This is a genomic window from Staphylococcus sp. 231237_7MaSpsaltlick (assembly GCF_043107035.1).
Genome location: NZ_JBICNX010000013.1, coordinates 1 through 57,671, shown reverse-complemented (window position 1 = coordinate 57,671; position 57,671 = coordinate 1). Strand labels below are relative to the sequence as shown.

Here is a 57,671-nt window from a genome sequence, read left to right as displayed (position 1 = left end):
GAAATTCCTGCTAATAAAGCTGCTAATACAGCAGCAAGAATATTCTCTAAGTTGTGTTCACCAGGCAACACTAAATCATCTTTATGTATGATTCTGAAACCTTTAAACACGATATACCCATCTTTAACGTATATACCATCTACTTCTTGTTGTGTTGAAAAATAATATGTTTTTGCTTTTAAAGTTTCTGACTCAATCAAATGCCTTTGATGATAGTTACAAATCAAATAATCATCTGCTGTTTGATTTTCATAAATTTTTTTCTTTGCATTTTGATAATTTTCTAATGTTTCATGATAATCGATATGTGCAGAGTAAATATTAGTAATAATTGCTATATGTGGCTTATATTGATCTATTCCAAGTAATTGGAATGATGATAATTCAGTAACAAGATAATCAGTTGATGTTACTTCCTGTGCAACCTTTGAAGCAACAAAACCGATATTACCTGATATTTTGCCTGTAACTCGACTTTTTTGAAACATATCACCAATAAGAGAGGTAACTGTTGTTTTACCATTTGTACCTGTTACACCAATAATCGGCGCTTCAGATATTAAATAGCTTAGTTCAACTTCAGTTAATATCTTCAGACCTTTTTTAACTGCTGCATCAATAAGTGGTACGTGGTAAGGAATTCCCGGATTCTTAATAACTACAGGATTATTATCCAATAATGACAGTGGATGTTCACCACCAATTACTGTAATACCCATATTTTCTAAATCTTTAGCATGTGAGTCATTACTTAAATCTTTTCCGTCATTGACGATTACATTGGCACCCAATTTATTTAATAATTTAGCTGCTTCATAGCCACTTTTGGCAAGTCCAACAACTAATACATCTTTATTTTCTAACCCTGTATAATTTAGCAATTTAATTCACTCCTATCCATAATCCAATAAGCCCTGAAATTAAACCTACTGTCCAAAACACTGTAACGACTTTTTTCTCGTTCCAACCTACCAATTCAAAGTGATGATGTAATGGTGACATCTTAAATATTCTTTTACCAGTTAATTTAAATGAAGTAACCTGAATCATTACAGATAACGTTTCTGCAACAAATACAAAACCTACGAATATTAAAGATAATTCTTGATTTAACATAATTGAAATTGTGGCAAAAATACCACCTAATGCTAGACTTCCTGTGTCCCCCATAAATACTTTAGCAGGGTTTAAGTTAAAAGGTAAAAATCCTAATAATGCAAAAATCATAATCACACAGAATAAGCCGATTGATGTTGCACCTTGGAAGTATGCCATCAATGCGTACATTATAAATCCAATAATTGATAATCCTGTTGCTAATCCGTCTAAACCATCAGTTAGGTTTACAGCATTAGAAAAACCAACTTGCCAAAATACAATAAAAATAACATATGCAATTGAAAGTGGTACTTCAATACCGATAAACGGAATATGAATCCCCGTTGAAAAATCAGTTAGGTTAAACACTTGGCTTAACACAAAGAAAATTACAGCAATACCAATTTGTGCTAGGAATTTTTGTTTGCTTGTCAAACCTTGGTTATTCTTTTTCACAACAATAATATAATCATCAATAAAGCCAATTAACCCAAATCCTATTGTTACAAATAGCAATAGAATAATTGGATTTGAATTATCGATAAATATAATTGCAAGAATCGATGTAACAATGATACTGATTAAGAAAGTCAGTCCACCCATCGTCGGTGTACCTGTTTTTTTCATGTGGCTTTGTGGACCTTCTTCCCTTATGCTTTGTCCAAATTTCATTCTTTTTAAAGTTGGTATTAATACTGGGACTAATATAAATGTGATCAAAAGTGCGATGATTGCGAGTAGATAAACCATATTATGCTCCTTTATATATTTAATTGGAATATGTTTTTGTATGTCGTCATGCAGGGTTAAAACATTATGTAAAATGAAACATGGCATATCAGTGATAAGATAATATTTTTGTTATTATCGTCCACTGATATTGCCTATCTTTCAAATTGTTATTCTGTCGTTCTCAAATTTACGAATGGTAAATAAATAACGTCTATTATTCTGATTTATCACTCGATGATTTCTCTTCTTTTTTATCTTTCTTGTCTGTTGTTGACTTATCATCAGCAGATTTTTCAGATGCTGATTTGTCTTCTTTAGTTGTTTCTTCTTTTGAGTTTGAACTTGTACTTGCTTCACCATCAATTTCTTCTGATGAAAGTGTAATTTGAATTTTATCATTTTTACTAACTTTTTGACCTTTTGTTACTGATTGGCTAGATACAAAGCCACTACCTTTCATTGTCACTTTAGTATTTGTCATACGTTCAAATGCAATGACTTCTTCTTTTGACCAACCTGTCATATCTGGCATTGTAATATCACCATCAGTTAGTAGTAACACCTTATTATTAGGTAATACTTCTTTATTTGCCGTTACGGATTGACTGGTTACCTTTTCACCATTACCAATAACGATGGCATCTAGGGATTTGCCGTTGATTTTATCTTCGGCTTTCTGAGTAGCCAATCCTTCAACATCTGGAACTTTACTATATTTCACATCTGAACTATCTTTTGTATTGTTATCTCCGACATTTAAATATTTAAGCGTGTTTGCCATAATTGGTTTGAACGCTTTACTTACACCCATTTCATATGCTTCTTGGTCATTTTGTTGCGCTAAACTCATACCAGCATAAACAATGACCTTTGGATCTTTCTTAGGTGCGTCACCGATAAAGCTAACGAAATATGGATTTTCACCTTGGACATATCCTCCATTATCAGGATCAGCAACTTGCGCTGTACCAGTCTTACCAGCGATATCATAACCATCCACACGATAATTTTTAGCGTGACTGTCTTCGCTATTTACAACTTTATCCAACTCTGTACGTACCTTTTTCGCAGTATCTTTAGTAATTGGTTTGCCTGCATACTCTTTTTTACCTTTATAGTAAGTATTATTCGACACTGGATTTGTCACACTGTCGACATACCAAGGTTTAAGCATATTACCATCATTGAAGAAAGCAGATTGCGCTCTTAACATTTGTACCGGAGTAACAGTAGTAGATTGACCGAATGATGAAGTTTTTTGTTGCGCTTCATTATCCCAAGCAATTCCACCAGATGATTCACTATCAAACATGCCGTCTGTAGTTTTGCCAAAACCAAACTTCTCATACCAATGTTTCATCTTATCTGCACCAACTAAGTCTTGTAGATGCATCATTAAGGTATTTGATGAATACGTGAAACCTAATGTCATCGGGATATCTCCCCAACCTACTTTGTTCCAGTCAGAAATTTTAGACCCCATAACCGTTCTCGGTCTTGCAGTATACTCTTTATTTGGTTTGAATTTACCTTCTTGAATAGCAGCTGCTAAACCAAATGATTTAAATGTAGAACCTGGTTCATAGGTATTTTGATATAAATCATTCGCCCATTTTTTCCCGAAGTCTTTTCCTGTTTCAGGGTTAAAAGTTGGTCGTTGACTAAATGCTAATATCTCACCGGTATGCGCATCCATTACCACAGCAAATAAATCTTTTGGTTTATATCTGTCAACCATGCTATCCAACGCTTCTTCAACAAAGACTTGAATGTTCGAGTCTATTGTCAGATGAACATCATAACCACGTTTAGGTGTTTTTTCTTTTTTCGTATTCGGTGCAATATAACCCCAAATATCATGAATATATGACAAGGTACCTTTTTGCCCTTTCAGATAACTATCAAAGATCTTTTCAACACCCATCGCGCCTTTAAGTTCCCCACTATCAGGGTCCTTTTGAGCAATACCTATAAGATGAGATGCAAAGTTTCCATTAGGATAAAAACGTTCAGTCTCAGGATATAATGTAATACCTGGTAAATTCATTTTTTCAATTTTTTCTTTTTCTTGATACGTTAAATCGGTACCTTTTTGACCGAATTCAACTTGAAAGGCTTTCTTGTTATTCAACTTACTTTCGATTTCTTTGGCAGACATATCTAAAACCGTTGCTAGTTTTTTTGCAGTTTTCTTTTTATCAGTAACGTTTTTAGGTTTATCGCTACCTTCACTGGCTTTTTTACTCACAATGGCTACAAGTTTATATCGTTCTACGTCTTCTGCCAATATTTTACCGTTTCGATCATAAATCTTACCACGTTCAGGCTGTTCTTGACTGTTTACCAAGTATTTTTCATTAGCTTTTAAAATCAAATCTTCTCCAGATGAGTGGCCGGTCAACATAATATATGAATATCTTAAAACCAACGTAAAAAAGAGCAGTCCGAATCCAAGAATGAGTAGGACTGCCCCTATTTTATTTTGTTTTATTGGTAATTTTGGTTTTTTAAATTTAATTCTTCGCTTCGTCATTATTACGCACTACCTTTACATTGTCGTTCTTAAGGCTCATACCTTGCTTTTTAGCCTTGTCGTAAATGCGTTCATATGATGAGTTCTTTTTAATTTCAGATTCTATTGCGCTATTCTCACTAGATTGCTTTTCTATTTTTGTATCTAAATCTGCAATTTTCCCTCGAGTATCATACGCATCCATTTTTAAAGATAGCATATATATACTGATTAAAGCAATTATTGTTATAAGTCCTATGTATAACATCTTTTCAAATTTTGTTAACTGTACTACAACTTTTCTTTTAACTGTTTTAGGTTGGGTCGAGGGTTTTGTCTCTGGAATTTGTTGTTCAATATTATCATATGGTTGATATACTTTTTCTACTGCCACTCATAATCCACTCCTTATTTCAAGATTTCGGCTACACGTAATTTAGCACTACGCGCTCGGTTATTTATCTCTAAATCATCTTCAGTCGCAATGATAGGTTTACGGTTAACTCGTTTTAATTTGGGTGTGTATGCTTCTGGTATTACAGGTAATCCTCTTGGCACTTCAGGTCCTTTTTCATATTCTTGAAACATTTGTTTACACAAACGATCTTCAAGCGAATGGAAAGTGATGACTGAAATTCTGCCGTCTACTTTCACCAATTCAATTGCTTGTTCTAACGAATCTTCGAAAGCTGACAATTCATCATTCACTGCAATTCTAATTGCTTGGAATATTCTTTTAGCCGGATGGCCACCTTTGCGTCGAGCTTTTGCAGGAATACCTTCTTTTATAATATCTACAAGTTCTAATGTTGTATTGATAGGTTGTTGTTCTCTGTTTTGTTCGATACGTCTAGCAATTTGCTTTGAAAATTTTTCTTCCCCATATCTATGGAAAATACGAACCAAACTTTCAAATGACCATTCGTTAACAACTTCGTAGGCCGAAAGTGATTGTGTTTGATCCATTCTCATATCCAATTGTGCATCGTGATGGTAACTAAATCCTCTTTCAGGAACATCTAATTGTGGACTAGATACGCCCAAGTCATAGTAGATACCGTTTACTTTTTCAATATTCAAATCATTTAAAATTTCAGATAACTTTCTAAAATTACTATGTACAAATGTCACTTTATGTAAATGATCACTCAGTACTTCTTTAGCATTCTCAATTGCATTTGTATCTTGGTCTATTGCTATTAGCCTACCATCATCACTTAATTGCTCTAATAAATAAAGGGCATGTCCAGCTCCACCTAATGTACAGTCGACATATACACCATCTTCTTTTATATTCAAGTAATCAATGGTTTCTTTAAGCATTACGCTGACATGATGAAACACTCTAATTCCTCCATTTAAAAATCAAAATCAATTAAGTCTTCAGCAATATCTTCGAAACTATCTTCAGATTCATCATAGAAATCATTCCATGTTGCTCTATCCCATATTTCAATGCGATTTGATACACCGATGACTGTACATTCTTTACTTAAATTAGCGTATTGTCTTAAATTCTGCGGAATATTAATACGCCCCTGTTTGTCTAATTCCACTTCAACAGCACCAGAGAAAAACATTCTCATAAATTTACGAGCATCTTTCTTTGTCATAGGAAGTGTCTTCATCTTCTCTTCAATAACTTGCCATTCTTCCAAAGTGTAACCAAACAAACACTTATCAAGGCCTCTAGTGATTATAAAACGCTCATTCAAGTCATAACGAAATTTGGAAGGCACTATCATACGTCCCTGTGTATCCAACTGATGTTCGTATTCACCCATGAACATTTATAATCACCTCACCTTCTTATATTTATAATTTACCACATCTCACCACTATCCTCCACTAATTATACAATTTTCACCAAAATTTGTTATAGAACATAAAAAAATGCCCGATTCATCATTCCGATGAATCGGGCTCAACCTTACTCTATCTAAGGTTTTACAATGATATGATCGAAAGTGTAGGAAAGTGGTGGATAGGTGGAGGGCTTGAACACATCTATCCCAAATTCATTCATTATTTGGATTGGATTCCAAATTCTTTCCTGTAATCCTCCCATTGGGTGGAGCACTTCGTTAATTTCATTAAAATGTTTCATACTTATGTCATTTTCACGTTCAATATTTAATAAATATCGGTTAAGTAGATAATCATATTGCTGTTGATGAATTTCATTATTTTTATCGACTAACAGTCTATTATCATTACTATTTGAAACTTCCAATAATAAGTTTTTATATAATTCATCTTGTCGTTGCTTCATTTGCTCGACTTGTTCTAAGAATGAATCAGAGGCTTGCGCTCTAACAAATCGTTGCTTATCTTCATCTATCCCATCAACTAATACTTTGTGTAAATCAAGTTGATACTGCGATAATAATTTTTCAGTTCTTTCATTAATATAGCTAATACGCAAACGAGGTAAGACAATAGGCATCGATACGTCGACTACTTTAAACACATCACTTAACTCAGCCCAATATTTTATTTCACTCGGACCTCCAATAAATGCAACAGTATTAAACAACCACTCTTCCATAATTGGACGTGTAACAACATTATTAGAAAATCTTCCCGGTTCCTGCTCTAAAATGTTTAATAACTCAGCCGTCGAATAAACCTTATCAGATTTACTAAGTTTAAATTGGCCATTTTCAAATGTTAATAACTGTCTCATATTATCTTCGTGTAAGAATAAGTGAACATTTGTATCTGTTTGTATCATTTGTTCTAGTCCACTTTCCTTAGTACGTGCTTGAGTAGCTCTAAATGCTGTGTCGACCTCATGGTGTTGTTGGATTAATTGTTTTATAAAAGGCTTTTCAACTTCTCTCAATCCTTCATCATTAGCATCAATGAATAATACGCCATACGCTTTAAATATTTCATTTAATAATGCCTTAAACATATCAGTCCAATTATCGTATTGATCAATCACGTTTCTATATAGATTGATAATGGATTGAGAGTGTTGTGTTTCTGGCAATGCTTGGAAAAACTGATTCAATGTATCACGTAACTCTTCCTTATCAGGAGAATATCTAGAAACATTACTTTCTGGTGGTGTCATAGTATGATATTTAATTTTATGTAGCTTTGCTTTCTTCGAATTATAGGCAAATGTATGATTTACTTCGTCAAAATCATGATCCTCTCCTGCAATCCAAAAAATAGGAACTACTTTTTTATGATATTTTTCTTTTAATTCTTCACTTAACGTTATGATTGAAAAAATTTTATGCAAAGTGTATAGCGGTCCACCAAATAAACCAGCCTGCTGGCCACCAATTACTACTTTTGCACCCTTTTTCAAAGCATCTATATTCTCAACTTGCTCAGATGTAAGTGATAAATCACTCATATACTTTTCAATAACATTAGCTACTGCAATCTCTCTTCCATTATTCTCTAAATCAAATCTCTGCTTAAAGCTATCAGGATTCATTGCATCTAAATGGTAAAATTGCGCTAATGTATGGTCACTATTTTTTAGGTTCGTTATAAATTTATCGTTTTCATTTAGTTTCTCAGTCATACAATACATTCGAAATTCTCCTTATGCTACTCTATTCCTACCTAGTATAAAGTTTATATACTATATTGACAATTTTACGGCTTATAAAAATCCAACTTTTTCATTATCTTTTATTACCTGATTAACAAAAATAGTTTGAACTCTCATAATTAACTTTTATATGTAAACATACCTCCACAAATTTTCAATTATAAGTAAATACATGTTTAAAACAGTCATTTTTGTGAAAAATCAATATAAATATTGTATAATAGAAATAACAAAACAAAGGGGGAAGCCGTCTATGAGTGAAGTAAAAAGTCTAGGTATCAATTATAAAACAGATGAATTATTTGAAGATTTTAGAAATTTTGGCAACGAAGATTTATATTTAGTTGACGAACTTCGTGGTGAAATGATTGATGCTAGTTCGGATTCACCATTCTACGGCATTTACGTCGGAGATAGACTAGGTGCAAGGATGGCATTATATAGAAAAGGTGAGGTCGAAGAGCAACACTTCCCTGACTTCGAAGATTATAATATCATTTGGAAATTAGAAGTTTTACGTGATTTCCAAGATCGAGGTTATGGTACAACTTTACTAGATTTCGCAAAGAAACAAGGTCTACCAATTAAAGTTATCGCAAGAAATCAATCTAAGGAATTCTTTATTAAGCAAGGATTTACTGATTTAAATGAAACAAACAAAGATGGTCATGATGTTCTCGTTTGGACACCATAAACAAACTGATTCTAGCAGTTTCGTTTAAACATTTTGATTGCGTTAGGTAGCCATTTTTAAAATCAAAATGTAACGAGATTAAATCATATTAAATTGCCGACTCAAAAGTTTGGATTTAAACTTTTGAATCGGCATTCTTTATTTTGAAAGCCTGCGTATTAATATCCAGCGCTTATCTCATATTAATATTGTGTTTTAATCTTAATACTTATCTTGTTCTATTTGGCATCTCACATTAAAACCTAGTTAATGAGGTTATTATTTAAATTATTCATCTTATGTTGCATTTACTTTTACACAGTACATTTATGCACACAAATCACTAGCTATTTATTGGTTTAAAATGATACTTGCTACATCAGACTGTTATACAGTATACATGCTGTCATTTAGTTAAATTAGCAACTAACCCAAAACTATATGTTAAACTGCAAACTATCTTGCAAACATTTCAACTAGAGAATAAGTGAAATGTCACTCACCTATCACATATGTTTATTTGCATGTATTTAAATTAATCGAATCAATTCTTGCATATCAGTAATTGTAAAATCAGGTTCGATATCAGTAGTGTTTAATTTCTGACGTGGATTGAACCAGCAAGTTTCAATATTTGCGTTTTTTCCACCTAAAATATCAGAAGTCAATGAATCACCTATAATAATTGCATTATTACGCTTGTCCTCACCAATTTCATTAAATACAAAATCAAAGAATTCTGGCATTGGTTTTTGATAACCGGTCTGCTCTGAAACAAACACACCATCAAACAATTGACCAAAAGGCGTTTTTCCAATCCTACGTTCTTGCGTTTCTAGCACACCATTCGTAACAATATATAAGTTGTGTTGTTCTTTTAGCTTTTCTAATGTTTCTAACGTCTTGGGAAAATACTTTATCGGTGCATTGGCTAATTCATCTCTAAAGATATGGTCTGCTTCTACACCATTTACCTTTAACGCATGTAAATCGAAATACGCTTCGAAACGTTTAGATAACACTTCATCCTTAGTTAATAAATTATTCTGAAACGCTTCCCAATGTGATTGATTTACTTTCATAAATGTTTCTAAATCATGCCTAGTTGTATGTAATTGGTAATGTTTAGTTAAATTAAAGAACGCATATGCTTCTGCATCGTGAAAATCGACTAATGTATCATCAAAATCAATAAATATATTTTTACTTTCCATTTTATCCCACTACTTTCTCAATTTACTCGACCGTAATTTCTAATTAAGATAGTAACATATATCACTTAATTCAGTATATAAAATTAGACATTAAAAAATGGCCAAGGTTATCACCTTGACCATTGTCTATATCAATATTAGAATCCGAATAATTTAGAAAGTACGCCTACACCATTTTCAACGATGCTTACAATACCTGTTCCTAATTTAACGTTGTCCCCATCGATTCCTGCTTGTACTGTTTGTTTGATTGCCTCGAATAATTTTTCCATGTTAGTATCTCCTCTACTATTTATTTTTTATAATTTTCAACTATTAGAATCCGAATAATTTACCTAATAAGCCAACACCGCTTGATACGATATCAACAATGCTTGAACCTAATTCTGCGTCGTTTCCTGATTTTGCTGCTTCAACTGTTTTTGCGATTGCTTCTGCTAATTTTGTCATAATAAATGCGCTCCTTTGAGTTATTTATATATTTTAAATTAATGCTTAGAATCCGAATAATTTACCTAATAAACCAACACCGCTTGATACGATATCAACAATGCTTGAACCTAATTCTGCGTCGTTTCCTGATTTTGTCGTTTCCTGATTTTGCCGCTTCAACTGTTTTTGCGATTGCTTCTGCTAATTTTGTCATTTAAAATCTCTCCCTTTATAATTTATATTTAAAATGTTTAAATTAGAATCCAAATAATTTAGAAAGTACACCTGCACCATTTTCAACGATGCTTACAATGCTTGTACCTAATTTAGCGTTGTCCCCATCGATTCCTGCTTGAACTGTATCTTTAATTGCTTTGAATAAATCTTCCATTAAAAACACTCCTCTATATTTTTTGAGATCTTAAAGCTTTTACAAACTTACAAAATATTTAAAACGATGTTGTGCTTTGGTTTAATAAGCTATCGTTTTGTTATCTATAATATAAAATATAATACAATTGAATTGTGCAATTTTTCCTACTCCACTATTTTTACATCAAATCTGTCAATTTTTACATTGTGAATTACAGTTTTGAAATCCTAACTGTATTATGCGCTATTGAATTATATACAATTAGAAATAATGATGTATTTTTACAATAATAATATCGATAACTATTTATTATATTCGTTAACTTATTTTGTGTTTGTAGTGTGCTATATCATCGGCTCGCTTTCCTAAGGGACAGCTTCAGCCTGTAGTCTTCAGCTCGTCCTGTTCCTTCAGGAGTCTCGCCTTTATATATGTTTCCATTTTTATTTTGTATTAATGAATTATTTTGCTAATCATCTTAGCTTTTTATTTTTATTGTTTGTATTGATTTACTCTTAATATATATAAACAATAACGAGATCTAAGTTCATTAACTTATCTTGTGTTTGTAGTGTGCTATATCATCGGCTCGCTTTCCTAAGGGACTGCTTCAGTCTGCATTTTTCAGCTCGTCCTGTTCCTTCAGGAGTCTCGCCTTTATATATGCTTCCATTTTTATTTTGTATTAATGAATTATTTTGCTAATCATCTTAGCTTTTTATTTTTTAAGACATAAAAAATCCCCTTCAAAGTTGACGTTTTTGAGTGTCTACTTTGAAGGGAACGATCTTTAATTGTATAACTTTCGTATATAGCACATGGAATTTACGACCCAGCCTCTTATGTGTTTACTACTAATAATAAAAATGCCCTTTCGATGAAATGACTAACAATGTAATATCATTTATACCAATTTCTGTATATAACGCCATGTATGACACCACAAATGATCATTGGTTATTCACTCTCCAGTGACCTATAATACTAAATGCCAATTATTTCTATTCATAACTAATTCACTCACAACGTTCTATTTACAACGCACAAGTAATGTACGTTGCTTTTTCCGAAGCAACGTACACTGAGCAAATTAATCAATTATTCTAATTCTCTTACAGTTATTTATTAAATACCACTCACGAAAAAATTAAAACATATTTTTATTTAAAATTTTATCAATTAACCAAATAATATTTTTACTCAAAAATATCTAAATAGGATAAAGGAATAGATATGACAAAATCTAATAATATTATATTTGAAAAGTTTAGTTTATTGCTTGAACAAACGATTTATTCGCAGTAATAAAAGTATCCGAATCTGTTTTTAATCTAGGCGTTCCTTTAGGTGATAGGATGACCTTTTCAATCGCTACCACACTGTCAGACTCTAATATATTTATTGTGTTTTTAAAGTTCCTTGAATCATATTCTTTACATTGCTGTAAAATTTTCACTTTTTGTGGTGCTTTATAATAATATTGGTCGTTATTATCTTTAGTGACAGCAGCAACAAACGCCCTATTTGCTGTAATCACTTTATTGTCGTCAATTAATAATCTAGGTGTTCCTTTTTCGGTATACTCTATGCCATTCACTTCTAATATTTCTCCAACTTCCACAATACGATCGACTTGTGCCGTAAATTCGACATCATGATAAATTTTAAACTTATTAAGCACAGATACAGTTTGCGGATTAAAATGAAAGTATCTTTTCACTGCATCAGGTCTTTTATTATTTTTTTCCTTTTGCATAAACTCAGCCTTAAAATTTTGTCTCTTCAAATTAATATTAGAACTCATATTAGGCAAATTCATATTCACTGTATACGGTTTATATTCGTTGTAAATTAATACAATATTAAAATTATATGCAAAATCCTCTAATACAGAAGATTTGATATAAATTTTGTTATTTCTTTCAACATATTCCACTTCTTGTGCATGAGGTTCATTATGAATCTCCGTGAACAGTACCTTATCAATAGTAATATCAGGATGTTTATAGACTCTAATTTGTTCATAATGAACACCTTCATATTCGTGCGTACCTTCATATACCGCAAACATTTCTTCCGTGACCGGTATTAAATCTTGTAACTGTTCTGGCATTACGAAATGAACTTGATTGTTTTTTATATAGCGATCTGCTTTACCACCTTTAATTAACATTGCTATATAGTCATATAAATCATCATATCGATGTTCATACAGTAATTTGAAATTATTTTTATATTTGTTTTCAATTATATAATCTTCAATATTTTTACCATTCATACGCAACACTTCTGTTAAACGGTTAAAGTAATCGTAGAATTCTGCTTTTTGATAGCTCTTTAAAAATCTTTTTTTATTAAATAACCTGCTTATAAAATCAACTTCAACTATTCTACTAATTGCTTGAAATTCTGCTTTTTCCGGTAAATTTAATTGCAACACTTCTTCTAAAACGGTTAAGTTATCTGCAGTTTTTTCTAATATATTCGTTTCAGTAACAAGTGATTGATTTTCATTGTATCTATTTACATGATAAACCGCTGCTGAATTCATCGAAGCAGTTTTACATCTGGAAATTGCTTCAATAAAGAATAATTTATCTTCGCCAAACTTTAAATGTTTAAACTTTAGTTTGTTAGATTTTATAACATCTGCTTTCACAATTTTTCCCGGTGGGCCAACAGCCCTAAATATTTTATCTATTTCATACGGAATGAGGCCATTTTCCACTTTAAATGATGTGAACCTTCCCAATTTACTAATTCCTCTATCGTCGTGTTTAATACTTTGTCCAAAGGCAATATCCGAATTATGTTTGTTAGCTTGCAATAGTAACTCTGGAAACCCCTCACTATCCAACCAATCATCTGCATCTAAAAAGGTAATATACTTACCTGTTGCATAATTCATGCCAACATTCCTTGGCTCTGCTGGACTCCCTGTGTTCTTATCTAACTGTATAACTTTTAAAAAATTATATTTTTGTTGATAAGATTCAATAATACTCAACGACGAATCCGTTGAGCAATCATCTACAAAAATCGCCTCAACATAATGATGATCAATATTCAATTGGTTTATTGATTCAATACAATCATGTAAAAACAATTCTTTATTATAAACAGGAACGATAATAGTTACTAATTTATCCATATTAAAACTCCTTTTGGCTGTTCAACATTGAATTACACTAAATTATTTGTATTATCATATTTATACCCAAGGCCATAGGGGTAATATGCAACTATTTTTAACATTTATCTATCATCCACTTAATTATTTAACAACGCGGTAACTTAATAATATTAATGTCGCTTACGTATTCAATTTAGCTGAAACAAAAAAACCCTTGCTTTTGAATGTATTTCATCACTCAATAAACAAGGGTTTATTACTGTATTACTTATTATTATTTTTATCTTTATTCAAAAACTTCATTAATTTATCTACATACTTGGAATAATCTTTACCTTTTTTCTTTTTCACTTGATCATTCACTTTATTTAAGCCTTTTTCTAATTGTCCGTTTTCCACATATTTATTTAGTTGTTGCTTTAATTTTTCTTTCAACAAAATCCCCCTCTATTTGTGTATTGATTAACAAATTATTTATTTGATAATCAATCTTTTTATATCTATAACATAATATATTAAACCCTAAATTACTAATTAACCGAACATTATTACATTAATTGTAATATCTGTAATAATTATTTATACTTCAAACTGCTACTTAAAAATTGATTAAGGGGTTAAATAACTATGGCAAATGTTATTTTTGATGGTACTATCAATGTTACTTCAATAATAAATTGGTTATTAAAACATTATGATGATCATGTATACATATTTTCTAACCAAATTCAAAATTATCCAATGAAAATCCGCCTTAATAAGCGCGTACATTTTAATTACTATGACCATTTTTCTTCATATAACAGTGATATTTTAATTAAAAATATCAAATTCACAATTACTTTAATTCCAATTATAAACAACCCTCAACATATGCGCTTTATTAATAAACATCTCTATCACCAAACTTGTGATGCCTATTTAATTACAGCCTCATTAAGTAATCATAGTCATAACGAAAGATCAAAAAAAGTAAATAATGCGAACATAAGACACTTAAAAATCACAAAACAATCACTCCAAAATAATTTAAAATAGGTAGATACTACAAAAATTAACACTAGACTGATAGAAATAATTAAAAATAAAGAAAGCACCAATCTTTAGTGAAATTCATTTAAATTATTAAATTATAAAAATATAATACACCTCAAGTCCGATTGACTATATCTAATTACCTAATTAAACTATAATTAATATAATAATTTCTAAAGGTTGTGACCCCATGAAACAAACTATCGAAGGCTTTATTTATTTAATCATTGTATGTCTATTATTCATGGCATATTTATATCCAATTGTGACATCTGTCTTTGGACTTTAATTCAAGGTAAATGTAATACAAATTTTGATTCACATACATATTCCAAATTTTAAAAGTAACAATGAAATGCTCGAGCACGACTCATATTTTAATCATTTAGCGCAAAGATTACATACAATCTATGCGCTTTTTTATTACTATTGCATTTTCAAATCCTATTGCACACCTAGGGTAATGCGTTAGAAATTCGAAAAAATTCGTTACACCTATCAATCATCTAATGACGGTATCTTACATCAGTTAAAATATTGTTTATTGTTTCTTCTATAGACAGCGCTTTTGAAATTGATTTTTCCCCTGCAAAACCAAGATAATCATTAGCAACATACCAAGACTTTAATTCAGCTAAACCAAAGTCGGTCTCTTTCTTTGAATTATGTCTTCTAACCGTTTCTTCAAAGGACAAATCATAGTAGTATGCAAATACATTATTCATCCTATTATTTAAGACATTCCTCAACATGTCACCGTATTTATTTTCAGCTAAAATACCTTCTAGAATGACAAATTCACAATGTTCTATCCCAAATATCAGCATTTTTTCTATTAAAGGAATTGCTAGATTGAATGGGCGATCATGTACATTTAACATTTCCCGTCGAACTACATCTTGTGATATTAATAAATTTCCACGACCCAGTATTTCATGCAATTTGCGAGCAACTGTTGTTTTCCCACTACCTGAATTTCCTCTAATAATAATTATATTCACCATAATATATCACCTTATACTAAATTATACTTATTTTAATATGCCCTATTGCTCATAAATAAATCTTTAAATTTTAGATTGTCAAAATGAATTATTAGGGCTATTATTTATATACTTTAGATTTTAGGAGTGACAAATATTGAATACTCTCGGAACTTTATATTTTTTCACTGGAAAAATGGGGGCAGGTAAATCAACAAAATCAAAAGAAATAGCACAAAGAAAAAATGCTGTACTGTTATCAGAAGATGAATGGTTAGCAGCATTATACCCACATCAAATAAAAAACTTCGATGATTATCTTAATTATTCTCAAATAATTAAACCTATATTAAAGATGCACATTCAAAGCATTTTACAAATTGGCAGTAATGTAGTTATGGACTTCCCTGGAAACACAAGAAAACAACGCGCTTGGCTATTAAGCATTGCAAATGAAATACATGCCAATCACCAGCTCATTTATTTAAACCTTGCGGATGAACAGTGTTTAAAACAATTGAAAAAAAGAGCCGATAAAGAACCTGATAGAAACACATTTGATACGAAAGAAACCTTTGATTATGTATCCAGTTTCTTTGAAGCACCCGATAATACAGAAAAATTAAATATTATTGAAATCACTTCATAGCACATCAACTTAACTTAGTTTTTAATTTATCTTAGATAATTAAATAAACTACCATTTAGCTCTTTAATTTGAACGTATTGCTAATTATTTTTTGAAAATGTTCTGATAAAGTAGCATTAAATTTGATTAATCACGATAACATCAACCAAGTTTCTAGTTCTAATTACATTGAATTAATAGAATTATATCTAAAAGAAGATAAAAAGACCATTATAGTGAAAAATCATATTTATTTTTGATAGGTGGAGTATTGCTTTATCATTACAAGTTCGATATAATAATTATTGTGTTCAAAAGAGATATGTCCTGGTAGCTCAGCTGGATAGAGCAATGGCCTTCTAAGCCATCGGTCGGGGGTTCGAATCCCTCCCAGGACGCTAATAACTGAAAATCAAACACTTTTCAAAACTAAGAATCCCATAATGACGGGATTCTTTTTATTTTGTCCATCAATAACGTACTATATTAAACTAATTTTTAGGGACCCAAAGTAATATTTTTAAAACCCACCTATTCATTTAGGTGGGCTTTTCTATATTTGTATCGTTTTCAGTTGTAAATTATCATTATCCCATTTGCCTTTTCATAGTGCCGACATAACAGTTTTACTAATCCACTATCTTTATCAATCTGATAGCCAGTTATACCACTTCTATTAACTTTATACATGTTTGTATTCACTACTCAATTATCACGCTCTTTCCTTTTTATCTAAAAAATAAAAATGCGTTTTTACTACCAATAAATAGTAATATTGGTAGACATAAAATAAATATCGACAAATACATTTGTAGTGTCATATTTGAAATCGCCTAAAAATATAAAACACCTCGAGTTTTACAAGGAAATCTAAAACATCCTACAATCAATTAAATTGATAATCTCATTGGTATTTAGAAAACGATGTTTCATAGTCTCTGTTGTTTTAATAGTGCTTATGTAATCAATAACAATGGAAATCTTGTTTCTTTAAGACTATTTTCATCAAATAACAGAGGCTATGGTTCCTTTTCATTGGAAGTTTTTCCATATTTAAAGTGTTCTTAGATAACTAAATGAATTAATCACTTATACAATAATACAAAAAGTACATAAACCCATTTATATTCATTTTACTGAATACAAATGGGTTTATGTTTAAATTTCAAATTTATCTTGGTCTATAATTTCATGTTGTCGATTCCTTAATTTAAGTTCTGCTTGTCCAATTGTTTCATCAATTATTAATTCGACATAGCTTTCTTCTATGCTACTTCTAGATTGTGAAATACTTCCAGGATTAATCACATGAACACCACCAATAGTTTCATGTTTTGCCACGTGTGTATGTCCGTAAAACGCAAACTGACATTCATTTGCTTTGGCTTGTTCAGCTAATTGCATACGACTACGGTTCACACTATACAGATGACCATGCGTACAAAAAGCCCTTACACCATTGGCTTGCACTACTTCTTCATTTGGAAATTCTGGATAAAAATCAGTATTGCCTTTTACTCTATAAAATTGACTTAGCTCTGTATCATCATATGCAAATTCAGAATCACCTAAATGAATTGCAACATCAACATCTTTATGATGTTGTAATACATCATATAAAATACCTTGTTCTGTATGATTGTCACTAATTAATATCCATTTTGTCATTGTTATTCACCTTCTAAGTATGCTTTCAACTTATCTATTGCTCTGCCGCGATGACTGATTTCACTTTTTTCTTCTGGCGATAGTTGAGCCATTGTTTTATTTTTATCTTCTATATAAAAAATTGGATCGTAACCAAATCCATTGTCGCCAATTTTACTCAAGGTAATTTCTCCTTGAACTGTTCCTTTAAACTGCTTAGTTTCTTCGCCAGGTGCACTCATACTAATGACACATACAAATTGCGCCTTTCGATTTGTTTCAGCTTCAAGATTCGCTAGTACTTTTTCAATATTAGCATTATCATCTTTACCTAAACCAGCATATCTGGCGGAGTAAACACCTGGTTCACCGTTTAATGCAAACACTTCTAGCCCACTATCATCAGCAATGACTCTCTTATTCAATGCTTTAGCAGCAGCTTCTGACTTTAAACGAGCGTTAGCTTCAAAGGTATCACCTGTCTCTTCCACGTCGAATCCTTCAATAATTTCTGAAATACCAATAACATTAAAGTCTGGGAAAATAACTTTAAAATCATTTATTTTACCTTTATTATTAGTTGCAATTACAATATCTTCCATTATTTCGACTCCTCACATGTTACTTCTATTCGTTCTACTTTCACCTTCATATTTAACCATTCTTCAATAATACGCTCAATGTGTTCTGTATCACCTGTTGCAAAAAACTTATGCTTCGGTTTTCTTTTATAACCTGCGTGTTCATTGCTAAATGTTAATAATGCACTCACTTCTCGTGCAGTTTCTAAACCAGATGAAATGACAACCTTTTCACCACCAAAATATTCATTGATTGGCTGATATAATAATGGATAATGCGTACATCCAAGAATAATCGTATCCGCATCACTATTACGCCATTGTTTAAGTGTTTGATGCATAACAATACTTGTAATAGTTGGATCCTTGTAACGCATTTTTTCTACTAAAGGTACAAATCCAGGACATGCAACACCTGAAACTTCAACATTAGGATTAATATTTTTAATATGGTGTCTATATGCTTCCGATTTTATTGTACCTTCTGTACCGAGAATTAAAACATTTTGATTCTTTGTTGTCATAATTGCAGTGCGTGCACCAGGTTCAATAACACCTATAACCGGTATTGGCAATAAACTCTGTAAATGGTTTAATGCTACAGCAGTTGCTGTGTTACACGCAATTACTAACATTTTGATATCAAATGTCATAAGTTTTTCAGCTAATTCTGTCGTGAATTTTCTAACTTCTGAACCTTCTCTTGGTCCATAAGGGCAACGTTGAATATCCCCTAGATAATAAATGGTTTCATTTGGGAGTTGGCGCATAATTTCTTTCGCAACTGTTAAACCGCCGACTCCTGAATCAATAACGCCTATTGGTTTATCCATATTTGACTTCATCCTCAATTTATTTACTTAATCTTTATTTTAGCACAGTCATAAATTCAAAATCATTTATCAAGATTTAAAGTAGGTATATTTTTTAAATTATATATAATATTTCCACCAATTTTTATCTATTTTAAAATATGCTTCTTAAATGAAGTATAAAAAAGAGACTTAACATCTGTTTAGCACAAATGTTAAGCCTTGTTTACCATAGTTTAAATATTAGTTCACTTGATGATCTGAACCAAAGAATGACTTAAACATATGGAATGAAGTTTCTCTATTTAAAGCTGCAATTGAAGTAGTCAACGGAATTCCTTTAGGGCAAGCGTTAACACAGTTTTGAGAATTACCACATTCTTGTAATCCTCCACCACCCATCAATGCATCTAATCTTTCATCCTTAGTCATAGAACCTGTTGGATGTAAATTGAATAATCTAACTTGAGAAATTGCTTGCGCACCAACGAAATCATTTTTACTAGTAACGTTAGGACAAACTTCTAAACATACACCACATGTCATACATTTTGATAATTCATATGCAGTTTGACGTTTTTTCTCAGGCATACGTGGACCTGGTCCAAGATCGTAAGTACCATCAATTGGTACCCATGCTTTCATTCGTTTTAAATTGTCAAACATTCTTGTACGATCTACTTGTAAATCACGAATAACTGGGAAAGTGCTCATAGGTTCTAATTTAATTGGTTGTTCTAATTGGTCTACGATAGCTGAACAAGACTGTCTAGCTGTACCATTGATTACCATAGAACATGCACCACAAACTTCTTCTAAACAGTTCATGTCCCAAACAACTGGTGTTGTTTTTTCACCTTTACTATTTACTGGATTACGTCTGATTTCCATCAAACATGCAATCACGTTTAAATTTTCTCTATATGGAATTTCAAATTCTTCTTCATATGGTTTAGAATCCGAGTTATCCTGACGTTTAATTATTAATTTAATCGTTTTTTGTTTACTTTCATTATCTTTTACTGGAGCTTCATTTGCTTCTTTAATCTCTGCCATGATTATTTACCCCCTGTAGACTTAGTAGAATAATCTCGTTTACGTGGTGGAATTAAACTGATATCAACTGGTTCATAATTGAACTTAGGTGCTTCTGATTTACCTTGATATGTCGCAAGTGTTGTTTTCAACCATTCTTCATCATTTCTGTCTGGGAATTCTGGTTTGTAATGCGCACCACGAGATTCATTACGGTTATATGCACCAATCGTAATTACACGTGCTAGAACTAACATGTTCCATAATTGACGAGTAAAGAATACTGCTTGGTTACTCCAAGTTTGTGTATCTTCGATATCAATATTTTGATAGCGTTCCATCAATTCTACAATTTTCTTATCTGTTTCAAGTAATTTTTTATTATCACGTACAACTGTTACGTTAGCTGTCATGATTTCCCCTAATTCTCTATGAATCTTATAGGCATTTTCAGTACCTTTCATAGTTAATAGTTGATCAAATTTTTCTTGTTCTACTTGAACTGCTTTTTCGTACATAGCATCATCTAAGTCAGTGTATGACTTTTCAATATTTGCAATGTAATCTAAAGCGTTAGGTCCTGCAACTGTACCACCATAAATAGCAGAAAGTAATGAATTGGCACCTAATCGGTTACCACCGTGTTGTGAATAATCACATTCACCAGCTGCAAATAAACCTTTAATGTTAGTCATTTGATCATAATCTACGTATAGTCCACCCATTGAGTAGTGTACTGCTGGGAAAATCTTCATTGGTACTTTACGTGGATCGTCTCCAGTGAATTTTTCATAAATCTCAATAATACCACCGAGTTTAACATCTAATTCATGTGGATCCTTATGTGATAAGTCAAGGTAAACCATGTTTTCACCATTGATACCTAATTTTTGATTCACACATACATCAAAAATTTCACGTGTAGCGATATCACGAGGAACAAGGTTACCATAATCAGGGTATTTCTCCTCTAAGAAATACCAAGGTTTACCGTCTTTGTATGTCCAAATACGTCCACCTTCACCACGAGCTGACTCACTCATTAATCGTAATTTGTCATCTCCAGGAATCGCTGTTGGATGAATTTGAATAAATTCACCATTCGCGTACATTGCTCCTTGTTGATATACAATTGATGCTGCAGAACCAGTATTAATCATTGAGTTTGTTGTTTTACCAAAGATAATACCTGGGCCACCTGTTGCCATTATTACAGCATCCGAACCGAATGATTCGATTTCAGATGTAGTCATATTTTGAGCAACAATTCCTCTAGCCATATTATCGTCATCTTTGACTATTCCGAGGAATTCCCAACCTTCATATTTATTAACTAATCCATCTACTTCAAAGCTTCGAACCTGTTCATCCAAAGCATAAAGTAATTGTTGTCCTGTTGTCGCACCAGCATATGCAGTACGGTGATGTAATGTACCACCAAAACGTCTGAAGTCTAATAAACCTTCATTTGTTCTGTTAAACATTACGCCCATACGGTCTAATAAATGAATGATTTGTGGTGCTGCTTCTGTCATGGCTTTAACTGGTGGCTGGTTCGCCAAGAAGTCTCCACCATAAACTGTATCATCAAAGTGAACAGCCGGTGAGTCACCTTCACCTTTAGTATTAACTGCGCCGTTAATACCACCTTGTGCACACACAGAGTGTGAACGTTTAACTGGAACTAATGAGAACAAGTCCACATGTGCACCTTTTTCTGCTGCTTTAATTGTTGACATGAGACCGGCCAGTCCACCACCGACAACAATAACTTTCTTCTCTGCCATAAATTGTCACTCCCCTAAATATATAACTAAGACTTTTAAATTATAAAAATGCGAGAATAGCGCTTAAACCAATATAAGACACTACGATAAACACGATGAGTGATACCCATGTGAAAATTTGTTGTGATCTTTTAGATTGTAGTACACCCCATGTTACTAAGAATGACCATAGACCATTTGCGAAATGGAATGTTACTGATAACATACAAATGATGTAGAAAATTAACCAAAATGGATTAGACACGATATCATGTACCATATCAAAGTTAACTTCATGACCTAATGCACGTTGGATACGTGTTTGCCATAAGTGAATCGCAACAAATATGAATGTTAATATTCCAGTCAAACGTTGTAACAAGAACATCCAGTTTCTAAATCTTGAGTAATGTCCTACATTTTCCTTCGCTGTAAAAGCAATATGTACACCATAAACCGCGTGATAGAAAATCGGAATATAAATGACTACAAATTCCAATACAATTAAAAAAGGTAATGATTCCATAAAGCCTGCCGCTTTGTTAAATGCCTCCACGCCTTTAGTAGCTTGATGGTTTACTAACAAATGGACAAGTAAGAATCCACCTATTGGAATTACGCCTAACAGTGAGTGTAAGCGTCTTAAATAGAATTGATTTTTCGAATATGCCAAAAGGAAGCCCCCCTGTGAAACAAATAAATTTATTTGGTATTCTTTCATACAGTGTATAGTAAAGCGTTTACTTAATTAGTAAAGTTGATGCTAGACAACGAATAAATTTAACGGTGACATGTAAATTAAACTTATTCGTTGTACATCTAATTTAGCGTTGAAGCATATTCCTGATTTAAAATTACATAATTGCTAAAATATGATGCATAATTGATAATATTTCTCAATTATAAAACGCTTACATATACTGTTAAAAAAAAGAATCCCTGTTATTAGATATTGTAACACTAAAATATAAGATTTTGGGCATGAGAATGATTCTCATGCCATAAATTTTGTCACTTCTTGTCATCTAAAGCTTGATGAAGGTTTTGTGCAACCTTAACTGGTAAACCTGCTGCCTGTAATTCTTCAACTGATGCTTCTTTCATTTTTTTGATTGAGCCGAATGTACGTAATAATTTTGTCTTGCGCTTTGAACCTATACCTTCAACTGTATCAAGTACAGATTGAAGACCTGTCTTTTGTCTTGTTTGCCTATGGAAAGTAATCGCAAAACGGTGTACTTCATCTTGAATACGATGTAACAGATAAAATGCCTGGCTATTTTTCTTCAGTGGTATGATGTTGGCTTGTTCACCGTATAATAATTCAGATGTTTGGTGTTTATCATTCTTTTGCAATCCTGCAACAGGAATATCTAGACCAAGTTCATTTTCTAGGACATCAATTACACCATTCATATGTCCTTTACCCCCATCAACAATAATTAAATCAGGTAAAGGTGTACCTTCATTCAACACGCGAGTATATCTACGGCGCACAACCTCTCTCATTGACTTGTAATCATCAGGTCCCTCAACCGTTTTGATTTTATATTTTCGGTAACCTTTTTTATTTGGTTTACCATCTATAAATGACACCATTGCTGATACTGGATCTACACCTTGAATATTGGAATTATCAAATGCTTCGATTCGAATTGGAGTCTGTATCCCCATTCTATCTCCCAATTCTTCTATAGCCTTAATTGTGCGTGACTCATCTTTTGATATTAATTCAAATTTATTTTCTAATGTAACTTCTGCATTATGCTTTGCTAGATCAACCATTTCTTTTTTCTTACCTTTTAATGGTTGTATGATTTTAGTATCAACAACAGACTGAATAATATCCTTATCTAAATGATTAGGTATATGAACTTCTTTTGGCAATATATGTTGATTTAAATCATAAAATTGACCAATAAAGGTATAGAACTCCTCTTCTGGTGTCTGTTGTACTGGAATCATAGTTGCATCACGTTTAATCATATTACCTTGTCTTATGAAAAACACTTGGATACACATCCAGCCCTTAGATACGCTATAACCAAATACATCTCTTATAGTATTATCGGATGAAGTTATTTTTTGCTTTTTAGTTAAATTATGAATATGTTGAATTAGGTCTCTATATTCCTTAGCTTGTTCAAAATCTAACTTTTCACTAGCGTCAAGCATCTTTTGCTCTAAATTATTTAAAATGGTCTTATCTTCTCCATTTAAGAAATCCGATATCTCTTTAGTCATTTCAGCATACTTTTCTAAATCAACAGGATAGACACAAGGCCCCATGCATTGACCAATATGGTAATATAAACACAATTTATCTGGCATTTTGTCGCATTTTCTAAAAGGATAAATACGATCTAATAACTTTTTAGTTTCTTGCGCTGAATATGCATTAGGATAAGGTCCGAAATATTTACCACTATTTTTCTTTACTGTTCTCGTAACGATTAAGCGAGGATGCTTTTCTTTTGTAATTTTTATAAATGGATAACTTTTATCGTCTTTAAGCAATATATTGTAACGTGGTTGATATTGCTTTATCAGATTTAACTCTAGCAATAAAGATTCTGTCTCACTAGAAGTTACGATAAACTCAAAATTACGAATCTCACCTACAAGTCTAGTAGTTTTAGCATCATGTGCTCCTGTGAAATAAGATCTTAAACGGTTACGAAGCTTCTTAGCCTTACCAACATAGATCACTTGATCATTACGATCTTTCATTAAATAACAACCTGGTTCCATAGGAACAACTGACAATTTTTGTTTAATTTCAGCCTGATAGGTTTCCATTATGTGTCCTCCTTTCTATTATAATATTTTAATGACTGCTGAAACTTGCTCTATATTATAAAATAACAAATAACTGTCTAGCAATATATAAAATTGCTTACAAATTGAAAACTGGGACATTAAATAAATAATGTCCCAGTTCTTCTTGGTTTGACTTATAAGTGTTTATCTAAAACTTCTGCTAAGTTTTCTTTAGGTTGGAAACCAACTACTTTATCTACTGGTTCACCATCTTTAAATACGATTAAAGTTGGGATACTCATAACTTCAAATTTAGCAGCTGTTGATGGGTTTTCATCAACATCTAATTTTAAGATATTAGCTTTACCTTCATAGTCTCCTGCTAATTCTTCTAATACTGGTGCTATCATTTTACAAGGTCCACACCAAGTTGCCCAAAAATCTACTAAATTAACTCCTGATTGAATGTTTTCATCAAAGTTTGAATCTGTTACTTTTACGATTGCCATAAATGCCAATCCTCCTTAAATTTCAAATGATGAGCAAATTATAACAGACTTTATATTATTCTGCATAGCTCTTGCTCACGTTTATTTTAATTCTGCTACGGTTACACCAAAGCCACCTTCACTCGGCATACCATTTCTATATGATGCCACACTTTTATGCTGTTTTAAATGGTTTTGAACACCTTTTTGTAAGGCACCTGTACCTTTTCCGTGTATAATGTAAACTTGTTCGTAATTGCTCAACACAGCTTGATCAAGATATTGATCAACAGCTACCATCGCTTCATCATAACGATAGCCTCTCAAATCAAGTTCCATTTTCACATCTTGACGATTTTGTCGTCGAACCATTTTTGTAGGTTGCTCTTTTGTTTTTTTCGTTTTCTCTAAATCTTCAATTGGTAATTTCATTTTAATAATGCCCATTTGAACTACAGCTTCATTTTCGTCAATCAACTCTAATACTTCACCTTTTTGTCCATATGTTAATACTTTCACTTCATCGCCGGCTTTAATTTCATCCCACTTTTGTTTTTGAACATTTTGTTTTAGTGAAGTTGATTCATATTGATCGTCTAGTTGTTTCTTTTTATCTATAAGTTCATGCTCTTTTACATCGGCACCCTTTTTATCTCTTAATTCTCGCAATTCTTTAAGTATTTCATCCGCTTCTTTAGTTGCTGATTTCACACGTTGATTTGCTTTTTCTTTAGCTTGTTCTAACATTTGCTTTTCTTGATTTTGATAATTCTCATATTGCTTTGTTAATGATTGATGTGTTTCTTGTGCTTCTCTTAACAGTTGCTCTAATTCAATACGCTGTTCATCAACACGTTTAGAGTTATATTCGAGTGAAGCAATCATTTCATTTATTTCTTGTTCGTCTTGTCCAATCATTGATTTAGCTTTTTGTATAATTTCAATATTTAAACCTAATTTTTTAGAAATATCAAAGGCATTGGAACGACCAGGTACACCCATAAGTAATTTATATGTTGGGCTTAACGTATTTACATCAAATTCAACACTGGCGTTCATTACACCTTGTCGGTTATAACTATAAGCCTTTAATTCTGGGTAATGTGTCGTAGCCATTACTAGTGAACCAATTTCATGAACATGGTCTAATATACTCATAGCTAAAGCTGCACCTTCACTTGGGTCAGTACCTGCACCTAACTCATCAAATAATATCAAACTATTTTTCGTGGCACTTTTTAATATTTCTACAATATTTTTCATATGAGATGAGAACGTGGATAATGACTGCTCTATAGATTGTTCATCACCGATATCACAGTAAACATTTTCAAAGACACTTAATTTACTACCATCCAATGTAGGAATTAACAGACCAGATTGAGCCATCATGATAATAAGCCCCAATGTTTTTAATGTAACCGTCTTACCCCCTGTATTAGGACCTGTAATAATAACAGTTTCTATATCGCTAGCAAATTCAATCGTATTGGCAACCACTGTATCTTTGTCTAGTAATGGATGGAATGCTTTAGGTAAATATACAGTACGCTCTGCTGTAAATTCTGGTTTCGTACCCTTGATTGTTGTTGCATAGCGCGCTTTTGCCGTTAAAAAGTCAATTTGACCTATGATGGACTCTGAAACTAAACAAGCATCAGATTCTTCTGCTACTAAACGTGTTAATTCCGTTAATATTCTTTCACATTCAACTTTTTCATCATTACGCAAACGACTGATTTGGTTATTCATTTCCACTATTGATGATGGTTCAATATATAATGTCTGACCTGAAGCTGATTGATCATGCACAATTCCACTAAAATCTTGGCGATATTCAGCTTTAACTGGAATAACATTGCGTTCATTTCTGACAGTAACAATTGCATCCGACAATTTTTTTTGATTGGACTGACTTTTAACTACTTTGTCTAAATTTTGTTTGATACGTTGTGTCGTACTAGAAATTTTGCTACGAATGCCTTGTAGCTCATAACTAGCATTATCGAACAAGTCATACGCATCACATTTTTGATGAATTTCTTGAAATAAATCATTTAGTACAGGTAATTGTTCCATTCTATCGTTCAGAATTGGATATTTGATTTCTTCATCTTCTTCTAGAATCCCATTATAGAATGTTTTATATTGATTTTGAATTTGAATCAAACGTTTAATCGCATTTAATTCTCTAACATTCAAGACACCACCAATATTGGCTCTATGAAGTAATTGAGTCACTTGTGATAAACCACTTAAACTAGGCATACGATGTTTATTGTATATTTGTGCGATTTCATCTGTTTCATTCATTTGAAATTCAACAGTTTTAAAATCCGTTGCTGGACTCATTTCTGCTACTTTAGCTTTACCTATATCACTCATTGTTTCTTTTTCGACGAGTGCTTTAATTTTATCGAATTCTAAGACATTTAATGACTTCTGTCTCATACAATCCCTCTATTTCTTCATTTTAATATTGTTTTCAATCATAGATTTAAACGCATCTCTAGACATAGTATTTATTACTCTATCTTTAGCTAGAAAACCTTTTTGTGCAGTTGCAACGCCATATTGCATAAACTCTAAATGATCAATATGATGTGCATCTGTATTTATAGTCAATTTAACGTTAGGATGTTTTTTTAATGTCTCAGCATTTAAATCCAAACGCTTAGGATTGGCGTTAATTTCTAATATAGTATTTGTTTTTTCCGCTAATTCACAAAGTTGTTCAATATCAGGTTCGTATCCAGGTCTTCTGCCAATAATACGACCAGTTGGATGTGCAATATGTCTTACATAAGGGTTATTACACGCGTTTTCTAAACGACGCATAATCTCTTCTTGTGGTTGATTAAAGCTTTGATGAATTGCCGCAATAACATAATCTAATTGCGCTAGAATTTCATCTTCATAATCAAGACTCCCATCTGGTAGAATGTCCATTTCAATGCCTGAATATATATCTATTTCTTTATATTTTTCATTCAACTTTTTAATTTCTTCATTTTGACGTAACAAACGTTCAACAGATAAACCATTTGCTACTTTTAAACTTTGGGAGTGATCTGTAATCACCATGAATTCATAGCCTTTAGCAATATTAGCTTTCACCATATCTTCAATACTAAATGCGCCATCACTATAGGTAGTATGCATATGCAAATCACCTTTAATATCACCGAGCTGTATAATATCTGTTAAGTCTTTGTCAAATTCACTACCATCTTCACGAATTGCAGGTGCAATCCAATCTACATTGAAATGTTGGTAAATTTCCGCTTCACTTTGATATTGTAATAATTCACCGTTTTCAGTCTCAATACCATATTCGCTAACTTTTTCGCCTTTTTCTTTAGCTAATTGTCTAATGCGAATATTATGATCTTTAGAACCAGTGAAATGTTGTAACGTGTGATAAAAGGCTGCAGGCTCAATTAACCTGAAATCCACACCTATAGTTTCATCATCATATTCAAGCTCTAATGATACTTTTGTAGCACCCACTGCAACTTCCTTTACTTTATTGGGAATTTGTAACAACGCTTCTTGCACCTTTAAAGGTGACTGTGTACTGATAATAAAGTCTAAATCTTTACTCATTTCTTTAAAACGTCTAAAGCTACCTGCCACCTCAAATTTTTCAATTTCAGTAATTGTAGCTAAATATGCTTTAATCTCTGTGTTAAGCCCTCTCATTTGATCAATTGGATACTTTTCTTTTTTAGCACCTAGCGCTTTAACTGCTTCTAAAATATTTTGCTCAGTTTTTTTAGCGAAACCACTTAATGCACTGACTTCGCCATTTTCACATGCACGTTGTAATGACTCCTTATTATCAATATTCAACTCTTTATATAATTTGGCAATTTTTTTACTGCCTAAACCTTGAATTTTCATTAATGGGATAAGCCCTTCCGGCACTTCTTTCTTTAATGCATCTAAAGTAGAAGTTGTACCGTGTTGTCTATATTCATTAATGACTTCACCAACGCCTTTACCAATCCCTTTTAATTCAGTTACATCTTCTATCTCGTCTAATGGACGTTCATCTATTTCTAAACTTTGTGCCGCTTTTCTATATGCAGAAACTTTAAATGTATTTTCTCCTTTTAATTCCATATAAACTGCTATTTTCTCTAATAATTGAATAATATCTTTTTTCGTCATTACCTTCACTCCATAAAAAAAGGTCAAGACAAGTTACCGTTGCTCTATCAACAGTAAATCGGTTGTGCCCTGACCTCCTATATTTTATTAATATATTATATGTTTAATTGTTGGAAAATTTATATATTGACCACAAAAGTAGATATAAATGGTATATGTGAGATTAATATTTCAGCAATAAAAGATTGCGATAATTGTGTTTGGATGATTGATAAAGGATACAATGCCATAGCATAAATTAAAGTAGTACATATAATTATTGACGAAACCATACTTAAGAGTACACCAATCAACCGACTCAACATAAACATTTTTTTATATTTGATTATATTATCAAAGCAAACAATTATAGCATAACAAAGAACCTTCGTAATTGTAGCTACAATTAGAAATGCAACTAAATGGTCAAAACGTAACTGTAGATTATCAAATTGAAAAGCAAAATGCATATCATAAGCTCGAGTTTTTGGGAATGGTATAAAGAGCTCTAAATACTGTGACAACTTAATAAAGCACTTTTGTGCAATGTACAATGATAAAATAGTCGCTCCTAAATGCATAATACTTAACCATACGCCTCTTCTAAACCCAATCATGCCTATGTATAAAAAAATTACTATGATTAATAAATCAATTAACATTAATCTTCACTATTTTTTAATTGCTTTATCTCTTGTTGCAAACGGTAATTTTCTTCTTCTAATTGAACTTTTTCATGCATAATATTAACAGCTGTTAATATCGCTTTTCTTGTAGTATCTAATCCTGTACTTTTTCTTCCTAGAGACTTAAGCTGTTCATCCACTAGATGTGCAACATATCGAATGTGCTCTGGATTATCTTCACCTACAATTGTATAATGTTGATCATTTATCGTTACGTTTATCCTATTTTTAAATTCGCCCATAGTATAACTCCTGACTTAATATAAATTTCCGAATAAAATAAAATTTGTCCTAACATATAACTTTCAATTTTTCTAATTTAGAATATTTATCACGAACCATTATACACGACTAAATATTATTTTGTAAGAGGTGTGATTTGTTATATTTGAAAAAATTTATAGTTCGAAGATTTCAAATAATTTTAGAACAATTGAACGATTGCGATATCACAGTTATTCATGCATATTGTTGTTGGGTAGTGTGTATGTTTCATCCTATGGTATGATGAAAACTGTCAATCGAAACAGTAATTTCAAAAAAGAGAGGCAATCAAATGTCAAATGTAGTATATAAATTAACAAATCCTGAAATTCAACAATTAATGTCGAAAATTAACTGCGACACAAGCAAACTACCACAAGGTATGAAAGCCAAAGCCAAATATAAAAACACATCCATTTCCATTTACAACTCAAATAAAGTTATGTTTCAAGGCAAGGAAGCTTCAGCTGTGGCAGGTCAATTGCTACCTAATCATGCAAATACACAAACTGCATCAAAGCATAAACCTACACAATCAAAGATAAATTATAATCAATTTCAATGCATAGGCAGTGATGAAGCAGGAAGCGGAGATTATTTTGGACCACTTACAGTGTGCGCTGCCTATGTTTCAAAAAAACATGTTCAAGTTTTAAAAGAACTCGGAGTTGATGATTCAAAGAAATTAACAGATAAAAAAATCGTCGAACTTGCAGAACAAATTGTTACATTTTTACCTCACTCATTACTAACGATGCACAACACTAAATATAATGAGAAACAATTAGCTGGCTGGTCACAGGTAAAGATGAAAGCTGTATTACATAACGAAGCGATAAAAAATGTTGTAAATAAAATCGAAACAAACGAATTGGACTATATCGTTATTGATCAGTTTGCTGAACGTGGTGTTTATACGCGTTATGCATTAAGTGAGCTTCCACATAGCGACATTACTAAATTCGAGACCAAAGGTGAATCAAAATCTATTGCTATTGCGGCAGCAAGCATTATTTCACGATACGCATTTGTCAAATATATGGATCAAATTTCTGCAGAAGTTCATAGCGAAATTCCCAAAGGCGCAAGTAATAAAGTTGATTTAGCCGCTGCAAGAATTATCGAAAAGAAAGGCATTACCTATTTAGATTCTATTTCAAAGAAACACTTTGCAAATCGAAATAAAGCACAGGCACTTGTTGACAAAAAACGACATTCATAATCAAATTTACATCTCATTTAGAACCTAACATTGCAGTTGTTTTATATATCACTCCACAAATTGTATTTCACACTAACCGTTGAGTTAACGGTTAATCGTTTGTAGCACAAATTTATGATTACCAGATATGCTCTGCAGATTTGTATTTTTATCATATGTCAATTTAAACAGTTATAAACAAAACAAAAAGAATTACATCACCAATACTTTCGATGGGGATGTAATTCTTTTTTTGAACTATTTTTATGCTTAATTTATATATAAGTTAAACTAAATTCTTTTCCTTACAAAGTTGTTAAATTATCTAATTGTTGCACCTTGTTGTTGTAACGCTGTTAAGATATCTTCATGTACTGCATTTACCTTATCATCAGTCAATGTTTGTTCAACATCTAAGTATGATAATCTAATTGCAATTGATTTCTCATCCTCTGCAACATGTTCACCTTCATAAACATCAAATACTTGTGCATTTTGAAGTATATCTCCACCATGTGCTTCGATTTCTTTAACAAGCGTTGCGGATGGCACGTCTCGATTTATCACTAATGCAATGTCTCTTGATACTCCAGGGAAACGAGGGATTGGACGATAGTTAATATATCCAACTGAAACTGACATTAATTTATCGTAATTCAATTCAAAGACATAAGTACGTTTTAAGTCATATTCCTTTTCAACTTTTGGATGTAATTCACCAACAAAGCCTATAGTTTCACCATTTAATTTAACAATTGCAGTTCTACCTGGATGTAAGCCTGCAATTTCACCTGCTTCATAATCAAATTGAATATCTAATTTTTCTGCTATACGATCTACGATACCTTTAGCAATAAAGAAATCTATTTCTTCCTTTTTTCCTTGCCAAGTATTAACTGTGTAATCACCAGTTAAGATCCCACTTAGGTACTCAACTTCATCTGGTAATTCACCTTCACCATTACCAAAGAATACATTACCTAGTTCATAAAGTCGGACATCAGCATTTTTACGTGCAACATTATAAGCAACTGCATCAATAAGGTGAGGAATCAAACTTTGTCTTAATGTTGAATGTGCTTCACTCATTGGCATTAACAAGCCGATTGTATCACGTGTTTCTAATGCAAAGTCTTGCGCTCTCTCTTTATCGACTAAAGAATAATTAATTGCTTGGCTTAAGCCTGCACCCTCTAGTGTTTCTTTTACAATACGTGATTTAGCTTGTTTATCAGTCAAAGCACCATGTGTTACATGTTCAAATACCGGCAATGTTGAAGGTATTTCATCATAACCATAAATTCTTGCAATTTCTTCAATTAAGTCTTCCTTAATCGTAATATCTTTACGTCTAGACGGAACCTTGACAGTTAATTCATTATTATTCTTCGTCGTCTCAAAGCCAAGTTGCACAAAAATAGACTCGATTTCTTCAGCAGTCAATTCAAAGCCAATTGTATTATTCACTTTATCAACTGAAATATTAATTGGTGTGACGAATGAACCTAAATCACCTTGTGCTACATTATCTGATAAAACTTGTCCATTAGCATACGTTTCTAATAAGTAACAAGCGCGATCGACTGCCTCATTTACAAATTCTGTAGCAATTCCCTTTTCAAAGCGACTAGACGCTTCACTTCTTAAATTCAATCGTCTTGAAGTATGACGAATAGATACCGAATCAAAAATAGCGCCCTCAATTACAACATGCTTTGTAGCCTCTGTTACCTCTGAAAAATCGCCACCCATTACGCCTGCAATGGCAATTGGCGTTTCGCCATTAGTTATAACTATGTCAGATGCTAGTAATGATCTTTCTTGATTATCTAAAGTAGTCATCGTTTCATTCTCATGAGCTTGACGTACTTCGATATGATTTGAACCAATTTGTTCTTGATCAAACATGTGTAAAGGTTGACCGTATTCTAATAGTACATAATTTGAAATATCAACCACATTATTGATAGGTCGAATACCAGCTTTAATTAATCTCATTTGCATCCATTCAGGTGAAGGTGCAATCGTAACATTTTTAACAATACGTGCACTGTAATATGGGACTTTATCAGAATCTTGAACAGTCACTGACAGTTCCTCAGCAGCTTGTTGTGATAATGCTTCTGTTTTAGTCTTTGGTTTATTCATTGCAACGTTGTATAATGCAGCGACTTCATATGCTGTACCCACCATACTTAATGCATCTGCTCTATTTGGTGTAAGATCAAATTCCATTACTTGGTCATCTAAATATAGTGCTTTAAGTGCATCTGTTCCTGGCACTACCTCTGTAGAAAACACATAAATACCATCTTCAAAGGCTTTAGGCACTAAGTTGCTTGATAAACCTAATTCTTGTAACGAACAAATCATACCTTCTGAGCGTTCTCCACGTAGTTTTGCTCGCTTAATCTTGATACCACCCGGTAATCTACCACCAACTGTAGCGACGATTACTGTTTGTCCTGCATCTACATTTGGTGCGCCACAAACAATTTGCACGAGTTCACTTTCGCCAATATCTACCTGACAAATATTTAGTTTATCCGCATCTGGATGTGGTGCGATTTCTTTAATTTTACCGACAACTAATTTTTTAATTTCTTTTGTATAATCGATAATGTCATCTACTTCGATACCCGTACGTGTAATTTTTTCTGCTAATTCGTTTATTGGTTGATCAATTTCAACATATGTCTCTAACCATTCTTTAGAAATAAACATTATTTTTCACCTCTATCTTCTACTGCTTTAAATTGATTCAAGAATCTTACATCATTAGTATAGAAATGACGGATATCTTCAATTCCATATTTCAACATTGCGATTCTATCAGGCCCCATACCAAACGCAAATCCTGAATATTTATTTGAATCGAATCCAGCCTTCTCAAGTACGTTCGGGTGAACCATCCCTGCACCTAAGATTTCAATCCAACCTGTTTGTTTACATACATTACATCCTGAGCCACCACATTTGAAACATGACACATCTACTTCAACTGATGGCTCTGTGAATGGAAAATAACTTGGTCTTAGACGAATTTCACGATCTTCCCCAAACAATTGTTTAGCTAAAAGTTCTAATGTCCCTTTAAGATCACTCATCTTAATATTCTCGTCTACCACTAATCCTTCGATTTGAGTAAATTGGTGACTGTGTGTCGCATCATCAGAGTCTCGACGATACACTTTCCCTGGACATAGAATTTTAACTGGACCTTCACCATTTCGTTGTTCCATCGTTCTTGCTTGTACAGGCGATGTATGTGTACGCATCAGAATCTCGTCCGTTATATAAAAGCTATCTTGCATATCTCTTGCCGGGTGAGATTTCGGTAAATTTAAAGCTTCAAAGTTATAATAGTCCTGTTCAACTTCAAATCCTTCAACAATTTCATATCCTAATCCTAAAAATAGGTCTTCGATTTCTTCAACTGTACGTGTTAATGGATGTTTGGCACCAATAGACATTTTTCTACTTGGTAATGTCACATCGATTTTTTCAGCCTTTAATTGTCGTTCTAATTCTTCATTTGCTAGAAGTTCACGACGTGATTCAATTTCACCTTCGATTGCTTGTCTAACTTCATTAACTTGTTGTCCATATGCTGGTTTTTCCTCATTAGGTAAATCTTTCATATGTTTCATTAACCCTGTTACAGAACCCTTTTTACCCAAATATTTCACTTTTACATCTTGTAATTCTTTTTCATTTTTAGCTTCATTTATATCGACTAATGCCTGTTGCTTAATTTCAGTCATCGCTTCAGTTTGTGCCATGATTTAACCTCCATTTGTCTATTTTCTTGTTAAGTAAAACCAATAAAAATACAAAAAAGACTTCCATCCCGTTGAAACTGGGACGAAAGCCTTCCGTGGTACCACCCAAATTTATGCATAAGCATACACTTGTAATTATTGATAACGGAGTCATTTCCGACTTAAATCTCTTTAAGTAACCAAAAAGGTGAAAAAAACTAAATGTAGAGATATATCTTTCAGTCTACGGATATACTCCCTTGTGCTACTACATTATTTTAGTTTACGTCTTTTTATTGGTTCATATTCTACTGTTTAACATTACTTTTATTATATACGATTTTCATTTAAAGGGTCAACCTTTCAAATGATAAATCAAGATACTGCCAGCAATAGCAACATTTAAACTCTCTGCTTTTCCATAAATTGGAATTGTTAGGTTTTGAGTTGTTTGCGCCAATAATTGTTGCGATACACCTTCTCCTTCATTACCTAATAATAATGCAAAGTGTTCTTTCGCACTTATCTCGTGAAATGAAACAGCTTCTTCTAATGCCGTTCCGTACACTGGTCCATCAAACGAATCTATAAATGATTCTAAAGAATCAATGATAATCGGTAAATGGAACACACTACCTTGACTGGCTCTTAATACTTTGTCCTGGTATGGATCTGCAGTGCCCTTTTCTAACACAATTAAATCTATACCTGCAGCATCTGCAGTACGAATTAAAGTACCTAAGTTCCCTGGGTCTTGTATACGATCAATCAACAATACTTGCTTTGCTGTTGTTGTTTCATAATTAGGTTTTTCAATTACAGCAAAAAAACCTTGTGGTGTCACAGTTCCAGATAATGCTTCTGCAACTTTTAAATTTATTTCAAATACTTCCTCTGCATATTCAATTAAATCTGAGCTAATTCTAGAAGTATCTACTATAAATAATTGTTTTATCGTTAACTTACTTTGATAAGCTTCTTCGATAAGGTGATAGCCTTCGATAAGGGCTTGACCTGTTTTGTCTCGATCCTTTTTCTTTTTGAGTTTATTTGCATTTTTAACTTTACTATTTTGTGCGGACGTAATCATTTCCATAGCATAGCCTCTTTATTTTCATATTTTAACTTTTAAAAAGTTGTAAGATATTTGTACGTATATTTTTTATAAAGGATAACAAGAAATGTTCCTTTTCAATTAAGATGTTATTTCCTGTATAGTCTACTATATCACCTTTTTCAGGTGAAATCGTCTCTTGTAATTTGATTTTTAGCGTATGTGCTTTAGCGATATCTTTTCGGTCCATAATTTGAAAATGTATATGTGGTTCTGATGTGTTACCTGAATTACCTACTTTCGCTATATGTTGTCCGCGAAAGATTTCATCTCCTACTGATACACTTAGTGAATTAGGTTTTAAATGTGCAATTAAACTATATTCATGTTTTGCATGCTTAATTATAATATAATTACCTTGTGGATGTTTTACATTAAATTCTCCAGGTACACAATCTGGAATACCATCAACAACTTCTACAACTTCACCATTAGCTGGTGCAACAACAGTTAAGTTGTAGGCATAGTAATTAGTTAATTGATTAGGGCTACCTTGATAGCTACATTGATCCTTTAACTTCACTAAATCAATAGCATGTTTGTAACGTTTATAATGGAAATGATGATTTAATAATTCATTATCTCCGCCGGCAATAACCGTCCACGCTTCTTCAATTGGCATAGTATATTGCAGTTTGGAAAACTTTGCACTATCTTGATGTTGTATAGGTAATAATGCAAAACCAATTATTTCATTATATTTATTTAATGTAACACTAACACCCGTTGTCCTCTTGTCATCGAACCACAGATATTCGTCTTGCCTGTTTATATGTATATGTTTGTAGAATGAATTCACACTTCTTTTCTCATTATATACTTTTAGTAGCTTTTCCAATTCTAATAGCGCAGATACTTCTTGAAAATCTTCGCTAAAATGATTATATATCCAGTTGACATCACTATTCTCAATTTTTTCAATAATTTCTTGCGGATTCATTGCTTCCATTGATTTCACACAACCTATCGCTCGATATCAAATTTACATCTATATAAATAAAAAATCGCTCAAAAATTATTTAGTGAATAATTAATGAACGATATTAAAAGACTTTCATCAAGTCATTAAATTAATGAAATTATTTTGATACAACTTCTTCACCATTGTATGAACCACAGTTCTTACATACGCGGTGAGATAATTTGTATTCTCCACAATTTGGGCATTCTGTCATACCAGGTACTGAAATTTTGAAATGAGTACGACGTTTGTTTTTTCTTGTTTTAGACGTTCTTCTTTTTGGTACTGCCATGATTAATCCTCCTTATATTCAAACACTAAAATAGTTATTTTCAGATTCAATAATCTATTATACTATAGATTACAAAATTCTGCTATTGCTCTTCGTCATATAATTGTTGTAGTTTTTGAAGCCTAGGATCGATTTGCTGAGACTCAGATTCTTCTGCTTCTTTCGCATTCTCAATCGCTTGCTCTTCGTCAATAACTTCCCAACCATTACCCTCACGTAACATTTGATCACTATTATCTGCGAAAACACGCATTGGCTTTTCAATGATAACTAATTCTTCAGCAATATCCTTTAGATTTATCATGCCATCTGATGCATCATGATAATGTTCATCTTCATCGTCATCACCATACTGATTATACCCTTCTAGATCAAATACTTCTTGAGATCTGATATCTAAAGGAACTTCTACTGGAACTAACGTACGCGCACAAGCCATCGTATATGTTCCTGTAACATGCATATCTGCAATGACTTCATTTGATTTTACTGTCAATTCGCCATCAACATTTATTTCAGATAAATCTATTAAATCTAATGATTTTACTAAATGATCAAAATTCACCGTTTGATTGAATTCAAAAGGTTTATCTTGGAATTTTCTTAATTGCGTTATTGACCATTTCATATGGCTTCACCTCTAACAAGCACAAAATTTATTTTAACTTTATAGATATAAGTTGTCAAGATTTTTTCTTAACACAATTATATCTGTTACAATATCTATAATGAATTCTGAAAGGAAGAAATGCAAATGAAAAGCGTTGCACTAGTCACTGAATATAATCCTTTCCACAATGGTCACTTATACCATGCAGAGAAATCAAAGTCAATCACTGATTCTGAAATTTCTATAGCAATCATGAGTGGAAACTTTGTTATGCGAGGAGAACCTGCAATTTATAATAAATTTACTCGAACTCAGATGGCGCTACATGCTGTGGATTTAGTCGTAGAGCTTCCTGCTCATGCTTCACTATCAGCTGGAAGCTATTTTGGTGATGCCGCAGTACGCGTAGCTAATTATTTAAATGTCGACCACCTTGCATTTGGTAGCGAGTCGGGCGATATTAATGCTTTTTTAAATCTCGCTGAACAAATGCAAAAAATTGAACAAACATCAGCCTTTGCTCAAAAAATTAAAGAAGGCAAAAGCTACCCACGCATACTGAGTGAATTAATTTCAGATAACCATTTATTAACTGAACCTAATAACACTTTAGGGATTTCATATATTAAAGCCATACAAAAGCATGGCTTTAATATTAATCCAGTTACCATAAAAAGACACGCATCAAAACACCACGATAGTAAAATACAACATATGCACTTTGCAAGTGGTACATCAATCCGACAATCTCTCCAACTTGAAGATCAGGATTGGCAAAACGTAGTTCCATCTCAAATAAAACATTTATACCATTCAAATATTGTGACAACTGAGCGCACATTTAATTACTTGAAGTATGCATTATTAACTCAGAGTCCATCAAGTTTACAAAATATCTACACAATGAGTGAAGGTTTAGAACATAGGCTAAAAGATTTAATCTTACCAGCAACTTCATTCGAATCATATATGCAGTTAATCAAGACCAAACGCTATACCTATACACATTTACAGCGTGTACTGATGAATGTATTGCTAGATTACACTTATGATGACATACCAACACAAATAGACTCTGTTCGTATACTAGGAATGAATCAACGTGGCCAAAAATACTTAAAATACCTTAAACAACAATTTCCAGAACGAAATTTTGTAACACAAATCAATAAACGTAATGCCATGACATTTAAAAACGAAATTAAGAGTACGAACATCTATAATTTATTATCCAATGATACAGCTAACGACTTTAACACACACGTCATTTTTTAGCCCCACTTCTCGATTTTATCGAGATTAGTGGGGCTTTTGCTTGAGTACTCTCATGTATTCCTCTATCCACTTCTCGATTTTATCGAGATTAGTGGGGCTTATGCATGAGTACTCTCATGTATTCCTCTATCTACTTCTCGATTTTATCGAGATTAGTGGGGCTTATGCTTGAGTACTCTCATGTATTCCTCTATCCACTTCTCGATTTTATCGAGATTAGTGGGGCTTTTGCTTGAGTACTCTCATGTATTCCTCTATCCACTTCTCGATTTTATCGAGATTAGTGGGGCTTTTGCTTGAGTACTCTCATGTATTCCTCTATCCACTTCTCGATTTTATCGAGATTAGTGGGGCTTATCCATGAGGCTACTCATGTATTCCTCTATCCACTTTTCGATTTTATCGAGATTAGTGGAGCTTATGCTTGAGTACTCTCATGTATTCCTCTATCCACTTCTCGATTTTATCGAGATTAGTGGGGCTTATCCATGAGGCTACTCATGTATTCACCCTTTTATCAACTCTTCTCACAATTAAACATCAAAAAACACCAACCTTTGATGACTTCATCAAATTCGTTGGTGTCACTGTATTATCTTATTTCTTAAATTTTTCATTTAATGCCTTTTCAACATGTTCAGGCACAAAATCAGATACATTTGCTTTATATGCAGCAACTTCCTTTACCACGCTAGAACTGATAAATGAATAATTAGTGCTAGTCATCATATACATTGTTTCAACATTACTATTTAACTTTTTATTCATTGAAGTTAAGCGTAATTCATATTCAAAATCACTAACAGCTCTTAATCCTCTAATGATAGTTTGAGCACCAATTTGGTCACAAAAATCTACCAATAATCCATCAAAATGATGCACCGTCACATTATCTAAATGTTTAACTGAAGCTTCTATCAAATCTATTCGTTCTTCTACAGTAAATGTACCCGCCTTACTACTATTTCTTAACACACAAATATGCAATTCATCAAAACGATCCGCACTTCTATCAATGATATCAATGTGCCCATATGTAATCGGATCGAAACTACCTGGTATGACTGCTTTAGTTCTAGACATTTTAATCTCCCTTTTCTAATAACAAAGTGTCTGTTAAACCATAATGATATTGTTTAATCTCTCGGAATGGTTCAGTTTTTATTTTTTCATGATGATTAAACTCACAAACGATAATACCATTTTCTTTTAATAAATTAAACTTTGCAATTTGCTCTAAAGCATCATCAATCAACCCTTTTTCATATGGCGGATCTAAAAATATTACATCGAATTGGATTTCACGCTTGGCTAAGGCTTTTAATGCACGTTCTGCATTATTTTTATATACCTCAGCTTGACTTGCAATATTTAAATGGTCTAAATTGCGCTTAATCACTTTAACTGCTTTAAAATTTTGATCAACAAATATTACTTTATCCATACCGCGTGACAGTGCTTCTATACCTAAAGCACCACTACCTGCAAATAAATCTAACCCTAATCCTGAAACATCATGCAAGCTGTTAAATATCCCTTCTTTGACTTTATCCATTGTTGGTCGTGTGTTACGACCTTCGATGCTCTCTAATGGCTTGCTTTTATGTATTCCAGATATAACTCTCATTTCAACACTTCCATTCTTAAATTATATTCTTTATAATTCATAAGCAAGGAGGAACATAGCTTATGAAACAATCTTTTATTAAAATTGGTGAAGGTTTAACAGATTTATTTGAATTTAATACACTTATCGAATATAACTATGCCCGCATAGATTATATTGTTTACTTTCATACACCGACTTCCGAACACCAACGATCATCTGTAGCCATTATCATGAAACCAACAAGTGGTCGACATTTCCAAGCCATGTATATCATGATTAATGCCTTGAATTATCCATATCCAAATTCCAATAAGAAATTTGAACTAATTAATCAACAGGCTGAGCAGTACAATATAGAAATAAAGGGTGTAGATGTAAAACCACCTGAGACATTTCATGATATAGAACTATATTATAATTATTTAATTAGCGTACTAAGATTACAGCGTTGGATTCCGCCATTACAATAATGTAGCTACAAACCTATGTTTCACTGTACGCAAAGCAAATACATTAAGGCTCTTATTTATGAAAATTCATGTTGTTCCTTTTCATAATGCTTTTTTAAATATTTATAAGGAGAGCCTTCTATTTCTTTCACATACTTTAGTTTCATCAATTTAGTAACTATTTGATCTGAGTCACTTTCATTGATATACATTACAACATAACGTTGCTTTTTATTAGAACTTACGATATGACCAAATTTTCTAATTTGTCTTTCATGTTTCATATGTTTTAAATATATAATTAAACTTGTTCTAGGCACAATATTCATTTTCTTCTCACTCCATTTATTAGCCCTTTTATGATATCATTTCCTATTATTTTTATAAATAACAATTATTTTGCAGTTGAACAATCTTTTGCTATATTACTAAGTATATTTATGTACTAAGGAGGATTTGTACATGTCAAAATTTAATAAAATGTTTAAAGGATCATTCATTGGCTTAGCAGGTATAGTAGGTAGCTTGCTGTTCATTAATAAATATAAAAGAAAGCCTGAAAATTTACCGACACATCATTTCTATAGTCAAACAGCACCCTATATTCTAGCCAATCACGGTGGATCAGCTGTTAGACCTGAAAATACTAAACTCGCATTTGATAATGCAATTGCTCATAATATAGATGGATTCGCTGTTGGTGTTACCCTAACTAAAGATGATCAAGTCATCGTTTTCAATAGCACCTCATTAGATGCAACAACAAATGGCTCAGGTACAGTGAGTGAACATACGCTTAACGAAATAAAAAAATTAGATGCAGGATACTATTTTACTGATATCAACGGTCAGACACCTTATCGTAACCATAAAGACGCTACTATATTAACCTTAGCAGAATTATTAACTTATTATCCAAATGCTAAGGTAAATATTCATTTAATTAATCAATCAACACAACAACAAAACCACCTGATTTGCGAAAAAGTAAATACCATAATTAATGAATATAATTCAGATAATCGTATAGTAATCGGCAGCAATCAAGGAGAAATAATTGATTATTTCAGACACCTTAACCCGAATACAGCAATTGCTGCTAGCAAGAATGATATGATGAAGGGATTTATCCATTTTTATTTAGGTGCTGGCAATTTATTTGCTACAAAAGCACATACCTTTATTCTACCAATTGAACGAAATGGTATAAAATTTAATTCACCACGTTTTATTCACTGGTTAAATGAGCGCAATATCGTTCCTGGATATTGTCATGTTAATAATTTGGATTTGATGAATGACTTAGTCTATCATGGCGCACATACTTTAATTACTGATCGCCCAGACCTTGCAGAGCGCTTTAAACTAACTTATAAATAATCTTGGCTATTATAAAAAGTCGAAGATATAAAGTTTTCGGACAAGTAAAAAAAAGCAATTTCTATTGAAATCATATAGAAATTGCTTTTTTAATATTCATTTAGAATGATAGCATGTGGCACTATAGTAATGTTTGAATTCATATAATTTATTTTCATGGTTTGTTTGTACACTTTTATTAACCTATCGTGACATATTATTTATAGAGATATACTGAATTTTACAACGTTAGTGTATATTGAGTCATTTCTTACTCTGCATATTTAAGACACCTTGTAAATTTAATTTAATAGTGTTTACTAAATAATACGGATAGACCTTATTTTATTAAATACTTTTTAATATAAATCAACATATTAATGCAATGTATTTGGAGAGACTCCTGCGGGATCAAGACAAGCTGAAGCTGGCCCCTAGGAAAGCGAGCCAATAATACGAATAGTATAAACAAAACAGCACTCAGATAAATTGAATTCAATCATCTGAGTGCTGTTTTTCTGGGATTTGAGCCCAAACTCTTACTTTAAATATAAAATTTTACTATGTTCCGTTACATTATAACGAACAATTACAAGACCCGCCTGTTGAACAGCCACCAGAATCTTTTTGAAAGAAAGGATTTCCTGTTTCAATTTTTACATTTTCCGAGAATGAATAAGCAATTTTAACTATTACCTCATCAATCAAGTCTTGCAACGCTACTTCCTTTTGTTTGTAATCCATGACGACAGGTAACATTTCATATGCACGTTTTCGCTTTCTCGTTTCTAACATTACCTTTTGATAATCCGGATGATATTTACCAAATCTCATAATTTCATCATAATTTTGCTTCGACTTTAAGAAAGCTTGATATAAAAGATGTGCCTCATCATTATCTGACAATGCTTGTTGCGCCGCTTCATATGCTTTATAAATATGCGAATCCACTATTTTATCACTTAGCGCTTCAATATCATCCAATAACGTTAATGTCTCTTCAGTTATCATTCTTGGTCATCTCCTTTCTTCTTTTCACCTACAAAAATGAGTGTATAATAGCCTTGCATTACTTCTCCGCCCATTTCATTATACTTTGCATTCAACATTCGAGAGCGATGCGTATCAGAATTCAACCAACTGTGTATTAACGTGGGTACATCATTAAAGTCATACCCTACATTTTGACTACTATACGTAAAAGGTACTTCTTGAGCATTTAATTGATCTCTTAATGCATCTTCAGTAAATTCAGCACTATCATCTTGTCCTGTTGCTTCGTATAAATTAAACGATGCAATGTGTGCTAATTTATTATTAATTTTTAATGGTTGTGTATTCTTTAATTTGCGCATTTCATTTGTTATTTCATAAAGCGTCATCAACTGATTAGAACTTTGAGCGTATGGCGCATTACCGTGTTTACTTTTTACTTCCTTTTCTTCTTTAGAAGTAACCATTTGATATGGTTTAAATTCAGCTAAAGCATCACTATCTAAAAATCGTACCGCAACGATATGATTCGATTGTTGATCTATATAAATTTGAGCATACATATTTTTAAATTTCACTAATGACTGCGTCTTCATATCCGTATCAGATAATTCCAGTTCATATTTCTTGCCATTGGAAGTAATCGTCGGCTCTGGATTAACGCTGAACTTCTCAAACACATGTGCAGCATTATTAGTAATATGTAATGGTTCAACATTAGCCTTTTTACCTGTAGCATAAACAGATTTAATTATGCCATCTTTGGTTGTAACTAAATAATATGCTTCTTTTTCTTTAAATACGTAGTTTTTATAATTATCTTTATATGGATACACACGATCTGCTTGTCCATATTTTTCAGTCAATTTACTTAGACTTTGACCAACCCACGTCCCTACACCATCTTTGGGCATCGGATTTTCAGCAGTATTTTTACTCTTATCAAAATCCTGAGTTTGTGTTGTTTGTGTTGTTTTCGTAGTATTTTTATTGGGATTTTCTAAAACATCAAACTTTAAACGTGGTGAGTAAAATAGATAAATCAGAAAACAAATTAATACTAAAACACCAATAACTTTAATTATCAGTTTCTTCATCGCTCACCCACCTATTAGCATGTTAGGTTCATTGTACATGGAATTTCATATAACAAGCAAGATAAGACTCTGTATTTGCAAAATCTTCATATAAACGTTATACACAATTTAAATTCTGGGTATATGTGCAACAGAGGTGAAATAAAAATGACGGATATTAGAATTCATGGAGCAAAACAGAACAATCTTAAAAATATATCAGTCGATATACCAAAGCACAAAATTACCGTGTTCACTGGACGTTCTGGTTCAGGTAAATCATCTTTAGTATTTAATACCATTGCTGCAGAATCTGAACGCTTATTAAACGAGACATATTCAACATACATTCAACACCAATTAACACAATATACTAAACCGCATGTAGATTTAATAGAAAACCTACCAGTTTCTATGGTAATCAACCAAAAAAGATTAGGTGGTCATGCACGATCTACGGTCGGCACAATTTCAGATATATATGCTTCAGTAAGATTATTATGGTCGAGAATTGGTGAACCATTTGTGGGTTATTCAGACATCTTTTCTTTCAATAATCCTAAAGGAATGTGTCCTACATGTTCTGGCTTAGGTTATGTAGAAGATATAGACTTAAACGAACTCATTGATTTTAATAAATCATTAAATGAAGACGCGATACGTTTCCCATCATTTAGGCCAGACAGTTGGCGTGGTAAGCGATATTTATACTCTGGTTTATTCGATAATGATAAAAAGTTAAAAGATTACACTGAAGAAGAACTAAATACATTTTTATATACTGAACCTAAAAAATTAAAGAACCCACCTTCAAATTGGCCAAAAACAGCAAAATTCGAAGGACTTATCCATCGTTTCAGACGATCTTTTTTATTAAATGATAACTTTGAGAAAAATAAATTCAAGTCTGACATCGAACGTGTTGTATCTTCAAAATCTTGCCCTACTTGTAATGGTAAGCGATTAAATCAAAAGGTATTACAATGTAAAATCAACGAATTAGATATTGCAGACTTTACTGAGCTATCTATTGATGAGGCAATTTCATTTGTTTCTAAGTTAACATCTGATAAAGCTAAGACAATTATCGAACCATTATTAAAGCAACTGGAGTCGTTAAGTTATATTGGCTTAAATTATCTGACTTTATCGCGTGAAACTAAATCCTTATCAGGTGGAGAATCACAACGTATTAAACTTATTCGACATTTAAATAGTCCATTAACAGACTTAGTTTATATTATTGATGAACCGAGCATTGGATTACATCCAGAGGATATTAGACGCATAAATGAAATCATTATCTCTCTGAAAGATAAAGGTAATACTGTACTTGTTGTCGAACACGATCCAGACGTAATTTGTATTGCTGACCATATTATCGATTTAGGTCCTTTAGCTGGTAAGAATGGTGGGACTATTACATTTGAAGGTCCGTATCAGCAGTTACTAAACACTACTTCATCTACTGGTATCGCTTTACGTAAAAATCATAAGTTAAAACCTCAACCGCGCGAATCTCAAGACCTTATCAATTTAAATCATATAACGAAAAATAATTTGGTTGATGTTTCGGTCCAAATCCCTAAAAATGTAATGACAGTGGTTACAGGGGTTGCTGGTTCAGGTAAGAGTACATTAATTTCAACTGGATTGAAATATTTTGATTACAGTATTTTTATTGATCAAAAGCCTATACATGCATCTAGACGTTCAAATCTATTAACTTATCTAAATATTTTTGATGCTGTCAGAGAATACTTTAGTGACAAAACTGGTTTAAAGAAATCATTGTTCAGCTATAATTCTGAAGGTGCATGTCCTGAATGTCATGGTAAAGGAATAATAAAAACTGAACTAGCCTTTATGCCTGACTTCACACAAGTATGTGACGTTTGTAACGGACAACGCTATAAACCAGAAGTATTAGAAGCTAAAGTTAATGATCATTCTATTGCTGATATTTTGAATTTGACAATAGATGAAGCGCTAGCCTTCTTTGCAGAGAATATTGATATAGAGCAACCTTTACAGGCTTTGAAATCTACCGGTTTGAATTATATGACACTAGGTCAAACACTTGATACGCTATCTGGAGGTGAAATTCAACGTGTAAAATTAAGTAAATATTTGACAAAACCTGTAAAGAATCAAATATTTGTATTCGACGAACCCACTACAGGATTACACGAAGATGATATTCCAATATTATTAGACTGTTTTAATAATTTAATTGCTGAGAATAATACACTTATAATTATTGAACATAATTTAACAATGATGACACAAGCTGATTGGATAGTAGATATTGGGCCTTATGCAGGTTCTAATGGAGGACAGTGCTTGTATCAAGGATACCCAGCAGGTTTGCTTTCTGTCGAACAATCCCTAACAGCTAAGCATTTACAACGCTATATAAAATAAAAAAGAGGTGTGCCTATTGGCTCACCTCTTTAGTCTTAATATTGCCCAATATAAGACTAACAATTTCATTTATTAATAGTGTTATAAACCTAATGTTGCTTTAATCAATGATGTCGTTTCTCCACCCGGATATAAAACATAGAGTAATACATAAACTGCGACACCTGTGATTGCCGTAAAGAACCAGATAATTGATGCAATTGGTCCAATTCTTCTATGGATCTTTAACTTATCCTTTAACGCAGTAATAATCTGTACTGCACCTAAAATACCACCGATTGTAGCTAAATTAATATGGAATATTAAAAAGATAGTATAATAAAGTTTTACGGAATCTGGTCCGCCAAAAGCAGTATTACCAATAAAGATTGTTCTAGAAGCATAAATAATAAAGAATGCGAGTGCAAAAAACGCTGCACATAACATTACCTTTTTATGACTTTCTATTTCCCTTTTCCATATTTTACGCCAACCTATTGCAACAAGGATTGCACTAATAACAATAAAACTCGTACTAATTGTAGGTAAAATTGGTAAATTCATAAATTTCATCCTTATTATTAATTATTAGAACATTTGTATTAATGAGACGACAACAACAAGTACAAAGAATACCACTAAGTAATTTAGTGAATATATAAACATTTTTGTTGCCCATTTTGTTTGATCTGTGCCCTTTTTAAAACTTGTTAATCCCATGTATAACCATCCTAAATTTAATAGTGAGGCTAACACGATAAATGTAACACCTAAATTACTTAATAAAAATGGTAATGGTAATAACAATACAAGCCAGATGAACATACTTACTCTTGTTCGTTTAAAACCTTTAACTGAAGGTAACATTGGAATATTAGCTAATGAATATTCATCTTTACGTTTGATTGCTAATGCATAAAAATGAATGGGTTGCCAACAAAATACAACTAAAAATAGTGCAATTGCTGCAACACTAATATTACCCTCAATAGCAGTCCATCCAATTAAAGGAGGTACAGCACCAGGAAAACTTCCAATAACCGTATTCCAAACTGTGTGGCGTTTTGACCAAATTGAATAGAATGAGACATACCCAACTATACCTAATAATCCGATAACACCAGATGGTATATTTAAGGCAAATAATAATGCTTCCCCTATCAACATCATTCCAAAGCTAAGAATTAATAAATTTCTATTTGAAATTCTATCATTGACCGTTGGTCGTTGTTGCTTACTTGGCATGATACTATCAATATCTTGATCATAATAATTGTTCACAGCACAAGCGCCGCCCATAATAAGCGTTGAGCCAACAATCATCATTAAGATTTGTGGTATTGACGAGAGAAAGGAATGATTTGCCATCACAATTGCAAGCCATGAACCAGCAAAAGCAGGAACTAAGTTACCTTGCACAAGTCCCATTTTTATAATCTGTTGTAACTCTTTAAAGGTTACACGACTTGTATTATGCGACAAAGTTTGTTCTTTGTTCATAATCCCCCTCCTATTTTTTTCATATAATACAATGATATATTAAATTAATGCCTTTTACTACATTTATAATAATTTATTTGTGACACTTTAAAGACAATAATAAATCGTCATTTTTATGACACAACTAATTAACATTTTCTTGTTATAATAATCCTTGAGATTTATTTAACGTTAAACAAGTATGTCTTTTGGGAATATCATTTACAAACTTTTCAATCTGAATTTGTATTAACTGTGATACTAGGTTTATTATCCCAATAGTTTTATTAATAAGTGGGGTGTTAATTATTGTTTAACAAGAAAAACCTGAAATGGTTATCTATACTAGCAACATTAATCATGACATGGGTACAACTTGGTGGCGCTCTTGTTACTAAGACCGGATCGGAAGACGGTTGTGGTTCAGATTGGCCATTGTGTCACGGTGCATTACTTCCGCAAAATTTACCTATACAAACGATTATTGAATTAAGTCATCGTGCCGTTTCAGGATTATCATTAATTATTGTTTTATGGTTAGTCATTGTTGCCTGGAAACATATCAGTTACATCAAAGAAGTTAAACCACTTTGTATCATTAGTGTTGGTTTCCTACTTCTTCAAGCTTTGATTGGTGCAGCAGCAGTTATGTGGCAGCAAAATGCATACGTACTCGCATTGCATTTCGGTATTTCACTCGTTTCGTTCTCATCAGTATTTGTATTAACATTGATTATTTTCGAAGTCGATCGCAAATACGAAGCTGATGAATTATTTATCAGAAAACCATTAAGAATATATACATGGTTGATGATGTTAATCGTATACTTAACAATTTATACAGGTGCATTAGTTAGACATAAAAAGGCCAGCCTAGCATATGGTCAATGGCCATTACCATTTAATGATTTAATGCCACACACAGTACAAGATTGGGTAAACTTTACTCATAGAGGCATGGCATTTATCGCATTTATTTGGATAATGTTGACATTCATTCATGCAGTTAATAATTATAGACATAATAGAACCATTAGATATGGTTATACAGCAGCGTTCATCCTTGTATTATTACAAGTCACGACTGGTGCTTTATCTATAATCACACATGTAAACTTATTTATTGCACTGCTACATGCATTATTTATTACATTATTATTCGGCTTAATTGCTTACTTTGTAATACTCATGCTACGCACAATTCGTAGCGGCGGATAAGTTAACGGGTTCATTAAGAAATATACTTAAGTCAAAACCTTAACACATCTTTTATTTAAATTAATAGAATGACGCGTGAACTTTACGATGATAACTTTTATTAACAAGAAACGTCAATTCCTAATGAAATAATAATAGGAATTGACGTTTCTTCTTTTGTTAAATTTTCTACTGTTTCATTAATATAAAGCATTATAACCATCATATTTATCTAGAACACTAAATAAACGCTTTGATTTATAGAAACATTTCTGAATCTATAAATCAAAGCGTTGTGTTGTTTATTTAATCAATAGCTAGGACAATAACCGACCTAATCTACTGGTTCTTTTTCAATTTCTATTAATAAATCACCTGTCTCAATGGCTTCACCACTTTGCACAGTAACTTTCTTAATGACACCATCAAATGGCGCTTGTATTGTTGTTTCCATCTTCATTGCTTCAGTTATCAATAATGCTTGCCCACTTGTGACATTTTCACCTTCTGCAATCTTCACTTCTGTAACTGAACCTGGCATCTGAGCCCCAATATGATTAGGATTCAATTTATCAGCTTTTGGTTTCACACTTGCATTAGCTTTTACATTTTCATCTTGTATAAAGATACGACGAGCTTGACCATTCATATCATAGAATATAGTACGTACACCTTTTTCATCCGGTTCAGTAATAGTCTTTAATGTAATAATAAGTCGCTTACCAGTATCAATTTCGATTTCAACAGTTTCATTAGAACGCATACCAAAGAAGAAGGTTGGTGTATCTAATAATGAAACATTTCCGAATTGTTCTTGTGTCGCAATAAACTGTTCATAAACTTTAGGATATAAAACATAACTTATAATATCCTGTTCAGTAACTTCACTCTGTTGTTTCTCTTCTAATTCTTTTCTTACAGCTTCAAAATCAACAGGTTCTAAATATTCCCCTGGACGGTCTGTTAAAGCAGTTTGTCCTTTTAGGATAACTTGTTGTAGATCTTTATTAAATCCATTAACCGGTTGTCCGATATCACCTTTAAAGAAGGATACTACAGATTCAGGAAAATCTAGTTTATGTCCATCTTTAATTACTGCTTCCTCATCTAAATCATTTTGAACCATATACAATGCCATATCGCCGACAATTTTAGAAGATGGTGTTACCTTCACCAAATCGCCAAATAAGAAATTCACTCGACGATACATGTCTTTAACTTCATTAAAGCGATTACCTAATCCTAGACTTTTCGCTTGTTGTCTAAGGTTTGAATATTGACCACCTGGCATTTCATGTTTATAGATTTCAGTGTTTGGTGACTTAATATCACTTTCAAAATCGCTGTAATATTGACGTACTGTACCCCAATAATGTGATAATTCTTCCATTCCTTCGATATCAGCACGTAGATTTCTATCAAAACCGTTTAATGCATAATATAATGCATTTCCACTAGGTTGACTCGTTAAACCACTCATTGATGCTACAGCTGTATCTATTACATCCACGCCAGCATCGATTGCTTCTTTATAAATCATCAAGCCATTACCACTAGTATCATGCGTGTGCAAATGAATCGGTAAGTTAACTGCAGATTTCAATTCTCCAACTAATTCATATGCTGCTTTTGGTTTCAATAACCCTGCCATATCTTTAATTGCCAAGATATGGAATCCTTCACGTTCCAATGTTTTCGCCATATTCACATAATATTCTAATGTATAGAGATCAGAGCGTTCAGGGTTTAAGATATCTCCAGTGTAACAAATTGTACCTTCTGATATTTTACCAGCTTCTTGCACCGCTTCATTTGCTACTTTCATTTGATCAACCCAGTTCAATGAGTCAAAAATTCTAAATACATCTACACCAGCATCTGCACTTTCAGCAACGAATTTTTTAATTACATTATCTGGGTAATTCTTATAACCTACCGCATTTGAAGCGCGTAATAACATTTGGAATAAAACGTTTGGAATTGCCTTTCTGAGACGTTCTAAACGTTCCCAAGGGTTTTCCTTAAGGAAATTATATGCAACATCAAACGTAGCACCACCCCATAATTCTAATGAAAAGTTATCCTTCATTACTTGAGCTGTTTTTGATGCAATATTCATCATGTCTTTCGTACGTACTCTTGTTGCCAGTAATGATTGATGTGCATCTCTAAATGTAGTATCTGTAATTAATACATCTTCTTGTTGTTTCAACCAATCAGCAACTGCTTTAGGCCCTTTTTCATCAAGTAATTGCTTTGTACCTTGAAGCTGTTCGATTTCTTTCTTTGCCACTTTTGGTATTGGTGATGTTTCATAAATCGGTTTCGGACGCTTTTCAACATTTGGAAAACCATTAATAGAAACATTGCCAATATACTCTAGTGTTTTTGTTCCACGGTCAAGCGTTGGTTGAATATCAAACAATTCAGGTGTATTCTCTATATATTTTGTTGTGTAATCGCCTGTTTTAAATTGAGGATGTCTCATCACATTTATTAAAAATGGAATATTGGTTTTAACACCACGAATTCTCATTTCTTGTAGTGAACGGTCCATCTTTTCATCAGCTTGCTTAAACGACATAGCATGTGTAGATAATTTAACCAGTAATGAGTCATAATATGGTGAAATTTCTGCACCTTGGAAGCCATCACCAGCATCAAGTCTAACGCCAAAACCGCCACTTGAACGATAAGCACTAATTCTTCCTGTATCTGGCATAAAGTCGTTCGTAGGATCTTCAGTAGTGATACGACATTGAATTGCATAACCTAACGTGACAATATCCTTTTGCTCAGGCATATTGATTTCTTCATCAAATAAACTTTCTCCATCAGCTACAAGTATTTGTGTCTTAACAATATCTACACCTGTAATCATTTCTGTAATTGTATGCTCTACCTGAACACGAGGATTCACTTCGATAAAGTAAAAATCTTCACCAGACACTAGGAATTCAACTGTCCCAGCATTAACGTATTCGATATGTTTCATAAGTTGTATCGCTGTATCACAAATACGTTCTCTTAGTTCATCAGATAGTGCTACAGACGGTGCTACCTCAACTACCTTTTGATGACGACGTTGGACAGAACAATCACGTTCATATAAATGAACAATATTCCCATGTTCATCACCAATAACCTGTACTTCAATATGCTTAGGATTATCGATATATTTTTCAATATATACTTCGCTATTCCCAAATGATTTCTCTGCTTCAGATTTAGCACGGTTAAAACCATCTTCTAGTTCTTCACTTGTACGCACAATACGCATACCTTTACCGCCACCGCCACTTGTTGCTTTAATCATTAGTGGGAAACCAGCAGTTTCAGCAAATGCTACAGCAGCTTCATAACTTTCAATTGGTCCATCTGTACCAGGAATTACCCTTAAGTCTGCCTTAATTGCTGTTTCTCTAGCTTTGACTTTATCACCAAACATATCTAAATGTGATACATGTGGTCCAATAAATTTAATGCCTTCTTCGGCACATCTACGCGCAAATGTTTCATTCTCACTTAAAAAACCATACCCCGGATGAATCGCATCCACTTCAGCACGCTTTGCAACTTCAATAATTCTCTCTATATTCAAATATGAATCTGCAGGCCCTAAATCTTCACCCACTAAATAGGATTCATCAGCTTTATATCTATGTAAAGACCCCTTATCTTCATTAGAATAAATAGCAACTGTTTTAATATCTAATTCGGTTGCCGCCCTAAAAATTCTAATCGCAATTTCCCCACGATTGGCCACCATAAGTTTGTTTATATTTTTCAAAACTTGGTCCCCCTTAAAAGTTTGAATTTTCTAAAAAGTTTGATATTGAATACATTATAGCAAAATACGAACAATGTAAACAGTAAAAAAATCTCACACTTTTTGTTGAATATGACAATTGAAATACCATTAAAGTTGTTTACACTAGTAATAAAATTAACTTTGATTGAGTGGTAAACATTGTTTTAAAGCTATTTCTAGCTTATTGTATCATAACTGACAGATAATAAAAAGTTATATATTATGATAAGTTTTTGTTATCGTTTATAGTCAACGTTCTAACTTTTTCGAAATTTATATGATAATATAAAAAAATAAGCAAACGTTTTCAATGTCTAAACATTGAAATGTTTGCTTATTTTTGTCGTATCAAATCATTTATTAAAGCGATTAAATTTTCTAGGAACTTCTACGTTTTTTTGTTGTTTTCTTGCTTGCTTTCTACGATATTCTTCTATTTTAATTTGTTTCGCAGTGATTAATAATAATCCCATAGCAATACTTAAACTAATCATTGAAGAACCACCAAAACTGATAAACGGCAATGGAACACCTGTTAGTGGGATTGTCCCAGAAATACCGCCCAAGTTTACAAAGGTTTGACTTCCTATATAACTTGCAATACCGACACAAACTAATTTATAGAAGAACGAAGGTGTTTTATTTGCTAGTTGGAAGGCCCTGTATACGATAAAGAATAATAGGCAGATGACAAACAAACCACCGATAAGTCCTAATTCTTCACAAATAATTGAAAAGATAAAATCTGTGTGTGGTTCAGGTAAATAACCTAATTTCATAATACTATTACCTAAGCCCCTACCAAAAAGACCACCATTACCTATTGCAATTAATGAGTTTGAAATATGATAACCTGTTCCAGATTCTTTACTAAATGGATTTGCTAATGTACTAAAACGTGCAGTCAAGTAATCAGGTACTAGACCTAATAATAAGAATAACCCACCAATGATAACGATCCCGGTTAATACTATCAAACCATATTTAATAGACTTTTCTACACCAATACCGGCATAAAATAAAATTGAAAAGAAAATAACTAATATAAGTAATGTTTGACCAACATCTCGTTGTAAAAATACGAGCCCAATACAAAATGATGCTAAAATAATTGGCGACATTAAAATTCTTGGCTCTTTAAACACTTGCGGTCGTTTCTTCTCAATCATATAAGGTATGTACAATATAATCGCAATCTTCAATAACTCTGATGCTTGCAAATTCATAAATCCTAAGTTAATCCAACTTTTAGAACCATTGATATTACTACCAATAACTAAGGTTGCACATAATAATAGAATGATGCCTCCCATCATCCATTGTTGAAACTTTGTCTTTTCCAAAAATTTCACGTTCATAAAGAAAGCCATAAAAAAGACGAGTATCAAACTCATAATGACATACATCAATTGTCTAGTATAAAAATATGTCCCTGATACAGAAACACCACCAGTTAAGGTCCCTTTTGTTGCAGCTACCATGCTGGCACTATAAACCATAACCAATCCAATAAGACACAGTAATAAATATGTAATTACTAGTGGATAGTCGATATATTTAGCGTTTTTGCCTATATATCGAAAAAATTGCTTTATGTTATTCATTTGACATATCATCCAATTCTAATTTTTAATATCTTATTTTTAAATTTGCAGATTGCATTTTTATTTATTACTTTTTCTTTAAATTTAGTATCTCTATAGCACTATTTAAATTTTATTGTAGTAAGAAAGTGCGCTTTTTACATTATATCAAACATTGTCATAATTTCTCGAATAAATATATCATAAATTATAACTTTTTAATGCTTCGATTTCTAATAATTTCAGAAATAACAAAAGTGACTGCGAAGCAATCAATTATAAATTGATGTTCCAGTCACTTTGCCTGTACTTTATGTAGCTTTAATATTACTACAAAAAAATATTTATTTTAGATCTGGACTTACGCCATACCAGTTTTGAATATTACAAATTAAACATTCGTAAATGCATCATGCAATTTAGAAAGTTCTTTTTCTAATCGAAGCATTAATCCTTTGCCCGCTTCACTGTCAACTAAACCAAGTTCAACAGCGAAATCTACTTCTTTTTGTAATCCAAACATCTGAGTATCGAGTACTTCTTCATACAATGGGCATTGTGGTAATGTAAGATTGTCCATTTGTACTTTAATAAGTTGGAGAATCCTATCAGCATCTTTATTCAACTGGTCATATGCCGCATTATTTAAATCCTGACTCTTTACCATGACATACTCCCCCTATCAATTGTAACTTTATAAATAAAAGTGTATCTTACTGAATAGTAAAAAGCAAGAGTATTCAGTAATATACTAAATACGCTTATGTGTGATAAAATTATATTTAAAGTTAATTTTACATTCACAATAACTAGAGCATACTTCATAAATTGCCTTCTGCTCTAAAGTAAGCGTTTTAATTCACTAGCTTATTTTAGTTAAAGGTAATGAGCTAATGTAATAATGATAATTTTTCGTCACAAAATATTCATTTATTATCGTTGAGTCAATATTACTCAATTTTAGAACTTAATGATTCAAATGATACATTTAATATTATTAATACATAGAATAGTTCAATAGTTATTGTCGAGATTTATCAATAGGAGTGGGATTATGATTCAAATTAAGGGAGCAGTAAATTTTCAAATCACATTAGATAGTACAACTTGGATCTTTGATGACCGTAAAGTACAACTCGAAGACTTGGAAAATGGCGTTTTTGATGGTACCAAACCCATCGCTTTTGAAGACAATAGAGAATGGAATCGTGCCATATTAGAAGGTCAAACCAATCCACCGACACTGAACTCTGAGATTAAATATAAAAAAAGAGCAGTTCTTGAAGGTTCATTTGTCATTAATATGACACCATTTTTCAAAAATGCAGAAATTCAAGAAGGTGCACAACTCATTCGTCTTTCTAATAGCGACCAATCGATTGATGTACCAATTGATTTATTACCATATTTATTCTTCCAATTTTCAAAGGATGGAAAACGTTTATATGATGATAATGCTGTTGATAGCTTTGTATATATTCCAGATCAAGGTTACGATTATCAATTCGAGCATGTTACCCATATTGAGGTGATTTAAATTTGAAACAAGTTCAATGTATCATTTGTGATACGAAGGTTTTTATAGATGAAAACACACTAGAAGCAAAGAGATTAAGAAATGATCCAATGCATACCTTTATGTGTGACGAATGTAAAAGTAGATTAGACACACCTAAACAACGCAACCAAACCTATACATTTAATCATTTAGCTAAAGATTAGTCATCACAAAATCCGAGTTATATGTTAGTAATGTAGTTAGCCTATTCATGTGATAATTTAGGCAATGCACATTAACTGATATATGACTCTTTTTTTTATAATAAGTTAATAGTCGATTTATCAATTTGATGAATGATGAACTTTAAAACTGTTTTGTTATATGCATGTTGCAGTATAAAACTTAGTTAAATTTTTATT

At 32.4% G+C, this 57,671-nt stretch carries 53 protein-coding genes, 1 tRNA gene and 1 pseudogene (1 of these 55 running past the window's edge); 12 read left to right on the top strand and 43 right to left on the bottom strand.

Going from position 1 to position 57,671, the window contains the following annotated elements; translation table 11 throughout:
• The 7 genes from murD to bshC all read right to left on the bottom strand — a co-directional run.
• On the bottom strand, window positions 1–881 hold the 5' portion of the coding sequence (murD, locus tag ACF91D_RS20710) for a UDP-N-acetylmuramoyl-L-alanine--D-glutamate ligase (RefSeq protein ID WP_107527038.1). The gene continues 469 nt to the left of window position 1, outside the view; only the first 881 of its 1,350 coding nucleotides appear in the window; its start codon is at window positions 879–881; the stop codon falls past the left edge of the window.
• 1 nt (window position 882) lies between these two features.
• Window positions 883–1,848: a phospho-N-acetylmuramoyl-pentapeptide-transferase gene (gene mraY / locus ACF91D_RS20705; RefSeq protein WP_042738931.1), complete on the bottom strand. Its 966-nt coding sequence runs from the start codon at window positions 1,846–1,848 to the stop codon at window positions 883–885.
• Between the two features lie 196 nt (window positions 1,849–2,044).
• On the bottom strand, window positions 2,045–4,363 hold the full coding sequence (locus ACF91D_RS20700; RefSeq protein ID WP_392437641.1) for a penicillin-binding protein: 2,319 nt from the start codon (window positions 4,361–4,363) through the stop codon (window positions 2,045–2,047).
• Window positions 4,344–4,736 carry a cell division protein FtsL gene (ftsL, locus tag ACF91D_RS20695; protein ID WP_042738933.1) on the bottom strand — a complete coding sequence of 131 codons (393 nt, stop codon included), beginning with the start codon at window positions 4,734–4,736 and terminating at the stop codon, window positions 4,344–4,346. Before ftsL ends, ACF91D_RS20700 begins: the two co-directional genes overlap by 20 nt.
• Window positions 4,737–4,750: 14 nt before the next feature.
• Window positions 4,751–5,686 carry a 16S rRNA (cytosine(1402)-N(4))-methyltransferase RsmH gene (rsmH, locus tag ACF91D_RS20690; protein WP_107527037.1) on the bottom strand — a complete coding sequence of 312 codons (936 nt, stop codon included), beginning with the start codon at window positions 5,684–5,686 and terminating at the stop codon, window positions 4,751–4,753.
• 14 nt (window positions 5,687–5,700) lie between these two features.
• Complete coding sequence (gene mraZ / locus ACF91D_RS20685) at window positions 5,701–6,132, bottom strand: division/cell wall cluster transcriptional repressor MraZ (RefSeq protein ID WP_392437638.1); 432 nt, start codon at window positions 6,130–6,132, stop codon at window positions 5,701–5,703.
• Window positions 6,133–6,281: 149 nt separating this feature from the next.
• The gene (bshC, locus tag ACF91D_RS20680) at window positions 6,282–7,895 is read right to left on the bottom strand and encodes a bacillithiol biosynthesis cysteine-adding enzyme BshC (protein ID WP_107527036.1); all 1,614 of its coding nucleotides are present in this window, start codon (window positions 7,893–7,895) and stop codon (window positions 6,282–6,284) included.
• A gap of 274 nt (window positions 7,896–8,169) precedes the next feature.
• On the opposite strand from bshC, the gene ACF91D_RS20675 reads away from it, so the two are divergent.
• Window positions 8,170–8,610 (top strand): N-acetyltransferase, encoded by a 441-nt coding sequence (locus ACF91D_RS20675; RefSeq protein ID WP_042738937.1) that lies wholly within the window; start codon window positions 8,170–8,172, stop codon window positions 8,608–8,610.
• A 509-nt stretch (window positions 8,611–9,119) separates the two neighbouring features.
• Here the strand turns inward: ACF91D_RS20675 and ACF91D_RS20670 are convergent.
• The 7 genes and pseudogenes from ACF91D_RS20670 to ACF91D_RS20640 all read right to left on the bottom strand — a co-directional run bounded on the left by ACF91D_RS20670 (window position 9,120) and on the right by ACF91D_RS20640 (window position 14,176).
• Window positions 9,120–9,803, bottom strand: coding sequence for a YjjG family noncanonical pyrimidine nucleotidase (locus ACF91D_RS20670; RefSeq protein WP_107528014.1), 684 nt, complete (start codon window positions 9,801–9,803; stop codon window positions 9,120–9,122).
• A gap of 137 nt (window positions 9,804–9,940) precedes the next feature.
• Window positions 9,941–10,075 carry a beta-class phenol-soluble modulin gene (locus ACF91D_RS20665; protein WP_042738939.1) on the bottom strand — a complete coding sequence of 45 codons (135 nt, stop codon included), beginning with the start codon at window positions 10,073–10,075 and terminating at the stop codon, window positions 9,941–9,943.
• A gap of 43 nt (window positions 10,076–10,118) precedes the next feature.
• Window positions 10,119–10,253: a beta-class phenol-soluble modulin gene (locus tag ACF91D_RS20660; RefSeq protein ID WP_042738940.1), complete on the bottom strand. Its 135-nt coding sequence runs from the start codon at window positions 10,251–10,253 to the stop codon at window positions 10,119–10,121.
• 45 nt (window positions 10,254–10,298) lie between these two features.
• Window positions 10,299–10,449, bottom strand: a pseudogene (locus ACF91D_RS20655) (beta-class phenol-soluble modulin).
• A gap of 42 nt (window positions 10,450–10,491) precedes the next feature.
• Window positions 10,492–10,626 (bottom strand): beta-class phenol-soluble modulin, encoded by a 135-nt coding sequence (locus tag ACF91D_RS20650; protein WP_107513336.1) that lies wholly within the window; start codon window positions 10,624–10,626, stop codon window positions 10,492–10,494.
• Window positions 10,627–11,875: 1,249 nt separating this feature from the next.
• The gene (locus ACF91D_RS20645) at window positions 11,876–13,759 is read right to left on the bottom strand and encodes a glycosyltransferase family 2 protein (RefSeq protein WP_107528004.1); all 1,884 of its coding nucleotides are present in this window, start codon (window positions 13,757–13,759) and stop codon (window positions 11,876–11,878) included.
• Between the two features lie 246 nt (window positions 13,760–14,005).
• Window positions 14,006–14,176: a hypothetical protein gene (locus ACF91D_RS20640; protein WP_167706513.1), complete on the bottom strand. Its 171-nt coding sequence runs from the start codon at window positions 14,174–14,176 to the stop codon at window positions 14,006–14,008.
• Between the two features lie 192 nt (window positions 14,177–14,368).
• Between ACF91D_RS20640 and ACF91D_RS20635 the strand changes: the two genes are divergently transcribed.
• Entirely contained in the window at window positions 14,369–14,779 is a 411-nt protein-coding gene (locus ACF91D_RS20635) for a hypothetical protein (RefSeq protein ID WP_107528047.1), read from the top strand.
• 503 nt (window positions 14,780–15,282) lie between these two features.
• Here ACF91D_RS20635 and ACF91D_RS20630 read toward each other — a convergent pair.
• Window positions 15,283–15,780 (bottom strand): kinase, encoded by a 498-nt coding sequence (locus ACF91D_RS20630; protein ID WP_232161366.1) that lies wholly within the window; start codon window positions 15,778–15,780, stop codon window positions 15,283–15,285.
• A gap of 136 nt (window positions 15,781–15,916) precedes the next feature.
• Here ACF91D_RS20630 and ACF91D_RS20625 point away from each other — a divergent pair, with 136 nt between their 5' ends.
• The gene (locus tag ACF91D_RS20625) at window positions 15,917–16,408 is read left to right on the top strand and encodes a P-loop nucleotide/nucleoside kinase family protein (protein ID WP_107528048.1); all 492 of its coding nucleotides are present in this window, start codon (window positions 15,917–15,919) and stop codon (window positions 16,406–16,408) included.
• 303 nt (window positions 16,409–16,711) lie between these two features.
• Window positions 16,712–16,785, top strand: a tRNA-Arg gene (locus tag ACF91D_RS20620).
• A 760-nt stretch (window positions 16,786–17,545) separates the two neighbouring features.
• Here ACF91D_RS20620 and ACF91D_RS20615 read toward each other — a convergent pair.
• The 12 genes from ACF91D_RS20615 to zapA form a co-directional block, all read right to left on the bottom strand.
• Window positions 17,546–18,055: a YfcE family phosphodiesterase gene (locus ACF91D_RS20615; protein WP_107527385.1), complete on the bottom strand. Its 510-nt coding sequence runs from the start codon at window positions 18,053–18,055 to the stop codon at window positions 17,546–17,548.
• Between the two features lie 2 nt (window positions 18,056–18,057).
• Window positions 18,058–18,636 carry an XTP/dITP diphosphatase gene (locus ACF91D_RS20610; RefSeq protein ID WP_107527384.1) on the bottom strand — a complete coding sequence of 193 codons (579 nt, stop codon included), beginning with the start codon at window positions 18,634–18,636 and terminating at the stop codon, window positions 18,058–18,060.
• Window positions 18,636–19,448, bottom strand: a complete 813-nt coding sequence (gene racE / locus ACF91D_RS20605) for a glutamate racemase (protein ID WP_042738947.1) — start codon at window positions 19,446–19,448, stop codon at window positions 18,636–18,638. Before racE ends, ACF91D_RS20610 begins: the two co-directional genes overlap by 1 nt.
• 222 nt (window positions 19,449–19,670) lie before the next feature.
• Complete coding sequence (gene sdhB / locus ACF91D_RS20600) at window positions 19,671–20,483, bottom strand: succinate dehydrogenase iron-sulfur subunit (RefSeq protein WP_042738948.1); 813 nt, start codon at window positions 20,481–20,483, stop codon at window positions 19,671–19,673.
• Between the two features lie 2 nt (window positions 20,484–20,485).
• Window positions 20,486–22,249 (bottom strand): succinate dehydrogenase flavoprotein subunit, encoded by a 1,764-nt coding sequence (gene sdhA / locus ACF91D_RS20595; RefSeq protein ID WP_107527383.1) that lies wholly within the window; start codon window positions 22,247–22,249, stop codon window positions 20,486–20,488.
• A gap of 40 nt (window positions 22,250–22,289) precedes the next feature.
• Window positions 22,290–22,901, bottom strand: coding sequence for a succinate dehydrogenase cytochrome b558 subunit (locus ACF91D_RS20590; RefSeq protein ID WP_042738950.1), 612 nt, complete (start codon window positions 22,899–22,901; stop codon window positions 22,290–22,292).
• Window positions 22,902–23,239: 338 nt separating this feature from the next.
• Complete coding sequence (uvrC, locus tag ACF91D_RS20585) at window positions 23,240–25,027, bottom strand: excinuclease ABC subunit UvrC (protein ID WP_107512162.1); 1,788 nt, start codon at window positions 25,025–25,027, stop codon at window positions 23,240–23,242.
• A 155-nt stretch (window positions 25,028–25,182) separates the two neighbouring features.
• A complete protein-coding gene (trxA, locus tag ACF91D_RS20580; RefSeq protein ID WP_042738952.1) occupies window positions 25,183–25,497 on the bottom strand; it encodes a thioredoxin in 315 nt (104 codons plus the stop codon).
• A gap of 81 nt (window positions 25,498–25,578) precedes the next feature.
• Window positions 25,579–27,927, bottom strand: coding sequence for an endonuclease MutS2 (locus ACF91D_RS20575; RefSeq protein WP_042738953.1), 2,349 nt, complete (start codon window positions 27,925–27,927; stop codon window positions 25,579–25,581).
• 9 nt (window positions 27,928–27,936) lie between these two features.
• Window positions 27,937–29,649 (bottom strand): DNA polymerase/3'-5' exonuclease PolX, encoded by a 1,713-nt coding sequence (gene polX, locus ACF91D_RS20570; protein WP_107527382.1) that lies wholly within the window; start codon window positions 29,647–29,649, stop codon window positions 27,937–27,939.
• Window positions 29,650–29,768: 119 nt separating this feature from the next.
• A complete protein-coding gene (locus ACF91D_RS20565; RefSeq protein ID WP_107527381.1) occupies window positions 29,769–30,290 on the bottom strand; it encodes a CvpA family protein in 522 nt (173 codons plus the stop codon).
• Entirely contained in the window at window positions 30,290–30,556 is a 267-nt protein-coding gene (gene zapA / locus ACF91D_RS20560) for a cell division protein ZapA (protein ID WP_042738956.1), read from the bottom strand. The genes ACF91D_RS20565 and zapA overlap by 1 nt, the downstream gene beginning before the upstream one ends.
• 314 nt (window positions 30,557–30,870) lie before the next feature.
• Here zapA and rnhC point away from each other — a divergent pair, with 314 nt between their 5' ends.
• Window positions 30,871–31,800, top strand: coding sequence for a ribonuclease HIII (gene rnhC / locus ACF91D_RS20555; RefSeq protein WP_107527426.1), 930 nt, complete (start codon window positions 30,871–30,873; stop codon window positions 31,798–31,800).
• 300 nt (window positions 31,801–32,100) lie between these two features.
• Here rnhC and pheT read toward each other — a convergent pair whose 3' ends face one another.
• From pheT to ACF91D_RS20525, 6 genes are all read right to left on the bottom strand, one after another.
• Window positions 32,101–34,503, bottom strand: a complete 2,403-nt coding sequence (gene pheT / locus ACF91D_RS20550) for a phenylalanine--tRNA ligase subunit beta (RefSeq protein WP_107527427.1) — start codon at window positions 34,501–34,503, stop codon at window positions 32,101–32,103.
• Complete coding sequence (gene pheS, locus ACF91D_RS20545; RefSeq protein WP_042738959.1) at window positions 34,503–35,561, bottom strand: phenylalanine--tRNA ligase subunit alpha; 1,059 nt, start codon at window positions 35,559–35,561, stop codon at window positions 34,503–34,505. The genes pheT and pheS overlap by 1 nt, the downstream gene beginning before the upstream one ends.
• 334 nt (window positions 35,562–35,895) lie before the next feature.
• On the bottom strand, window positions 35,896–36,636 hold the full coding sequence (locus ACF91D_RS20540; RefSeq protein WP_107512169.1) for a TrmH family RNA methyltransferase: 741 nt from the start codon (window positions 36,634–36,636) through the stop codon (window positions 35,896–35,898).
• Between the two features lie 25 nt (window positions 36,637–36,661).
• Window positions 36,662–37,603, bottom strand: a complete 942-nt coding sequence (locus ACF91D_RS20535; RefSeq protein ID WP_107527428.1) for a M23 family metallopeptidase — start codon at window positions 37,601–37,603, stop codon at window positions 36,662–36,664.
• Window positions 37,604–37,733: 130 nt separating this feature from the next.
• Window positions 37,734–37,907: a 50S ribosomal protein L32 gene (rpmF, locus tag ACF91D_RS20530; RefSeq protein ID WP_001830121.1), complete on the bottom strand. Its 174-nt coding sequence runs from the start codon at window positions 37,905–37,907 to the stop codon at window positions 37,734–37,736.
• Window positions 37,908–37,989: 82 nt separating this feature from the next.
• A complete protein-coding gene (locus ACF91D_RS20525; RefSeq protein WP_042738962.1) occupies window positions 37,990–38,535 on the bottom strand; it encodes a YceD family protein in 546 nt (181 codons plus the stop codon).
• Window positions 38,536–38,661: 126 nt separating this feature from the next.
• Here ACF91D_RS20525 and ACF91D_RS20520 point away from each other — a divergent pair, with 126 nt between their 5' ends.
• Window positions 38,662–39,792, top strand: coding sequence for a nucleotidyltransferase (locus ACF91D_RS20520; RefSeq protein ID WP_107527429.1), 1,131 nt, complete (start codon window positions 38,662–38,664; stop codon window positions 39,790–39,792).
• 597 nt (window positions 39,793–40,389) lie between these two features.
• Here ACF91D_RS20520 and coaD read toward each other — a convergent pair.
• Window positions 40,390–40,875, bottom strand: coding sequence for a pantetheine-phosphate adenylyltransferase (gene coaD / locus ACF91D_RS20515; protein ID WP_042738964.1), 486 nt, complete (start codon window positions 40,873–40,875; stop codon window positions 40,390–40,392).
• 1 nt (window position 40,876) lies between these two features.
• Window positions 40,877–41,419, bottom strand: coding sequence for a 16S rRNA (guanine(966)-N(2))-methyltransferase RsmD (gene rsmD, locus ACF91D_RS20510; protein WP_107512172.1), 543 nt, complete (start codon window positions 41,417–41,419; stop codon window positions 40,877–40,879).
• Between the two features lie 62 nt (window positions 41,420–41,481).
• Between rsmD and ACF91D_RS20505 the strand changes: the two genes are divergently transcribed.
• Complete coding sequence (locus tag ACF91D_RS20505) at window positions 41,482–41,871, top strand: DUF7147 family protein (protein WP_042738966.1); 390 nt, start codon at window positions 41,482–41,484, stop codon at window positions 41,869–41,871.
• Between the two features lie 56 nt (window positions 41,872–41,927).
• Here ACF91D_RS20505 and ACF91D_RS20500 read toward each other — a convergent pair whose 3' ends face one another.
• Entirely contained in the window at window positions 41,928–42,179 is a 252-nt protein-coding gene (locus ACF91D_RS20500) for a YlbG family protein (RefSeq protein WP_042738967.1), read from the bottom strand.
• Between the two features lie 133 nt (window positions 42,180–42,312).
• On the opposite strand from ACF91D_RS20500, the gene ACF91D_RS20495 reads away from it, so the two are divergent.
• A complete protein-coding gene (locus ACF91D_RS20495; protein WP_107527430.1) occupies window positions 42,313–43,230 on the top strand; it encodes a glycerophosphodiester phosphodiesterase family protein in 918 nt (305 codons plus the stop codon).
• A gap of 555 nt (window positions 43,231–43,785) precedes the next feature.
• Here the strand turns inward: ACF91D_RS20495 and ACF91D_RS20490 are convergent.
• Together ACF91D_RS20490 and ACF91D_RS20485 are read right to left on the bottom strand one after the other, a co-directional pair.
• Window positions 43,786–44,220, bottom strand: a complete 435-nt coding sequence (locus ACF91D_RS20490) for a YlbF/YmcA family competence regulator (protein WP_042738969.1) — start codon at window positions 44,218–44,220, stop codon at window positions 43,786–43,788.
• A complete protein-coding gene (locus ACF91D_RS20485; RefSeq protein ID WP_107527859.1) occupies window positions 44,217–45,299 on the bottom strand; it encodes a CAP domain-containing protein in 1,083 nt (360 codons plus the stop codon). Before ACF91D_RS20485 ends, ACF91D_RS20490 begins: the two co-directional genes overlap by 4 nt.
• 147 nt (window positions 45,300–45,446) lie before the next feature.
• On the opposite strand from ACF91D_RS20485, the gene ACF91D_RS20480 reads away from it, so the two are divergent.
• Window positions 45,447–47,702 (top strand): ATP-binding cassette domain-containing protein, encoded by a 2,256-nt coding sequence (locus ACF91D_RS20480; protein ID WP_107527860.1) that lies wholly within the window; start codon window positions 45,447–45,449, stop codon window positions 47,700–47,702.
• 81 nt (window positions 47,703–47,783) lie between these two features.
• Here the strand turns inward: ACF91D_RS20480 and ACF91D_RS20475 are convergent, their stop codons facing one another.
• Together ACF91D_RS20475 and cyoE are read right to left on the bottom strand one after the other, a co-directional pair.
• Window positions 47,784–48,245, bottom strand: a complete 462-nt coding sequence (locus tag ACF91D_RS20475) for a DUF420 domain-containing protein (protein WP_042738972.1) — start codon at window positions 48,243–48,245, stop codon at window positions 47,784–47,786.
• A gap of 24 nt (window positions 48,246–48,269) precedes the next feature.
• Window positions 48,270–49,181, bottom strand: coding sequence for a heme o synthase (gene cyoE, locus ACF91D_RS20470; RefSeq protein WP_107513445.1), 912 nt, complete (start codon window positions 49,179–49,181; stop codon window positions 48,270–48,272).
• A 288-nt stretch (window positions 49,182–49,469) separates the two neighbouring features.
• Here cyoE and ACF91D_RS20465 point away from each other — a divergent pair, with 288 nt between their 5' ends.
• On the top strand, window positions 49,470–50,378 hold the full coding sequence (locus ACF91D_RS20465; RefSeq protein ID WP_042738974.1) for a COX15/CtaA family protein: 909 nt from the start codon (window positions 49,470–49,472) through the stop codon (window positions 50,376–50,378).
• A gap of 313 nt (window positions 50,379–50,691) precedes the next feature.
• On the opposite strand, the gene ACF91D_RS20460 is transcribed toward ACF91D_RS20465, so the two are convergent.
• From ACF91D_RS20460 to ACF91D_RS20450, 3 genes are all read right to left on the bottom strand, one after another.
• A complete protein-coding gene (locus tag ACF91D_RS20460; protein ID WP_107589475.1) occupies window positions 50,692–54,147 on the bottom strand; it encodes a pyruvate carboxylase in 3,456 nt (1,151 codons plus the stop codon).
• Window positions 54,148–54,521: 374 nt separating this feature from the next.
• Window positions 54,522–55,772, bottom strand: a complete 1,251-nt coding sequence (gene ftsW / locus ACF91D_RS20455; RefSeq protein ID WP_042738976.1) for a cell division peptidoglycan polymerase FtsW — start codon at window positions 55,770–55,772, stop codon at window positions 54,522–54,524.
• Window positions 55,773–56,142: 370 nt separating this feature from the next.
• Window positions 56,143–56,418 carry an Fpa/YlaN family protein gene (locus ACF91D_RS20450; protein ID WP_042738977.1) on the bottom strand — a complete coding sequence of 92 codons (276 nt, stop codon included), beginning with the start codon at window positions 56,416–56,418 and terminating at the stop codon, window positions 56,143–56,145.
• A gap of 387 nt (window positions 56,419–56,805) precedes the next feature.
• On the opposite strand from ACF91D_RS20450, the gene ACF91D_RS20445 reads away from it, so the two are divergent.
• Both ACF91D_RS20445 and ACF91D_RS20440 read left to right on the top strand, forming a co-directional pair.
• Complete coding sequence (locus ACF91D_RS20445; protein ID WP_107527698.1) at window positions 56,806–57,288, top strand: hypothetical protein; 483 nt, start codon at window positions 56,806–56,808, stop codon at window positions 57,286–57,288.
• Between the two features lie 2 nt (window positions 57,289–57,290).
• Window positions 57,291–57,473, top strand: a complete 183-nt coding sequence (locus tag ACF91D_RS20440; RefSeq protein WP_107527697.1) for a YlaI family protein — start codon at window positions 57,291–57,293, stop codon at window positions 57,471–57,473.
• Window positions 57,474–57,671 lie beyond the last annotated feature (198 nt).

Excerpts from the sequence above, each read along its gene's own strand:
- mraY (WP_042738931.1), bottom strand. The coding sequence starts at position 1,848 with ATGGTTTATCTACTCGCAATCATCGCACTTTTGATCACATTTATATTA.
- ACF91D_RS20700 (WP_392437641.1), bottom strand. The coding sequence starts at position 4,363 with ATGACGAAGCGAAGAATTAAATTTAAAAAACCAAAATTACCAATAAAA.
- mraZ (WP_392437638.1), bottom strand. The coding sequence starts at position 6,132 with ATGTTCATGGGTGAATACGAACATCAGTTGGATACACAGGGACGTATG.
- bshC (WP_107527036.1), bottom strand. The coding sequence starts at position 7,895 with ATGTATTGTATGACTGAGAAACTAAATGAAAACGATAAATTTATAACG.
- ACF91D_RS20675 (WP_042738937.1), top strand. The coding sequence starts at position 8,170 with ATGAGTGAAGTAAAAAGTCTAGGTATCAATTATAAAACAGATGAATTA.
- ACF91D_RS20670 (WP_107528014.1), bottom strand. The coding sequence starts at position 9,803 with ATGGAAAGTAAAAATATATTTATTGATTTTGATGATACATTAGTCGAT.
- ACF91D_RS20665 (WP_042738939.1), bottom strand. The coding sequence starts at position 10,075 with ATGGAAAAATTATTCGAGGCAATCAAACAAACAGTACAAGCAGGAATC.
- ACF91D_RS20660 (WP_042738940.1), bottom strand. The coding sequence starts at position 10,253 with ATGACAAAATTAGCAGAAGCAATCGCAAAAACAGTTGAAGCAGCAAAA.
- ACF91D_RS20650 (WP_107513336.1), bottom strand. The coding sequence starts at position 10,626 with ATGGAAGATTTATTCAAAGCAATTAAAGATACAGTTCAAGCAGGAATC.
- ACF91D_RS20645 (WP_107528004.1), bottom strand. The coding sequence starts at position 13,759 with ATGGATAAATTAGTAACTATTATCGTTCCTGTTTATAATAAAGAATTG.
- ACF91D_RS20635 (WP_107528047.1), top strand. The coding sequence starts at position 14,369 with ATGGCAAATGTTATTTTTGATGGTACTATCAATGTTACTTCAATAATA.
- ACF91D_RS20630 (WP_232161366.1), bottom strand. The coding sequence starts at position 15,780 with ATGGTGAATATAATTATTATTAGAGGAAATTCAGGTAGTGGGAAAACA.
- ACF91D_RS20615 (WP_107527385.1), bottom strand. The coding sequence starts at position 18,055 with ATGACAAAATGGATATTAATTAGTGACAATCATACAGAACAAGGTATT.
- ACF91D_RS20610 (WP_107527384.1), bottom strand. The coding sequence starts at position 18,636 with ATGGAAGATATTGTAATTGCAACTAATAATAAAGGTAAAATAAATGAT.
- racE (WP_042738947.1), bottom strand. The coding sequence starts at position 19,448 with ATGGATAAACCAATAGGCGTTATTGATTCAGGAGTCGGCGGTTTAACA.
- sdhB (WP_042738948.1), bottom strand. The coding sequence starts at position 20,483 with ATGGCAGAGATTAAAGAAGCAAATGAAGCTCCAGTAAAAGATAATGAA.
- sdhA (WP_107527383.1), bottom strand. The coding sequence starts at position 22,249 with ATGGCAGAGAAGAAAGTTATTGTTGTCGGTGGTGGACTGGCCGGTCTC.
- uvrC (WP_107512162.1), bottom strand. The coding sequence starts at position 25,027 with ATGGAAACCTATCAGGCTGAAATTAAACAAAAATTGTCAGTTGTTCCT.
- trxA (WP_042738952.1), bottom strand. The coding sequence starts at position 25,497 with ATGGCAATCGTAAAAGTAACAGATTCAAACTTTGATGAAAACATTCAA.
- ACF91D_RS20575 (WP_042738953.1), bottom strand. The coding sequence starts at position 27,927 with ATGAGACAGAAGTCATTAAATGTCTTAGAATTCGATAAAATTAAAGCA.
- polX (WP_107527382.1), bottom strand. The coding sequence starts at position 29,649 with ATGACGAAAAAAGATATTATTCAATTATTAGAGAAAATAGCAGTTTAT.
- ACF91D_RS20565 (WP_107527381.1), bottom strand. The coding sequence starts at position 30,290 with ATGTTAATTGATTTATTAATCATAGTAATTTTTTTATACATAGGCATG.
- zapA (WP_042738956.1), bottom strand. The coding sequence starts at position 30,556 with ATGGGCGAATTTAAAAATAGGATAAACGTAACGATAAATGATCAACAT.
- rnhC (WP_107527426.1), top strand. The coding sequence starts at position 30,871 with ATGTCAAATGTAGTATATAAATTAACAAATCCTGAAATTCAACAATTA.
- pheT (WP_107527427.1), bottom strand. The coding sequence starts at position 34,503 with ATGTTTATTTCTAAAGAATGGTTAGAGACATATGTTGAAATTGATCAA.
- pheS (WP_042738959.1), bottom strand. The coding sequence starts at position 35,561 with ATGGCACAAACTGAAGCGATGACTGAAATTAAGCAACAGGCATTAGTC.
- ACF91D_RS20540 (WP_107512169.1), bottom strand. The coding sequence starts at position 36,636 with ATGGAAATGATTACGTCCGCACAAAATAGTAAAGTTAAAAATGCAAAT.
- ACF91D_RS20535 (WP_107527428.1), bottom strand. The coding sequence starts at position 37,603 with ATGGAAGCAATGAATCCGCAAGAAATTATTGAAAAAATTGAGAATAGT.
- rpmF (WP_001830121.1), bottom strand. The coding sequence starts at position 37,907 with ATGGCAGTACCAAAAAGAAGAACGTCTAAAACAAGAAAAAACAAACGT.
- ACF91D_RS20525 (WP_042738962.1), bottom strand. The coding sequence starts at position 38,535 with ATGAAATGGTCAATAACGCAATTAAGAAAATTCCAAGATAAACCTTTT.
- ACF91D_RS20520 (WP_107527429.1), top strand. The coding sequence starts at position 38,662 with ATGAAAAGCGTTGCACTAGTCACTGAATATAATCCTTTCCACAATGGT.
- coaD (WP_042738964.1), bottom strand. The coding sequence starts at position 40,875 with ATGTCTAGAACTAAAGCAGTCATACCAGGTAGTTTCGATCCGATTACA.
- rsmD (WP_107512172.1), bottom strand. The coding sequence starts at position 41,419 with ATGAGAGTTATATCTGGAATACATAAAAGCAAGCCATTAGAGAGCATC.
- ACF91D_RS20505 (WP_042738966.1), top strand. The coding sequence starts at position 41,482 with ATGAAACAATCTTTTATTAAAATTGGTGAAGGTTTAACAGATTTATTT.
- ACF91D_RS20500 (WP_042738967.1), bottom strand. The coding sequence starts at position 42,179 with ATGAATATTGTGCCTAGAACAAGTTTAATTATATATTTAAAACATATG.
- ACF91D_RS20495 (WP_107527430.1), top strand. The coding sequence starts at position 42,313 with ATGTCAAAATTTAATAAAATGTTTAAAGGATCATTCATTGGCTTAGCA.
- ACF91D_RS20490 (WP_042738969.1), bottom strand. The coding sequence starts at position 44,220 with ATGATAACTGAAGAGACATTAACGTTATTGGATGATATTGAAGCGCTA.
- ACF91D_RS20485 (WP_107527859.1), bottom strand. The coding sequence starts at position 45,299 with ATGAAGAAACTGATAATTAAAGTTATTGGTGTTTTAGTATTAATTTGT.
- ACF91D_RS20480 (WP_107527860.1), top strand. The coding sequence starts at position 45,447 with ATGACGGATATTAGAATTCATGGAGCAAAACAGAACAATCTTAAAAAT.
- ACF91D_RS20475 (WP_042738972.1), bottom strand. The coding sequence starts at position 48,245 with ATGAATTTACCAATTTTACCTACAATTAGTACGAGTTTTATTGTTATT.
- cyoE (WP_107513445.1), bottom strand. The coding sequence starts at position 49,181 with ATGAACAAAGAACAAACTTTGTCGCATAATACAAGTCGTGTAACCTTT.
- ftsW (WP_042738976.1), bottom strand. The coding sequence starts at position 55,772 with ATGAATAACATAAAGCAATTTTTTCGATATATAGGCAAAAACGCTAAA.
- ACF91D_RS20450 (WP_042738977.1), bottom strand. The coding sequence starts at position 56,418 with ATGGTAAAGAGTCAGGATTTAAATAATGCGGCATATGACCAGTTGAAT.
- ACF91D_RS20445 (WP_107527698.1), top strand. The coding sequence starts at position 56,806 with ATGATTCAAATTAAGGGAGCAGTAAATTTTCAAATCACATTAGATAGT.